The organism is Pantoea sp. CCBC3-3-1 (assembly GCF_007981265.1).
GTDB lineage: Bacteria > Pseudomonadota > Gammaproteobacteria > Enterobacterales > Enterobacteriaceae > Erwinia.
Genome location: NZ_CP034363.1, coordinates 4,642,733 through 4,700,403, shown reverse-complemented (window position 1 = coordinate 4,700,403; position 57,671 = coordinate 4,642,733). Strand labels below are relative to the sequence as shown.

42 protein-coding genes and 2 rRNA genes (2 of these 44 running past the window's edge) are annotated in these 57,671 nt (G+C 52.3%); 28 read left to right on the top strand and 16 right to left on the bottom strand.

The genetic code is table 11. The features are described from left to right. From EHV07_RS22020 to birA, 4 genes are all read left to right on the top strand, one after another. Positions 1-1,450 (top strand): 23S ribosomal RNA (locus EHV07_RS22020); it begins 1,460 nt to the left of the window's first position. Positions 1,451-1,671: 221 nt separating this feature from the next. Continuing rightward, positions 1,672-1,787 (top strand): 5S ribosomal RNA (rrf, locus tag EHV07_RS22015). Positions 1,788-2,077: 290 nt separating this feature from the next. Beyond that, positions 2,078-3,115 carry a UDP-N-acetylmuramate dehydrogenase gene (murB, locus tag EHV07_RS22010; protein ID WP_147200228.1) on the top strand — a complete coding sequence of 346 codons (1,038 nt, stop codon included), beginning with the start codon at positions 2,078-2,080 and terminating at the stop codon, positions 3,113-3,115. Beyond that, positions 3,112-4,077: a bifunctional biotin--[acetyl-CoA-carboxylase] ligase/biotin operon repressor BirA gene (gene birA, locus EHV07_RS22005; RefSeq protein ID WP_147200227.1), complete on the top strand. Its 966-nt coding sequence runs from the start codon at positions 3,112-3,114 to the stop codon at positions 4,075-4,077. Before murB ends, birA begins: the two co-directional genes overlap by 4 nt. Before the next feature lie 27 nt (positions 4,078-4,104). On the opposite strand, the gene EHV07_RS22000 is transcribed toward birA, so the two are convergent. Together EHV07_RS22000 and EHV07_RS21995 are read right to left on the bottom strand one after the other, a co-directional pair. Next, positions 4,105-4,926: an alpha/beta fold hydrolase gene (locus EHV07_RS22000; RefSeq protein WP_147200226.1), complete on the bottom strand. Its 822-nt coding sequence runs from the start codon at positions 4,924-4,926 to the stop codon at positions 4,105-4,107. Positions 4,927-5,322: 396 nt separating this feature from the next. Then, positions 5,323-6,231 carry a LysR family transcriptional regulator gene (locus EHV07_RS21995; RefSeq protein WP_147200225.1) on the bottom strand — a complete coding sequence of 303 codons (909 nt, stop codon included), beginning with the start codon at positions 6,229-6,231 and terminating at the stop codon, positions 5,323-5,325. A 125-nt stretch (positions 6,232-6,356) separates the two neighbouring features. Between EHV07_RS21995 and EHV07_RS21990 the strand changes: the two genes are divergently transcribed. From EHV07_RS21990 to EHV07_RS21970, 5 genes are all read left to right on the top strand, one after another. Continuing rightward, complete coding sequence (locus tag EHV07_RS21990; RefSeq protein ID WP_147200224.1) at positions 6,357-6,998, top strand: hydrolase; 642 nt, start codon at positions 6,357-6,359, stop codon at positions 6,996-6,998. Positions 6,999-7,043: 45 nt separating this feature from the next. Then, on the top strand, positions 7,044-7,619 hold the full coding sequence (locus EHV07_RS21985; protein WP_147200223.1) for an antibiotic biosynthesis monooxygenase: 576 nt from the start codon (positions 7,044-7,046) through the stop codon (positions 7,617-7,619). Then, positions 7,616-9,475, top strand: a complete 1,860-nt coding sequence (locus EHV07_RS21980) for an amidohydrolase (RefSeq protein WP_147200222.1) — start codon at positions 7,616-7,618, stop codon at positions 9,473-9,475. The genes EHV07_RS21985 and EHV07_RS21980 overlap by 4 nt, the downstream gene beginning before the upstream one ends. Positions 9,476-9,733: 258 nt before the next feature. Continuing rightward, a complete protein-coding gene (locus EHV07_RS21975; protein WP_147200221.1) occupies positions 9,734-11,911 on the top strand; it encodes a TonB-dependent siderophore receptor in 2,178 nt (725 codons plus the stop codon). A gap of 380 nt (positions 11,912-12,291) precedes the next feature. Further along, the gene (locus EHV07_RS21970; protein ID WP_147200220.1) at positions 12,292-14,484 is read left to right on the top strand and encodes a hypothetical protein; all 2,193 of its coding nucleotides are present in this window, start codon (positions 12,292-12,294) and stop codon (positions 14,482-14,484) included. A gap of 380 nt (positions 14,485-14,864) precedes the next feature. Here EHV07_RS21970 and gorA read toward each other — a convergent pair whose 3' ends face one another. Beyond that, positions 14,865-16,217, bottom strand: a complete 1,353-nt coding sequence (gene gorA / locus EHV07_RS21965) for a glutathione-disulfide reductase (protein WP_147200219.1) — start codon at positions 16,215-16,217, stop codon at positions 14,865-14,867. A 177-nt stretch (positions 16,218-16,394) separates the two neighbouring features. On the opposite strand from gorA, the gene rnz reads away from it, so the two are divergent. Continuing rightward, complete coding sequence (gene rnz, locus EHV07_RS21960) at positions 16,395-17,309, top strand: ribonuclease Z (RefSeq protein ID WP_147200218.1); 915 nt, start codon at positions 16,395-16,397, stop codon at positions 17,307-17,309. A gap of 58 nt (positions 17,310-17,367) precedes the next feature. On the opposite strand, the gene EHV07_RS21955 is transcribed toward rnz, so the two are convergent. Then, positions 17,368-18,210 (bottom strand): 23S rRNA (adenine(2030)-N(6))-methyltransferase RlmJ, encoded by an 843-nt coding sequence (locus tag EHV07_RS21955; protein WP_147200217.1) that lies wholly within the window; start codon positions 18,208-18,210, stop codon positions 17,368-17,370. A 91-nt stretch (positions 18,211-18,301) separates the two neighbouring features. Continuing rightward, positions 18,302-19,126 (bottom strand): CPBP family intramembrane glutamic endopeptidase, encoded by an 825-nt coding sequence (locus EHV07_RS21950; RefSeq protein ID WP_147200216.1) that lies wholly within the window; start codon positions 19,124-19,126, stop codon positions 18,302-18,304. 199 nt (positions 19,127-19,325) lie between these two features. Between EHV07_RS21950 and prlC the strand changes: the two genes are divergently transcribed. Then, positions 19,326-21,371: an oligopeptidase A gene (prlC, locus tag EHV07_RS21945; RefSeq protein ID WP_147200215.1), complete on the top strand. Its 2,046-nt coding sequence runs from the start codon at positions 19,326-19,328 to the stop codon at positions 21,369-21,371. After that, positions 21,368-22,123 (top strand): 16S rRNA (guanine(1516)-N(2))-methyltransferase RsmJ, encoded by a 756-nt coding sequence (gene rsmJ, locus EHV07_RS21940; RefSeq protein ID WP_147200214.1) that lies wholly within the window; start codon positions 21,368-21,370, stop codon positions 22,121-22,123. The genes prlC and rsmJ overlap by 4 nt, the downstream gene beginning before the upstream one ends. A 157-nt stretch (positions 22,124-22,280) precedes the next feature. Here rsmJ and uspA read toward each other — a convergent pair whose 3' ends face one another. After that, the gene (gene uspA / locus EHV07_RS21935) at positions 22,281-22,718 is read right to left on the bottom strand and encodes a universal stress protein UspA (protein WP_147200213.1); all 438 of its coding nucleotides are present in this window, start codon (positions 22,716-22,718) and stop codon (positions 22,281-22,283) included. Positions 22,719-23,146: 428 nt separating this feature from the next. Here uspA and uspB point away from each other — a divergent pair, with 428 nt between their 5' ends. Next, entirely contained in the window at positions 23,147-23,482 is a 336-nt protein-coding gene (gene uspB, locus EHV07_RS21930; RefSeq protein WP_147200212.1) for a universal stress protein UspB, read from the top strand. Positions 23,483-23,550: 68 nt separating this feature from the next. On the opposite strand, the gene pitA is transcribed toward uspB, so the two are convergent. Continuing rightward, positions 23,551-25,053 (bottom strand): inorganic phosphate transporter PitA, encoded by a 1,503-nt coding sequence (gene pitA, locus EHV07_RS21925; RefSeq protein WP_147200211.1) that lies wholly within the window; start codon positions 25,051-25,053, stop codon positions 23,551-23,553. 244 nt (positions 25,054-25,297) lie between these two features. On the opposite strand from pitA, the gene EHV07_RS21920 reads away from it, so the two are divergent. Then, entirely contained in the window at positions 25,298-26,482 is a 1,185-nt protein-coding gene (locus EHV07_RS21920) for an NAD(P)/FAD-dependent oxidoreductase (protein WP_147200698.1), read from the top strand. A gap of 64 nt (positions 26,483-26,546) precedes the next feature. Here the strand turns inward: EHV07_RS21920 and EHV07_RS21915 are convergent, their stop codons facing one another. Continuing rightward, positions 26,547-26,966 carry a hypothetical protein gene (locus EHV07_RS21915; RefSeq protein ID WP_147200210.1) on the bottom strand — a complete coding sequence of 140 codons (420 nt, stop codon included), beginning with the start codon at positions 26,964-26,966 and terminating at the stop codon, positions 26,547-26,549. A 2-nt stretch (positions 26,967-26,968) separates the two neighbouring features. Beyond that, complete coding sequence (locus EHV07_RS21910; protein ID WP_147200209.1) at positions 26,969-27,661, bottom strand: hypothetical protein; 693 nt, start codon at positions 27,659-27,661, stop codon at positions 26,969-26,971. A 392-nt stretch (positions 27,662-28,053) separates the two neighbouring features. On the opposite strand from EHV07_RS21910, the gene EHV07_RS21900 reads away from it, so the two are divergent. The 4 genes from EHV07_RS21900 (at position 28,054) to EHV07_RS21885 (ending at position 36,353) form a co-directional block, all read left to right on the top strand. After that, on the top strand, positions 28,054-28,716 hold the full coding sequence (locus tag EHV07_RS21900) for a TerC family protein (RefSeq protein ID WP_147200208.1): 663 nt from the start codon (positions 28,054-28,056) through the stop codon (positions 28,714-28,716). A 550-nt stretch (positions 28,717-29,266) separates the two neighbouring features. Next, complete coding sequence (locus EHV07_RS21895) at positions 29,267-32,941, top strand: autotransporter outer membrane beta-barrel domain-containing protein (RefSeq protein ID WP_147200207.1); 3,675 nt, start codon at positions 29,267-29,269, stop codon at positions 32,939-32,941. A 155-nt stretch (positions 32,942-33,096) separates the two neighbouring features. Further along, positions 33,097-35,220 carry a TonB-dependent siderophore receptor gene (locus EHV07_RS21890; protein ID WP_147200206.1) on the top strand — a complete coding sequence of 708 codons (2,124 nt, stop codon included), beginning with the start codon at positions 33,097-33,099 and terminating at the stop codon, positions 35,218-35,220. Between the two features lie 23 nt (positions 35,221-35,243). Beyond that, positions 35,244-36,353 (top strand): ABC transporter substrate-binding protein, encoded by a 1,110-nt coding sequence (locus tag EHV07_RS21885; RefSeq protein ID WP_147200205.1) that lies wholly within the window; start codon positions 35,244-35,246, stop codon positions 36,351-36,353. 76 nt (positions 36,354-36,429) lie between these two features. On the opposite strand, the gene proP is transcribed toward EHV07_RS21885, so the two are convergent. After that, the gene (gene proP / locus EHV07_RS21880; protein ID WP_147200204.1) at positions 36,430-37,935 is read right to left on the bottom strand and encodes a glycine betaine/L-proline transporter ProP; all 1,506 of its coding nucleotides are present in this window, start codon (positions 37,933-37,935) and stop codon (positions 36,430-36,432) included. A gap of 445 nt (positions 37,936-38,380) precedes the next feature. Between proP and EHV07_RS21875 the strand changes: the two genes are divergently transcribed. Further along, positions 38,381-38,914, top strand: a complete 534-nt coding sequence (locus EHV07_RS21875; RefSeq protein WP_147200203.1) for a hypothetical protein — start codon at positions 38,381-38,383, stop codon at positions 38,912-38,914. Positions 38,915-39,036: 122 nt separating this feature from the next. Here EHV07_RS21875 and EHV07_RS21870 read toward each other — a convergent pair whose 3' ends face one another. Next, positions 39,037-40,623 (bottom strand): EAL domain-containing protein, encoded by a 1,587-nt coding sequence (locus tag EHV07_RS21870; RefSeq protein WP_147200202.1) that lies wholly within the window; start codon positions 40,621-40,623, stop codon positions 39,037-39,039. Between the two features lie 234 nt (positions 40,624-40,857). Between EHV07_RS21870 and EHV07_RS21865 the strand changes: the two genes are divergently transcribed. Both EHV07_RS21865 and EHV07_RS21860 read left to right on the top strand, forming a co-directional pair. Continuing rightward, the gene (locus EHV07_RS21865; RefSeq protein WP_147200201.1) at positions 40,858-41,628 is read left to right on the top strand and encodes a class II aldolase/adducin family protein; all 771 of its coding nucleotides are present in this window, start codon (positions 40,858-40,860) and stop codon (positions 41,626-41,628) included. 14 nt (positions 41,629-41,642) lie between these two features. Further along, positions 41,643-42,596, top strand: a complete 954-nt coding sequence (locus EHV07_RS21860; RefSeq protein ID WP_147200200.1) for an ABC transporter substrate-binding protein — start codon at positions 41,643-41,645, stop codon at positions 42,594-42,596. A 42-nt stretch (positions 42,597-42,638) separates the two neighbouring features. Here the strand turns inward: EHV07_RS21860 and EHV07_RS21855 are convergent, their stop codons facing one another. Then, on the bottom strand, positions 42,639-43,703 hold the full coding sequence (locus tag EHV07_RS21855) for an AI-2E family transporter (RefSeq protein ID WP_147200199.1): 1,065 nt from the start codon (positions 43,701-43,703) through the stop codon (positions 42,639-42,641). Positions 43,704-43,935: 232 nt separating this feature from the next. Between EHV07_RS21855 and EHV07_RS21850 the strand changes: the two genes are divergently transcribed. Next, on the top strand, positions 43,936-45,144 hold the full coding sequence (locus EHV07_RS21850; protein WP_147200198.1) for an MFS transporter: 1,209 nt from the start codon (positions 43,936-43,938) through the stop codon (positions 45,142-45,144). Positions 45,145-45,272: 128 nt separating this feature from the next. Here EHV07_RS21850 and EHV07_RS21845 read toward each other — a convergent pair whose 3' ends face one another. After that, positions 45,273-46,088, bottom strand: a complete 816-nt coding sequence (locus EHV07_RS21845) for a TIM barrel protein (protein WP_147200197.1) — start codon at positions 46,086-46,088, stop codon at positions 45,273-45,275. Positions 46,089-46,575: 487 nt separating this feature from the next. Between EHV07_RS21845 and EHV07_RS21840 the strand changes: the two genes are divergently transcribed. Beyond that, complete coding sequence (locus EHV07_RS21840) at positions 46,576-48,081, top strand: CoA-acylating methylmalonate-semialdehyde dehydrogenase (protein ID WP_147200196.1); 1,506 nt, start codon at positions 46,576-46,578, stop codon at positions 48,079-48,081. Between the two features lie 39 nt (positions 48,082-48,120). Next, on the top strand, positions 48,121-48,939 hold the full coding sequence (gene iolB / locus EHV07_RS21835; RefSeq protein WP_147200195.1) for a 5-deoxy-glucuronate isomerase: 819 nt from the start codon (positions 48,121-48,123) through the stop codon (positions 48,937-48,939). Between the two features lie 89 nt (positions 48,940-49,028). Here iolB and EHV07_RS21830 read toward each other — a convergent pair whose 3' ends face one another. Both EHV07_RS21830 and iolC read right to left on the bottom strand, forming a co-directional pair. Continuing rightward, positions 49,029-49,868, bottom strand: a complete 840-nt coding sequence (locus EHV07_RS21830) for a MurR/RpiR family transcriptional regulator (protein ID WP_147200194.1) — start codon at positions 49,866-49,868, stop codon at positions 49,029-49,031. A 228-nt stretch (positions 49,869-50,096) separates the two neighbouring features. Further along, positions 50,097-52,016: a 5-dehydro-2-deoxygluconokinase gene (iolC, locus tag EHV07_RS21825; RefSeq protein WP_147200193.1), complete on the bottom strand. Its 1,920-nt coding sequence runs from the start codon at positions 52,014-52,016 to the stop codon at positions 50,097-50,099. A 532-nt stretch (positions 52,017-52,548) separates the two neighbouring features. Here iolC and iolD point away from each other — a divergent pair. From iolD to iolE, 4 genes are all read left to right on the top strand, one after another. Beyond that, a complete protein-coding gene (gene iolD / locus EHV07_RS21820) occupies positions 52,549-54,489 on the top strand; it encodes a 3D-(3,5/4)-trihydroxycyclohexane-1,2-dione acylhydrolase (decyclizing) (protein ID WP_147200192.1) in 1,941 nt (646 codons plus the stop codon). Positions 54,490-54,573: 84 nt separating this feature from the next. Further along, positions 54,574-55,587, top strand: a complete 1,014-nt coding sequence (locus EHV07_RS21815; protein WP_147200191.1) for a Gfo/Idh/MocA family protein — start codon at positions 54,574-54,576, stop codon at positions 55,585-55,587. Positions 55,588-55,647: 60 nt separating this feature from the next. After that, positions 55,648-56,532, top strand: coding sequence for a sugar phosphate isomerase/epimerase family protein (locus EHV07_RS21810; RefSeq protein WP_147200190.1), 885 nt, complete (start codon positions 55,648-55,650; stop codon positions 56,530-56,532). A 43-nt stretch (positions 56,533-56,575) separates the two neighbouring features. Next, the gene (gene iolE, locus EHV07_RS21805; protein ID WP_147200189.1) at positions 56,576-57,472 is read left to right on the top strand and encodes a myo-inosose-2 dehydratase; all 897 of its coding nucleotides are present in this window, start codon (positions 56,576-56,578) and stop codon (positions 57,470-57,472) included. Between the two features lie 116 nt (positions 57,473-57,588). Here iolE and EHV07_RS21800 read toward each other — a convergent pair whose 3' ends face one another. Further along, on the bottom strand, positions 57,589-57,671 hold the final stretch of the coding sequence (locus EHV07_RS21800; protein ID WP_147200697.1) for a DcrB family lipoprotein. It continues 475 nt past the right edge of the window; only the last 83 of its 558 coding nucleotides appear in the window; its start codon lies off the right edge, out of view — the gene reads right to left on this strand; its stop codon occupies positions 57,589-57,591.

The window sequence follows — 57,671 nt, the reverse complement described above, 5'->3', positions numbered from 1 at the left end:
GTCCCGGTTTAAGCGTGTAGGCTTGAGTTCCAGGCAAATCCGGAACTCTTTAAGGCTGAGGCGTGATGACGAGGCACTACGGTGCTGAAGTAACAAATGCCCTGCTTCCAGGAAAAGCCTCTAAGCATCAGGTAACACAGAATCGTACCCCAAACCGACACAGGTGGTCAGGTAGAGAATACCAAGGCGCTTGAGAGAACTCGGGTGAAGGAACTAGGCAAAATGGTGCCGTAACTTCGGGAGAAGGCACGCTGGCGCGTAGGTGAAGGGACTTGCTCCCGGAGCTGAAGCCAGTCGAAGATACCAGCTGGCTGCAACTGTTTATTAAAAACACAGCACTGTGCAAACACGAAAGTGGACGTATACGGTGTGACGCCTGCCCGGTGCCGGAAGGTTAATTGATGGGGTTATCCGCAAGGAGAAGCTCTTGATCGAAGCCCCGGTAAACGGCGGCCGTAACTATAACGGTCCTAAGGTAGCGAAATTCCTTGTCGGGTAAGTTCCGACCTGCACGAATGGCGTAATGATGGCCAGGCTGTCTCCACCCGAGACTCAGTGAAATTGAACTCGCTGTGAAGATGCAGTGTACCCGCGGCAAGACGGAAAGACCCCGTGAACCTTTACTACAGCTTGACACTGAACATTGAGCCTTGATGTGTAGGATAGGTGGGAGGCTTTGAAGCGTGGACGCCAGTCTGCGTGGAGCCAACCTTGAAATACCACCCTTTAACGTTTGATGTTCTAACCTGGCGCCGTGATCCGGCGTGGGGACAGTGTCTGGTGGGTAGTTTGACTGGGGCGGTCTCCTCCCAAAGAGTAACGGAGGAGCACGAAGGTCAGCTAATCACGGTCGGACATCGTGAGGTTAGTGCAATGGCATAAGCTGGCTTGACTGCGAGAGTGACGGCTCGAGCAGGTGCGAAAGCAGGTCATAGTGATCCGGTGGTTCTGAATGGAAGGGCCATCGCTCAACGGATAAAAGGTACTCCGGGGATAACAGGCTGATACCGCCCAAGAGTTCATATCGACGGCGGTGTTTGGCACCTCGATGTCGGCTCATCACATCCTGGGGCTGAAGTAGGTCCCAAGGGTACGGCTGTTCGCCGTTTAAAGTGGTACGCGAGCTGGGTTTAGAACGTCGTGAGACAGTTCGGTCCCTATCTGCCGTGGGCGCTGGAGAATTGAGAGGGGTTGCTCCTAGTACGAGAGGACCGGAGTGAACGCACCACTGGTGTTCGGGTTGTCATGCCAATGGCACTGCCCGGTAGCTAAGTGCGGAAAAGATAAGCGCTGAAAGCATCTAAGCGCGAAACTTGCCTCGAGATGAGTTCTCCCTGTGGCTTTAAGCCACCTGAAGGGACGTTGAAGACTACGACGTTGATAGGCCGGGTGTGTAAGCGCAGCGATGCGTTGAGCTAACCGGTACTAATGACCCGTGAGGCTTAACCTTACAACGCCAGAAGCGTTCTGTAGCGTGGAGAGACGCAAAGATTTTCAGCTTGAACCGGATAAAGATTTATCTGTTCTGCGGACCCCGGTCCGTGGGATTTTGCTTTGTGGCAAGGCGGCAAGTGCCGTGAAGGAAGGAGCATACTGAAGTATGTGACTGACTTTACAAGCGCGGCCAACGCGGCCACGGAGCGAAAGACACAGGACAGAGCACAGAATTTGCCTGGCGGCTTTAGCGCGGTGGTCCCACCTGACCCCATGCCGAACTCAGAAGTGAAACGCCGTAGCGCCGATGGTAGTGTGGGGTCTCCCCATGCGAGAGTAGGGAACTGCCAGGCATCAAATTGCGATAACCCTGACCTCACGGTCAGGGTTTTTTGCGTTTGGGGCCAGAAAAGGTTAAGGCAGAAAAAATGCCCGCTTCCCGCAAATAAGTAGTCTTATGGTCGGCTGCGGCTCGTACTACCAGTACGTTCAGCGGCACCTGCCGGTCGGGCTGGCTGTCTGTTTCAACACGGTTTTTCACTACTGCGGGACAGCCAGCTGATTAAACCCGGTAATAAATCATTCAGCGATACAGCCCTGAATCGGGTAAACTACGGGCAGTTAAAATTGTAAAGGTCGCCTCATGTCCAGCCCGATCCATTCCCTGAAACCCTTCAACACCTTTAATCTTGATGCCACTGCTCACTGTATTGTCATCGCAGAAACGGCGGAGGAATTAAGGGCTGCCTGGCAGAAAAGTCAGCAACAGCAACAGCCTGTTTTACTCTTAGGTGAAGGTAGTAATATCCTGTTTTTAGAAGACTTTCAGGGAACGGTTATCGTCAATCGTCTCAAAGGCATTAGCGCTCAGGAAAGCGAAAATGCATGGCATCTGCATGTAGGGGCTGGCGAAAACTGGCATCAGTTGGTCCAGTACACTCTGGAACATCATTTTCCAGGATTAGAAAACCTGGCGATGATCCCGGGATGTGTGGGTTCGGCACCGATTCAGAACATTGGTGCTTATGGCGTTGAACTGAAGAACGTTTGCGAGTATGTCGACATCCTGCATCTGTCTTCAGGAGACACACAGCGGCTTTCAGCAGAGGAATGCCGGTTTGGCTATCGGGATAGCATCTTCAAACATCAATATCAGACTGGATACGCGATTGTTGCCGTCGGCTTACAGCTTAGAAAACAATGGCATCCGGTGGTCACTTATGGCGATTTGATTAAGTTATCACCTGAAAACGTCACGCCACGCCAGATTTACGATGCGGTTTGCCACATGCGCAGCAGTAAATTACCCAACCCCGCAGACGTCGGTAATGCCGGTAGTTTTTTCAAGAACCCGGTTGTATCTGCTGAACAGGCTCAATCTATTCTTGCTGAATATCCTGCCGCCCCCGTATATCCGCAAGCCGATGGCCGGGTCAAACTGGCGGCCGGATGGCTAATCGATCGCTGCGATCTCAAAGGACACAGCATAGGTGGCGCGGCGGTACATCGCCAGCAGGCCCTGGTTTTGATCAATAAAGATCGTGCAAACGGCAGTGATATTGTGGCGCTGGCGCATGAAGTGCGTCAGCGTGTAGGGAATAAATTTAACGTGTGGCTTGAACCCGAGGTGCGTTTTATCGGTGCACAGGGCGAAAAAGAGGCTGTCGGAGTTATCGCATGAAAGACAATACCGTTCCGCTAACCCTGATCGGCATCCTTGCTGATGGCGAATTTCATTCTGGTGAGCAGCTTGGCGAGCAGTTAGGAATGAGTCGTGCCGCCATCAATAAGCATATTCAAACTCTGAAGGACTGGGGTATTGACGTTTTTACCGTTACCGGCAAAGGTTACAGTCTGCCGTTACCCATCCAGCTGCTAAATGAACAAACCATTGCTTCTCATCTGGATCATGGCCGGCTCGCGGTGATCCCAGTGATCGACTCGACGAACCAGTATTTACTGGAAAGAATGAACGAACTCCAGTCTGGCGATGCCTGTGTCGCGGAATATCAGCAGGCGGGAAGAGGGCGTCGCGGCAGGCAGTGGTTTTCACCTTTTGGATCTAACCTTTATCTTTCCATGTACTGGCGTCTGGAGCAGGGGCCGCTTGCTGCAATGGGGCTGAGTCTGGTAATTGGCATCGTCACAGCAGAAGTTTTACAGGCGCTTGGGGCAAGCGATGTCAGGGTTAAATGGCCAAATGACCTTTATCTGAAAGATCGCAAACTTGCCGGTATCCTGGTTGAATTAACAGGTAAAACCGGCGATGCCGCACAGATTGTAATTGGAACCGGGATCAATCTGGCAATGAATTCGCCCGACACTACCGTGGTTAATCAGGGATGGATTAATTTGCAGGAAGCGGGAGTGACTATCGATCGCAATAAGCTTGCCGCAAGCCTGGTAAACAAGATGCGTGAATCTTTGCAGCTGTTTGAACGCGAAGGGCTGGCACCTTTTATCGATCGCTGGAGCGAGCTGGATAATTTTATTAATCGGCCGGTAAAACTGCTGATTGGCGAACGGGAAATTTTGGGTATTGCACGCGGTATCGATCAGCAAGGTGGATTGATTCTGGAACAGGATGGCGTTCGTAAATCCTGGGTCGGCGGCGAAATTTCGCTGCGTCCCCAGCACGCTTAATAAGAGGGGCCAGGCCCCTCAACGCTCTCAGAGTGATTCAAGAAAAGTCAGCAGGTCTTCATTCAGCTGTTGCTGATGCGTTACGGCAAAGCCATGCGGTGCACCTTCATAGACTTTGAGCTGTGAACCTTTAATAGAAGCCGCTGCCAGCTTACCTGTGGCTTCGAAAGGCACCACCTGGTCGGCATCTCCATGAATAACCAGCGTTGGCACTGTGACTTTAGCGATATCAGGTCGGAAATCCGTCTCTGAGAAAGCAGTAACGCAGTCCAGCGTCCCTTTCAGCGAAGCCAGCAGGGCAATATTCAGCGTCTGGGCCAGCACCCCATCGGAAACGGTCATTCCTTTATTCAGGCCATAGAATGGCGTAGCGAAATCGCTAATAAACTGGGCACGATCTTTCAGTAATCCCTCTTTGATCCCATCAAAGACTGATTTCTCCACGCCTTCCGGATGGTCATCGGTTTTAATGAAGAAAGGCGTTACCGCACCTAATAAAGCCAGCGCGCGGACACGATCGCTGCCATAACGGCCGATGTAACGGGCCACATCGCCGCCGCCCATTGAAAAGCCCACCAGCGTCACGTCATGCAAATCCAGATGCTGGATCAGATCGTTGATATCTGAAGCGAAGGTATCGTAGTTATAGCCTTCCCAGGGCTGATCCGAGCGGCCAAAGCCACGTCGGTCAAAAGCAATCACGCGGTAGCCGCGCTCAGCGAGAAAATTTAGCTGGCTGTCCCACATATCGGCGTCTAACGGCCAGCCGTGACTGAACAATACCGGTTTTCCTTTACCCCAATCTTTAAAATAAATTTGCGTGCCATCTTGTGTGTTAAATGTGCTCATGTTTATTTCCTTGGGTCGTGGTTGTTTTCGGTACAATAAACATAGCGCTCCTTTCTGCAGAATGATAAATCAGAATTCTTAACAAGTTGTTGAAAGATTCTCTATAAGCTATCCCACTGACAAAACAAAAATTTCTGAACAACTCGCCAAATTCTTTCCGCTATTCGCAAACTTTTCCTTCTCTTATTGTCACTTCCAGCAGCTCAACATTCACCGGCGCGCGAAGCGCCAGCCGGGTAAAGCCTGATGAATCACTCTCTGTCCGTACGATAAAAATACCTGCCTTAAGAAAGCCGTCGGAGAAATAACAAACTAAAAGCGCAGGTTGGGCCGGCAGGCCCGTGCTCCTTTCGCCAGCACCACTGGCGCTGTCAGAAAAGCGCGCCGCCAGACACTTTATGCCGCGTTATAGAGGGATTTCAGCCCTTCAAAAGATTGCAGATTATCTCGCCACCATTTCGCTGCATTGCCCGTCGCGTTTTCATTCCATGCCAGAAAAGCCTGATCGCGTCGGGCATCGCTATCCAGCCTGCGTTCAACCAGCTCACCGGTTTCCAGCCAGGGCGCCGCCAGATAACGCGGTAAAAAGCCGCAGCCCAGCCCGGCAAGATGCGCCTGCAATTTCGCATTAAAATCATGCACGCTTAACGTTTTTTGCTCATCCAGCACGCGTAAATCAGCGCCGACGCCGCGGTGGGAAGAGTCGTGAACCACTATTGCACGATACTGCCGAACCTGTTCGCGCAATAAGGGTTGAGGAAGCGAAGCCAGCGGATGATGCGGCGCGATAGCAAAGACATATTCCAGCCAGCCGATGGGAACCCAGCCGATCCCGCTGCGTGTTACCGGTTCCTGTATAGCGCCAAATACAATATCAGCATCACCATAGCTTAACGCTTCCCAGCAGCCTGCCAGCACATCCTGACGAAACAGCAGTTGCGTATGCTGATGCTGCTGGTAGAAGCGGTCAATGAGCGGCGTTAGCAGCGCAAAAGGCACCGCCGCGTCCACGCTGATAGTCAGCTTACTCTCCCAGCCACTTTCGACATATTGCGCCTGCTGCTCCAGTTCGCCCACCGCCCGTAATAATACCCGGCCTTTTTCCAGCATCAGACGGCCTGTCGGGGTAAAGGTTGCCCGATGCCCTGACCGGTCGAGCAGCTTGATATTCAGGTCGCTTTCCATCTTCTGCACCGTGTAGCTGAGTGCCGAAGCTGTTTTAAAAAGTCTGGCCGCAGCCGCAGCAAAGGTGCCGTGACGCTCCAGCGCATCCAGGATCAGCAGCGCTTCAAGGTTTAATCGCATTGTTTTCCCCAACCCAAAAATTGTTGAACAACAACCCAAAATCTTTCCGTTATCAAGAACGGTTCTTATTTCGTATTGTTTCACCACACAACGCAACAATTAATTAACGTAAAGAGGAAATCATCATGTCTAAACTCGACCTGCTCGACCCACAGAATTCTGCTCTGATTTTCATTGACCACCAGCCTCAGATGTCCTTTGGCGTTGCCAACATCGATCGCCAGCAGCTTAAAAATAACACCGTGGCATTAGCCAAAGCGGGCAAGATTTTTGACGTGCCGGTGATTTATACCTCGGTGGAAACGGAAAGTTTTAGCGGCTATATCTGGCCGGAACTGCTGGCGGTACACCCTGACGTGCAGCCGATTGAGCGTACTTCAATGAACTCCTGGGAAGATGCGGCATTTGTTAAAGCGGTGGAGGCGACCGGCCGTAAAAAGCTAATTATCTCTGCGTTGTGGACAGAAGTGTGTCTGACTTTCCCGGCGCTGATGGCGCTGAAAGCGGGCTACGAAGTCTATGCGGTGACCGATACGTCAGGCGGCACCAGCGTAGATGCCCATGAGCGTTCAATCGACCGCATCGTGCAGGCAGGTGCAGTACCGGTAACCTGGCAGCAGGTGCTGCTGGAGTACCAGCGCGACTGGGCCCGTAAGGAAACCTACGATGCGGTAATGGATCTGGTTCGTGAACACAGCGGTGCATACGGCATGGGCGTAGATTATGCCTACACCATGGTGCACAAAGCACCAGCCCGCAAAGCTTGATCGCTCCCCCCGGTGAAGGCCGGGGGAAACCGGAAGGAGAATAATGTGGACTGGCCTCATCAACCCGAACATATCACTTTAGTGATAACCCACAGCGTGCAGGCGGGAAAGCAGGCTGACTACGAACGCTGGCTGGCGGTGATCATGCCGGAAGCGGCGCTGTTTAGCGGACATCTTGGCGTGAACGTGCTGCGCCCGGTACATGGCGAGCTGACTTATACCGTGCTAATCAGATTTAATAATGTCGATAATCTTTATCACTGGTTACAGTCAGATCAGCGTAAAGCACGCGTAGCAGAATTAGCCACGTTACTTAGCGGGAAAGAACATATCGAAATGCGGCCTGGTGCGGCATTCTGGTTTACGCCCCCCGCGCCCGGTCAACGTTCTCCGGCGCGCTGGAAACAGTTTCTGGTTACGCTGGCGGTTATTTTTCCTTCCACCAATCTGGTTCCCTGGTTCTGGAGCGAGCTGTTTCCCAATCTGAAAGGTACGCTGCCAGGACATTTTTTAAATGATGTCAGCGTCGTTGCGCTGGTGGTCTGGCTATGGATGCCTGCGATCACGCGTTTGCTAAAAAACTGGCTTAGCCCTCAGACCCCACCCGGAGAAGAAAAATGAATACAGCCTCATTGATTCTGACGAATGGCAATTTTCATACGGTTGATGGTGATAAACCGCTGGCAACGGCGGTGGCAATAAAAGACGGTAAATTCCTGGCTGTTGGCAGCGAAGCCGAGGTGATGCACTACGCCGGCGAGGCGACTCAGGTCGTCGATCTACAAGGCTCGACAGGAATTCCCGGCCTCAACGATTCTCACCTGCATCTGATCCGGGGTGGCCTGAATTACAATCTTGAACTGCGCTGGGAAGGCGTGCCTTCGCTGGCCGATGCATTAAGAATGCTGAAAGAGCAGGCGCTGCGTACGCCTAATCCGCAATGGGTACGCGTGGTTGGCGGCTGGACTGAATTTCAGTTCGCAGAAAAACGCATGCCGACGCTGGATGAAATCAATGAGGCCGCGCCGGATACGCCCGTATTCATTCTGCATCTCTACGATCGTGCATTGCTAAACCGGGCAGCATTAAGAGTGGTGGGTTATACGCGTGATACGCCAAATCCGCCAGGTGGCGAAATCCAGCGCGATAGCAACGGCAATCCAACCGGCATGCTGATTGCGCGACCAAATGCCATGCTGCTGTATGCCACGTTAGCAAAAGGGCCAAAGCTTCCGCTTGAGCAGCAGGTAAATTCAACGCGTCAGTTTATGCGCGAGCTGAACCGGCTCGGTCTGACCAGCGCTATTGATGCGGGCGGCGGTTTTCAGAACTACCCGGACGATTATGAGGTGATCGCCGAACTGCACGCTAAAAAGCAGCTCACGGTGCGTATCGCTTATAACCTCTTCACCCAGCGCCCCGGCCAGGAAGTGGAAGATTTTGAAAAATGGACCGATATGCTTAAACCTGGCCAGGGCACCGATTTCTATCGTCATAACGGCGCGGGTGAAATGCTGGTGTTTTCAGCGGCGGACTTTGAAGATTTTCTGGAGCCGCGTCCGGATCTGGCACCGGGAATGGAAGACGAACTGGAACGCGTGGTACGCCATTTGGTTGAGCATCGCTGGCCGTTCCGTCTGCATGCCACTTACAACGAATCGATCGGCCGCATGCTCGACGTCTTCGAGAAGGTCAACCGCGACATTCCTTTCAACGGTTTGCACTGGTTCTTCGATCACGCTGAGACCATCACCGAAGCCAATATTGAACGGGTGAAGCGGCTTGGCGGCGGTATTGCCGTGCAGCACCGGATGGCTTTTCAGGGCGAATACTTTGCCGATCGTTATGGCGCTGATGCCGTGAAGCAGACGCCCCCGGTGAGAAAAATGCTTAACGCTGAGCTGCCGGTAGGCCTGGGCACCGACGCAACCCGCGTAGCGAGCTATAACCCGTGGACCGCGCTTTACTGGCTGGTCTCCGGACGGACGGTCGGCGGCATGGCGATGTATGACGAGCACGCCAGGCTGGATCGTGAAACGGCGCTGATGCTGTGGACGCAGGGCAGCGCGTGGTTCTCCAGCGAACAGGGTAAAAAAGGGCAAATCAAAGCCGGACAGCTGGCGGATCTGGTCATTCTTTCAAAAGATTACTTCAGCGTAACGGAAGAAGAGATTAAAGGAATTGAATCGGTATTAACCGTAGTCGATGGCGAAATTGTTTACGCAGCGGGTGGGTTCAGTCCGCTTTCTCCGCCGCCAATACCGGTGTTACCGGAGTGGTCTCCGGTGGTTAACGTGCCGGGGCATTACCGCAGTGCACCGCCTGAGCGAGTCGGGGTGACGCAACAAGTGCATCAGTGCAGCGGGCCGTGTGGTGTGCATCAGCATTCGCATAACGTAGCGCGGCATTCGACCGTTCCCGTTTCCGACGACAATGCATTTTGGGGTGCGCTGGGCTGCTCCTGCTTCGCCTTCTAATCGGTATCCTTTAGCTATTACCGCTCAGGTTAAAGGCCGTGCTGCAAAGCGCGGCCTTTTTAATTTTAACCAACAGGAAATGGGCGCATAAAAGGCCAGGCTACGGTTTTGTTGGTGAATCAGGACTGAGGGGTTTGATCAATCTTTTCCCGAAAAAAGGATGAAATGTGAAGTTTGCCCTTCCATATGCAAAAAGGAATAATTATCGTTATCATGCGCATTCACTAACACAATGATACATAATCAGGGAAATGATTAATGGTTGACATAACTGGTTTCAAATTCAAACCTCTGGCGATAGTTATCGCCTGCTTTCTGAGTAGTCCGGCCTTGGCGGCTGAAACAGAACAGGATGACGAAGCACAAATGCTGGTCACTCGTACTGCCGAAGAACAGCTAAAGCAGCAGCCTGGCGTGTCGGTTATCACCGCTGAAGACATCGCTAAAAATCCGCCTGTTAATGACCTTTCCGATATCATCCGCAAAATGCCTGGCGTCAATCTCACCGGCAACAGCGCCACCGGGAGCCGGGGTAATAATCGCCAAATCGACATCCGTGGGATGGGGCCAGAAAACACGTTGATTTTAATTGATGGCGTGCCAACCACTTCACGTAATTCTGTGCGCTACAGCTGGCGGGGCGAACGCGATACGCGCGGTGATACTAACTGGGTGCCAGCAGAGATGGTCGAACGTATTGATATTCTGCGCGGCCCGGCGGCAGCGCGTTATGGCTCTGGCGCGGCGGGCGGTGTGATTAATATCATTACCAAACGCCCAACGAACGACTGGCACGGCTCGCTTTCTCTGTTCACTAACCAGCCGGAAAATGACCAGGAGGGTGCGACCAAACGCACCAATTTTAGCCTGAGCGGCCCGCTGGCAGGCGAGGCGTTAACCATGCGCCTGTACGGCAATTACAATAAAACCGATGCCGATGCCCTGGATATTAATACGGCGCAAAACGGCAGTTACGCAGCAGGCCGGGAAGGGGTACGCAATAAAGACATCAACGCGCAGTTCTCATGGAAGATGACGCCGACGCAGATTGTCGATTTGGATCTCGGCTACAGCCGACAGGGCAATATCTACGCGGGTGATACGCAACACAGCAACGGCAATATCAGCCCCAACGGCCTGGTCTCTTCACTTTATGGCCATGAAACCAACCGCATGTATCGCCAGACCTACGGCATTACCCATAACGGCATCTGGGACTGGGGCCAGTCGAAAGTCGGTTTTTACTATGAGAAAACCAACAATACCCGTCTGCATGAAGGAACGACGGGTCGTGTGGAAGGAATGATTAACAGCGAAGCTTATGACACCAGCCGCCTGAAAAATTACCGCACCAGCGGCGAAGTGACTATCCCGGTAGAAAAATGGCTGGATCAGACGCTGACGCTGGGCGCGGAATGGAATCGCGAAGCGTTGAACGATCCGGCGTCAATGCAGACTACCAGTACCAGCAATGTTACGGGCATCGGTATTTCAGACCACCGCAGTTCCAAAAACAGCGCAGAGCTGAGCGCGATCTATGTTGAAGATAACATTGAGCCTGTCGCCGGCACCAACCTGATCCCCGGTTTACGCTTTGATTATCACAGCAAGTTTGGCGGCAATTTCAGCCCAAGCCTCAATGCCTCTCAGGCGTTGGGAGATTATTTCAAGCTGAAAGCCGGTATCGCGCGCGTCTTTAAAGCACCGAACCTTTACCAGTCGAGTCAAGGCTATCTGCTGGCCACACGTGGCAACGGTTGCCCAAATACCATTGAAAAAAATAGCTGTTATTTGATGGGTAACGGCGACCTCGATCCGGAAATCAGCATTAACAAAGAGATCGGGCTGGAATTTAATCATAAAGGTTATGCTGCCGGTATCACCTATTTCCGCAACGATTATAAAAATAAAATCGTTTCCGGTACCGACATTCTTGGCTACGCCTCTAATGGCTACAATATCCTGCGTTGGGAAAATGGCGGCAAAGCGCTGGTGGAAGGGCTGGAAGGTAATCTGACCATCCCGATCGTTAAAGATACGCTGGACTGGCGTACTAATGCGACCTATATGATTACGTCAGAAAATAAAGACACCGGCAATCCGCTATCCATTATTCCTGAATATACCATCAATACGATGCTGGATTATCAGGTCACGGAAAAGCTCTCCACAAATCTTAACTGGACATTCTACGGCAGACAGAAACCGCGTCAGTATGCAGAAATCCGTAATGAGGTGGGTAGCCTTTCAAACAAAGCGGTGAGTGCTTACTCTATCGTTGGCATCGGTGCGAATTATGCTGTGGTGAAAAACGTACAGGTGAAAGCGGGCATCAGCAACCTGTTCGACAAGCGCATCTACCGTGAAAACGAAGGGGCTTCTACCTATAACGAAGCGGGCCGCGCTTATTATGCGGGTATGACCTTATCGTTTTGATTACTAAAGATGAAAGCCAGCTCAGGCTGGCTTTAAACGGCTGATAAACTCAAAGCATAAGGAACATGAGCCTGAAACAAAGCGTCCTGAGCGATGGACGGCACGGAACGCTCGCGTATGAACGCCGCTTTTTGTCTCTTTATGGAAGGCTCATGTTCCTCATGCCAGCACTATGTCAACAGCCTCACGCCCGCTTGACGGGTGATTAATCGCGTACGCAGCGGCTCTATTCATTTTTTATTTTGAATTTATCTTTTCCCTTCTTTACTCACCCTGCACAGATATAACTCTTCCTATACTCCCTTTAATACCTTGTAAAAGGGGCCATCGCTTCTTATGGATAAAAAAATAAAAGCAACCATTTAACGGGAGCGTCTGTGATGCAAAAAATAAAAAATTTTATTCACGCTTACCGCTGGATAATTATTTCAATCGGCTTGCTGGTTATTTTACTGATGCTTGCGGTGATTGCGGGGCGCCTGTTTACCGGTATGGCCGCTGAAAAGGTCTATCCGGTGCTGGCGCAGCCGGAAGAAACGGAAGCCCCTTCTACATTCACCACTTATCCTTCTTCCGCAGCCACCGAAGCCATTATTGGCGGTCAGGGAACAGGATTGAACTGCTCCATTCCAACAATGATGGAAAAAATTGCGTTCAAGCGCGAAAAAGACGGTTCGAATATTTCCCTGCGCTTTCGCCAGGCTTGTGTGATGCACGACCTTTGCTACCGACACGGCTATGCAACTTACGGCTATAGTCAGGCCGATTGCGACACGCAGCTGCAACGGTCAGCTTATCGTTTGTGTCGGCAGATCCACGGCCAAAGCAGTGATAAGCCACTTAATCCTCTTTCGATGTATACCGCTTGTGAGCATGAAGCCAAAGAAGTGTTGTTGGGTGTGACGTTGGGCGGGGCGGGTTCTTTTCACAGCCGCAGAAGCTCAACTTTTTTTGAATACGATCCTCAACCGTCAATGGCCGACAACTATGTTGTAGGGCGCGCGGTACCAGAAGGGATCGTTACCGATCCCGGCAACGATTTGGGGATCCGCTCGTTCTATTTTTGGCGCAACACGGTGAAGATGAGGGTGCTGTCAGCGAAGCCGGGAACAGCCAGCGCCAGTGCTGTGCCCTTTCCCAATGCGCTTGTCGCCACGCCTCCTGTATTAACCGGCGCAGCAGAAAGCAACGGCAGGCTCCCGTTGCCGCCACTGATTTCACTGGCCCGTAATTCATTCAGTGAAACCAGCGTTCACCTTATTCCTTTCGAGATAACCTCACAAAATAGCGCAGGTAAAACGAGATATACGCTGGCGCTGACGCCGTGCATGGCGACCGGCCGCTATGTCTGTGAACGGGATGCTGATGCCTCAGTGAACAAGTTTTCTATTATTGAAAACAAGCCATTTTTGCTTGCGCTAACGCATCGTGGCGTACTGAGTAGCAATAAAACTTCAGTAGAAATCGAGCAAAAGTCCTTCCTGAAAAACAACGCCGGGAGCGAAGACGCTATGCCGGATTATGCGCTTAATGGCCCGCTAACCGCGGTGCATAATCAGTACCGTTTTCTGCCGCATGATATGCTGCTCGAACGGGATTTTTCTAATAAAGTCACCCACGCCTGGACCTTTGCCCGTGGCGTGCAGGTATCTCCCGGCGGTAAACAATTCATCAGGGATAATAGTGGGAAAGATTACTCAATCCGGGTAGCCGTCGCGCGTCAGCCGTTGGGTAATAATCCTGCTAATGCTATTCAGCGGTTTTCGCTGAGTGCCAGGGAGACAGATGAACCTTTATCGCTAATACGACTGGGGAAAAAAGAGGGGACGGCACTGGTCGGCCTTGCCTGGTCGGCAGAGGATCTTAAGCGGGTAGAAGGTGGTCATCCCGCTGAAAATCCACCGTTAATTAAAATATGGCGGGTACCGTTAAACGGCAGCGCACCGGATCCGACGCCGCAAGCGTTAAGCGTGCCGGTTCCCCTGCCTAATGGCTATATTAGTGTGCCGCCGATCGTGGCCCGCCTCAGTACTCAGGATCCCGCGTTGATGGTATTAACGCGTGTAGGGCCAGATATCTGGCAGAGTGAAAAGGGTCAGGAAACTAACCTGGCGACCTCAAAAACGCTGGCGGTTGATTTCATTATTACCAGCTTAATTAGCCAGGTGGGTAAACCGATCTATTTTGCCAATAATTATCAGCTGCGTTGTGAGATTGGCCTGGACAAACAACTGCAATCGCCTGATGCCAGTTCGATTAAACAGCGTGCCTATCGCACAATTTATGGACGCTACAATCAGACGCTGGAGGCGAAAAACCCTGCGGATCAGATTAACCATATTAAATCGGATCTCGCTCAGCGCTGGCGAATGAGTCAGGTGATCGTTTCTGAAAGAAAGCTGGAGAAAGAGGGCGCGGTGATGGCGCTGAGTATGGTCTTTAATGGTTTTCCGGCGATGTCATTTCAACTGTTATTAAAATCTGATAATGGCCGGCTACGCTATATTCATTCTGATGCTGAACCGCGTTTTATTAATTTCTGCTACCTGAAAGCATTGCAGGGTAATTTGTAGTCGCTGTATACGGAAGTTAAAAGCCATCACTGCATAGCGCACGCCGATTTGTTGGATGCCCAACTTACGACGCTGGCTTTATGCCGTCATGGCTTGTGCAGGTTAAAACTTAACTTATTGCCTGCTACGGGCTACTTTTACTCCACGCCCCAGGCGACGTCCCGTTTCGGCCGTGCTTTACCACTCCAGATAAAGTTCTGAATGAAGTTAATCGCTTTTTGATGGCTGCTTTTCTCAGGAAAAGCTGAACCGGCGACGCCTCAGGTTCAGCACGGTAAATCAGAACAAAAATTTGCTTTAAAGGTATGACAGATACAAAAAAACTGGCCTGTAACAGCCAGTTTTTGATGAATCAGAAAGCCAGGAAAGGGCTCTCAGGATTAACGCATCGTGACAAACTCTTCCGCGCCAGTTGGGTGAATGGCGACGGTATTGTCGAAGTCTTTCTTGGTTGCGCCCATTTTCAACGCCACCGCAAAGCCCTGGAGCATTTCGTCCATGCCATAACCGATGCCGTGGATACCGACGATTTTCTCATCTTTGCCCACACAGACCAGCTTCATACGGCAAGGCTGACGATGTTGAGTCACGGCGGTATACATCGCGGTAAAGGATGACTTGTAAACTTTCACTTCGTCATCGCCATACTGCTCACGCGCCTGCGGTTCGCTCAGGCCAACGGTACCGATTGGCGGATGGCTGAATACCACGGTTGGCACATTGCTGTAGTCCAGATGCTCTTCCGGCTTGTTGTTAAACAGGCGCTCGGACAGGCGACGACCCGCAGCAACCGCAACCGGCGTCAGTTCAACGGCACCGGTATTATCGCCAACGGCATAAATCCCTTTCACGTTAGTGTTCTGATACTTATCGACGTTGATATAGCCTTTCTCGTTCAGCTCAACGCCGGTCACGTTCAGGTTCAGATTATCGGTTGCCGGTTCGCGACCAATCGCCCAGACCAGGCAATCTACCGTCTGCTCTTTGCCGTTTTCCAGCTGGAGCGTCAGGCTGCCGTCAGCGTTTTTGATAACCGCTTTTGGAATGGATTCAGTATGCAGCGTTGGGCCTTCAGCGTTCATCACCTCAACCAGCGTATCGACGATCAGCGGATCGAAGGTACGCAGCGGCGCATGCTTACGCACAAACAGGTGGGTTTCTGAACCCAGCGCATTCACCACGCCTGCGATTTCTACAGCGATATAACCTGCACCGACCACAGCGGTGCGCTTTGGCAGCGCATCCAGATCGAAGAAACCGTCAGAATCAATGCCATATTCCGCACCAGGGATCGATGGATGGGTCGGACGGCCGCCGGTGGCGATCAGAATATGATCCGCCGTAATTTTTTCGCCGTTCACTTCAACAGTGTGCGCATCAACAAAGCGGGCATAGCCTTTAATCACGTCGACTTTGTTTTTGCCCAGCACGTTATCGTAAGAGCTGTGGATACGGTCGATATAGGCGCTGCGGTTTTTTACCAGCGTGGACCAGTCAAAGCTGTTCACCGTGGTGTTAAAACCGTAATCCGGGCCGTACTGATGAATCGCTTCTGCGATTTGCGCAGCGTGCCACATCACTTTTTTCGGTACACAACCGACGTTCACGCAGGTGCCGCCCAGCTCTTTCGCTTCAATCAGCGCGCATTTTTGTCCGTACATCGCGGCACGGTTAATCGAAGCGATGCCGCCGCTGCCGCCGCCAATAGCCAGGTAGTCATAATGTTTGGTCATCGAAGTGTCCCATAAGCAAGTCAAGTAAACTGGCCATAGTGTAGCGTTACTCGGCTGATTGCCGCAAAGTTTGCATCTATGATTGTGATAGGGCGGCCTGCGTGAAAAGGGCCGTTACGCATCTTTTTTAACCGATTGACTTACAGATTTTGACCATTAACCGCAAAGAGAGACTCAATGGAACTGCTATTTTTAGGTACCGGCGGCGGTACGCCGAGCCGTTTGCGTAACGTCACCAGTATTGCGCTGAACCTGCAAGGTGTACATAACGGCTTCTGGCTGTTTGATTGCGGAGAAGGCACCCAGCACCAGATGCTGCGCTGTCCACTGAAAGTCAGCAAGCTGGAAAAAATCTTCATCACCCATTTGCATGGCGATCATATTTTTGGGCTGCCGGGTTTACTGACCAGCCGCTCAATGAATGGCATTACCGACGGCATCACGCTGTATGGCCCAAAAGGCATTAAAGCCTTTGTTGAAGCCACCCTGGGTTTAAGCGGTTCATGGCTGACGTTTCCGCTGGAGATTGTGGAAATCACCGCCGGAGAGGTGCTTAACGACGAGCATTTTCGCGTAACGGCTTATCCCCTGACGCATCCGGTCGAATGCTACGGCTACCGTATTGAAGAACACGACAAATCCGGCGCGCTGGATGCCGGGCGGTTACTGGCCGACGGTATCAAGCCGGGCAAGCTTTTCCAGCAGCTTAAACTGGGTAAAACGGTCACCATGGAAGACGGGCAGATCGTCGACGGCAGAAAATACCTTGGCCCGGCAATCAAAGGACTGACGCTGGCGATCTTTGGCGATACCAGCCCAACACCCGCTTCACGCGAGCTGGCAGCTAACGTTGATGTGATGGTGCATGAGGCGACGCTTGCGGCAGAGATGGAAGAAAAAGCCAACAGCCGCGGACACTCTTCGACGGTTCAGGCGGCAAAAGCCGCAAAAGAAGCGGGTGCGAAAAAGCTGATTGTGACGCATCTGAGTTCACGATATCTGCGTGAAGACACCGAATGGCTACTGGCGGAATGTCGGGCGATTTTTCCTGCAACCGAAATGGCGCATGATTTCTCAGTGTTTGAGGTTTAGCCCGCGGGGAAAACAACCGGGCAGCAAGGCTGGCTGCCCGGTATGTGAGAAGCGTCGGTTATTCCGGCACAATCCAGCTAACTTTAGTGTGGCCAGTACCGGCGGGAACCAGATGCTTGTGCAACCATGGCAGCACGTTATTCATCTGCTGCTCCAGTTTCCACGGTGGGTTAATCACCACCATGCCGGAAGCGGTCATACCGCGCTGATCGCTGTCCGGGCGAACCGCCAGCTCAATTTGCAGAATACGACGAATACCGGTCGCTTCCAGCTCGGAAAACATGCGTTTGATTTGCTGACGCATCACAACCGGATACCACAGCGCAAACACGCCGGTACCAAAACGCTTGTAGCCTTCCTGAATGCCTTTTACCACCGCCTGATAATCGCTTTTGATTTCATAAGGCGGATCGATCAGCACCAGGCCGCGACGGGACAGCGGCGGCAATTTGGATTTCAGTTGCAGATAGCCGTCTGCTTTCTCGGTGCGTGCGCGATCGTCTTTGGAAAACTCATTACGCAGCAGCGGATAGTCGCTTGGGTGCAGCTCGGTCATATTCAGCTTGTCGTAAGGACGCAGCAAATGACGGGCAATCAGCGGTGAACCTGGGTAGTAGCGCAGTTTGCCGTTAGGGTTCAGCTGCTTAACGCAGGCAATGTAGCTTTTCAGCTCTTCCGGCAAGTCGTCCTGCTGCCAGATACGCGCGATCCCTTCCAGATACTCCCCGGTGCGTTCGGCATGCTCACCGCTCAGCTGATAGCGACCTGCGCCAGCATGGGTATCAAGGTAAAGGTAAGGCTTATCTTTCTCGTTAAGCGAGTCGATAATCAGGCTCTGAACGGTATGTTTGAGAACGTCGGCGTGGTTGCCGGCGTGAAAACTGTGGCGATAACTCAGCATGTCGTGGGATCTTTCCGGTATTAAAGCGATTGTGCCGCCAGCGCGGCACAGGTTGTGTTCAGTATAACTGTCCGGGAGGGAAAATGCTCTGTTATCCTGGCGGGTGTTGCCACAAGGGATAAGTGAAGAACAGCAGATGCAGCATATTGAAAGCAAAATGCACCAGCGTGGAAACCCAAACCCGTCCGCTCCACAGCCAGGCCAGGCCGTAAATGAGCCCGGCAACGGTGGCAAAACAGATCAGCATGACGCCGCCCGCTGCATGGGCCAGCCCAAACAGGACAGATGCGGCAAGCAAGCCCCAGCCGTTTCCGACCCGCTGGCTCAGTCGTTGCTGTAACCAGCCGCGGAACAGCGCCTCTTCAGCAAACGAGACGAAGAACAGATTGGCCAGCATAAAAGAACCCAGCCATTCCGGATAATGTAATTCGACGCGCAGCCCGCCAGCCAGCGTGGCAATCAGTAACAAAAGCGGTAGCGAAAGCAGCAGAATCAGCCACCAAAGCCGGTTTCGTGGCGGCGTTGCCGGACGTTTTAAAAGCCCGGGCAGGCAGCCCAGCAGCAGAAAAGGAACCAGCGCTTTATCGAGATTGTAATTGAAAGTAAAAGGCGCACTTTCCGGCCCGGCTTGCGCACCGGCAACCACGATAAGGTTAGTAAAGCCCGGCACCAGATGCAGCATCAGTGCGCCAGCGCTAAGAACCAGTAACCCTTCGCCAACCTTTGCGAGAACATCCGATTCCTTACGTCGAAAACAGAAGAAAGCCACGACAGCCATCACTACCAGCACCAGCAGCGCGACAGGCTGTAAGGTATGGTTAAGGACGGCAACTATCAGCGAAACTACCAGCAAACCCAGTGAAATCCGCAAACGAAAAGGCAGAAAGAACAGCGATGCGGCCAGCAGATACCACATAAATACACTCCCTGTTATCAGCAAATCAGGACGACATTGCGCCGGAGAAAAATTATGCTCTCGCACCGGAATGCAGGCAAATCTCTTTTCCCACCAGCGAACTGCTGCGGCTGCACCATTGATTTTCGCTACACTTAACCTCATGTTAGCTTAATCGCGTGCCTGAACACGCCCATACATGATTTAAAAGGACTGCGCTATGACCAATCCGCTACTCACTTCTTTTACGCTTCCGCCTTTCTCCGCCATTCAACCCGAGCACGTGGTGCCAGCCGTAACCAAAGCGCTGGAAGATTGCCGTGCCGCAGTGGAAAAAGCAGTGGCTCAGGGCGCGCCTTACACCTGGGATAATCTGGTTCAGCCACTGAGTGAAGTAGATGACCGCTTAGGCCGTCTTTTCTCGCCGGTCAGCCACCTGAACTCGGTAAAAAACAGCCCGGAGCTGCGCCAGGCCTATGAGCAAACGCTGCCGCTGCTGTCGGAATACAGCACCTGGGTAGGCCAGCACGAAGGTCTGTATCAGGCATACCGTAATCTGAAAGAAAACAGCTATGAAGGACTGAGCGCACCGCAGAAAAAAGCGGTTGATAACGCGCTGCGTGACTTCGAGCTTTCCGGTATCGGCCTGTCGAAAGAAAAACAGAAGCGCTACGGTGAAATCGCCTCACGTCTGTCCGAACTGGGTTCGACCTATAGCAACAACGTGCTGGATGCCACCATGGGCTGGAGCAAGCTCATCACTGATGAAAGCGGGTTGTCCGGCATGCCGGAAAGCGCGCTGGCGGCGGCAAAAGCTCAGGCAGAAGCGAAAGAACAGGATGGCTGGCTGCTGACGCTGGATATCCCCAGCTATCTGCCGGTGATGACCTACTGCGACAACCAGGCGCTGCGTGAAGAGATGTATCGTGCCTATTCGACTCGTGCTTCCGATCAGGGGCCGAACGCCGGCAAGTGGGATAACAGCGAAATCATGGCCGAAGAGCTGGCGCTGCGCCACGAGCTGGCCCAGCTGCTGGGCTTCTCCTCCTACGCAGACAAATCGCTGGCGACCAAAATGGCCGAAAATCCGGCTCAGGTCACCGACTTCCTGACCGACCTGGCTAAACGCGCTCGCCCACAGGCCGAAAAAGAGCTGGAGCAGCTGCGCGCCTTCGCGAAAAAAGAGCATGGCATTGACGAACTGAACCCGTGGGATCTGACTTACTACGGCGAAAAGCAAAAGCAGCATCTGTATGCGATTAGCGACGAGCAGCTGCGTCCTTACTTCCCGGAAGAGCGTGCGGTTAACGGCCTGTTCGAAGTCGTGAAGCGTATTTACGGCATCACGGCTAAAGAACGCAAAGACGTTGATGTCTATCATCCTGACGTGCGTTTCTTCGATCTGTTTGATGAAAGCGGCGAGCTGCGCGGCAGCTTCTATCTGGATCTCTACGCGCGTGAAAACAAACGCGGCGGAGCATGGATGGACGATTGCGTCGGCCAAATGCGCCTCGCGGATGGCTCATTGCAGAAGCCGGTCGCCTATCTGACCTGTAACTTTAACCGCCCGGTTAGCGGCAAGCCTGCGCTGTTTACGCATGACGAAGTCACCACGCTGTTCCATGAATTCGGCCACGGTCTGCACCACATGCTGACCCGAATCGAAACGCCGGGCGTCGCTGGTATTAGCGGTGTGCCGTGGGATGCCGTCGAGCTGCCGAGCCAGTTTATGGAAAACTGGTGCTGGGAGCCGGAAGCGCTGGCGTTTATCTCCGGTCACTATGAAACCGGCGAGCCGCTGCCTCGGGAACTGCTGGATAAAATGTTGGCAGCGAAGAACTACCAGGCCGCGCTGTTTATTCTGCGTCAGCTGGAGTTCGGCCTGTTTGATTTCCGCCTGCATGCCGAGTTCGATCCGGCGAAAGGCGCGCAGATCCTTGAGATGCTGAAAGAGATTAAACAGCTGGTAGCCGTGGTGCCAAGCCCATCCTGGGGCCGCTTCCCGCATGCCTTCAGCCATATCTTTGCGGGCGGCTATGCTGCCGGTTACTACAGCTATCTGTGGGCGGATGTGCTGGCGGCGGATGCTTACTCACGTTTTGAAGAAGAAGGCATTTTCAATCGTGAAACGGGCCAGTCTTTCCTGGATAACATCCTGACGCGCGGCGGTTCTGAAGAGCCAATGGAACTGTTCAAACGCTTCCGTGGTCGTGAGCCTCAGCTGGATGCAATGCTGGCGCACTATGGGATTCAGGAACAGGCGTGAAAATCTGTTTAATTGACGAAGCGGGCGCCGGAGACGGCGCCTTATCTGTTTCGGCCGAACGCTGGCAGCTTGAACATGATGAACAGGCGCTGATGGCGCTGGTAATGACCGCCACGCATCTTGAACTGCGCAAGCGGGACGAGCCTAAGCTTGGCGGTATTTATGTTGATTTTGTGGAGGGCGCGATGGCGCATCGTCGCCGTTTTGGCGGCGGACGTGGCGAGGCGGTAGCCAAAGCCGTTGGCATCAAAGGCAGCTACCTTCCTGATGTGATTGATGCCACGGCGGGCCTGGGGCGAGACGCTTTTGTGCTGGCCTCGCTGGGCTGTCGCGTGCGGATGCTGGAACGTCATCCGGTCGTTGCGGCGCTGTTGGACGATGGCTTGCAGCGAGGCTATCAGAGTGCGGAAATCGGCGACTGGCTGCGTGAAAGACTCACGCTGCTGCATGCGTCCAGCTTAGAGGCGCTAACGGAAATCAGTGAGAAGCCAGACGTGGTGTATCTTGATCCGATGTATCCTCACAAACAGAAAAGCGCGCTGGTGAAGAAAGAGATGCGGGTATTCCAGACGCTGGTGGGAGCAGATAACGACGCTGACGGACTGCTGGCACCGGCAAGACGGCTGGCGAAGAAACGTATCGTGGTTAAACGACCCGATTATGCACCGCCGCTGGCTGGCGTGGCGACGCAATCGGCCGTAGTGACTAAAAGCCACCGCTTTGATATTTATCCACCGTTAGCGGGCGAATAAGTCAGTGCTTTAAGCCCGTGGTGCAGGCCTGGGGAACCCTGGCCGCCCATAAAGACGCAAAAGCGGCGTTTCTGCCAGATCGGGTTGCGTCCGCCTTCAATACAAAATACCGCCAGCCTGTAAGGGCGATAGCGGTATTTTTTTGCCTGTTAAGCTTTTACTCGTCTTCTTCATCATGCAGCGGCACGATCAGCATGTCGATATGCACGGTATTGATCAGCTGGCGTGCAGAAGACATCAGCTTGCTCCAGAAATCCTGGTGATGGCCGCACACCACTAAATCCACATCATATTTCTTAATTGCATCGACCAGAACCTGGCCTAAATCACCGCTGCCGCTGAGGGTTTCGGAGATTGGATAGCCTGCGCTGCCAGACAAGTCGGTAAGCGCCGTATGCGTTTCTTCAGAGATACGTTTTTGCATGTCGCCGAGGTTAACGTCAATCAGGCCGGTATAGAGGTCGGAGTAATTAACATCGACGTGGATCAGAGAAACTTTGGCGTCATAGGGACGGGCCATGGAAACGGCTTTAGCGACCAGCAGCTTACTTTCTGGCGAAAGATCCACGGCAATCAGAATGTGTTTGTAAGACATAATGTTACTCCTTCCATTCAGTGCGACTGCGTCTTTGCAGACAAGGTTGTCTTTTTTGCATCATAACACATTGAAATAAGATGTAATGTTGAATGAGATGCGGGTTAACGAAGCGCTGGATGTCGCTTTCTTCTGCCTGATATTATAGACCCAATTGTTAACAAGTAACGCGTTGGGCGCTCCCTTTGCGAGCGGGATCAACCTCACGCGGCCTTTCTTTTTGCTGCTTGCTGAAAACATCGCTGGTAAAAATTTCAGCTCATCTCCTAAACTAAACAGTGACGATAAGCCATGCGCTACTGACCGTCGCTCTGTAGTTACAACAACAATTCCGTTTGGTTCATTGATGTGGCAGGCATGACTTCAAAAAGCTGTGTCCGGCGTTTTCCGCGGGAACGGCTTTTTTGATCGTTTGCCGGGAGGGGATCATGATTAGCACCATTGCACTCTTTTGGGCTCTTTGCGTTGTTTGTGTAGTGAACATGGCGCGCTATTTTTCCTCTTTGCGTGCATTACTGGTGGTACTTCGTGGGTGCGATCCTTTGTTGTACCAGTATGTTGACGGAGCGGGTTTTTTCACGTCACACGGCCAGCCGGGCAAACAGGTTCGCCTGGTGCGTTATATCTGGTCGCAACGCTATCGCGATCACCATGATGATGAATTTATTCGTCGCTGTGAGCGGGTGCGCGGCCAGTTCATTCTGACCAGTGCGCTGTGCGGCCTGGTGTTGATCAGCCTGGTGGGATTAATTATCTGGCACTAAGGGAGGCGCGGGTGAAGATGAAAACAAAAAGGGCGGGAACAAGTCCCGCCCTTTTACTTTCCGCTTAATCAGGAAATGATCTGCAGCGCAATCCAGTACAGCACGCCCGACAAGACTATCGAGACCGGCAGGGTAAACACCCAGGCCAGCAGGATATTTTTGATCGTGCGGCTCTGTACGCCGCCGCCATCAACCAGCATGGTGCCAGCGACGGAGGACGAAAGCACGTGAGTGGTCGATACCGGCATCCCGGTATAGCTTGCCACGCCAATCGAAACCGCCGCGGTCATCTGTGCGGACATACCCTGCGCGTAGGTCATGCCTTTCTTACCGATTTTTTCACCGATAGTCGTGGCAACACGACGCCAGCCAACCATGGTTCCCAGCGATAGCGCGAGCGCTACAGCGACGATGATCCACACCGGCGCATACTCAACGGTATTCAACAAATCGCCTTTCAGCTTGCTGAGGAAGCGTTTGTCGTCGCTGGTGGTATCCGGCAGTTTAGTGACTTTATCGGCCGTATCAGAGATACACATCAGCAGACGGCGCAGATGGCTACGCTGTTCAACGCTCAGCGCATCGTAGCTTTGCAGGTTATTCAACAGGCCCTGGGCGTGCTGAATAGCGGGCAGAGCACGGGCAGCATCACAGTGGAACTGCTGCGGACCGCCCGGACTTTCTTCCGGAGTCGGTACGGCAGGCGGTGCCATCTGAATGATATGCGTCAGAGAATCGGCATGCTGCTGATAATACTGATCCAGATGATTAACCGCATCACGGGTACGCGTAATGTCATAACCTGACGAATTCATATTCACCACGAAGCCAGCAGGCGCGACACCGATTAAGACCAGCATAATCAGGCCAATGCCTTTCTGACCATCGTTAGCGCCGTGAGAATAGCTCACGCCGATAGCAGAGATGATCAGTGCGATTCGTGTCCAGAACGGCGGCTTTTTCTTGCCGTCGATTTTTTCACGTTCCGCAGGCGTCATATGAATACGACGACGTTTTTTGGTCCCGCTCCAGCCCCGGCGCAGAATAAACACCAGGCCGCCGGCGATAACCAGGCCAACGATGGGAGAAATAACCAGCGACATAAAGATGCCGATCATTTTCGGGATGTTCAGCGCATCCACCACCGAGGTTCCGGTAAGCAGTGCGTTGGTCAGGCCAATGCCGATGATGGCCCCGATGAGGGTATGAGAACTGGAGGCCGGCAGACCGAAGTACCAGGTGCCGAGATTCCAGATAATAGCTGCCAGCAGCATGGAAAAGACCATGGCCAGCCCGTGAGCCGATCCCACATTGAGCAGCAGATCGGTGGGTAGCAAGTGAACGATAGCATAAGCAACGCTCAGCCCGCCCAGCAGTACGCCAAAGAAGTTGAATACCCCGGCCATGACTACCGCCAGTTGCGATCGCATTGCACGGGTGTATATCACTGTAGCCACTGCGTTTGCCGTGTCGTGGAAGCCGTTGATGGCCTCGTAGAACAAAACAAAAAGCAGAGCAATAACAAGAAACAGGCCGGTATGGTAATCAAGACCAGCAAACAGATGTAGCATAAGCGTTACGCCATTTTGGAGGACATGAACGCGGCGCATTATCAGCGAGAAACCGCGCCTGGGGAAAGTGAAATATAGACTTTTTTTGACATCAATGTGTTATTTGAGAGAAATATCGAACAAATTTCGGATGAAAATCATACGATTGCAAAATGTTTCGGCCCGTGACGCTTTTGTGACGCTGGCGGGAAGCGGGCCTTCTCATTACAATCAGCGTTTTTTGCGCAGTAGTCCGGAGAAGGTTGTGGAAAAGTTTGACGTTATCATCATTGGCGCTGGCGCAGCTGGCCTGTTCTGTGCCGCCCAGGCGGGGCAGCGTGGCAAACGCGTATTGCTGCTTGATAACGGCAAAAAAGCCGGACGTAAAATCCTGATGTCGGGCGGTGGACGCTGTAATTTTACCAACCTCTATACCGAACCGGCCGCTTATCTTTCGCATAATCCACACTTTTGTAAATCCGCGCTGGCGCGCTATACCCAGTGGGATTTTATCGACCTGGTTAATCGCCACGGTATCGCCTGGCATGAGAAAACGTTGGGGCAACTCTTCTGTGATGATTCCGCCCAGCAAATCGTCGAGCTGCTGCTGAAGGAGTGTGACGCGGGTAACGTTGCGTTGCGGCTGCGAAGTGAAGTGCTAAGCGTAGCGCGTGATGATACCGGTTATACGCTGGAGCTGAACGGCAGCGTGGTTCAGGCGGAGAAACTGGTCATCGCTTCTGGTGGCCTCTCCATGCCTGGCCTGGGCGCTTCACCATTCGGTTATAAAATCGCGGAGCAGTTTGGGCTTCCGGTATTTCCAACGCGCGCGGGCCTGGTGCCGTTTACGCTGCACAAGCCGCTACTGGAGCAGCTGCAAACCTTGTCTGGCGTGGCGGTGCCTTCGGTGATGACGGCCGAAGATGGCACGGTGTTTAAAGAAGCGCTGCTGTTTACCCATCGCGGGCTGTCTGGCCCGGCGGTACTGCAACTTTCCAGCTACTGGCAGCCTGGCGAATTTGTCACTATCAACCTTTCTCCTGAACGTGAGCTGAGCGGCTTTATTAACGAAGAACGCGAGATGCATCCCAATCAGAGCCTGAAAAACACGCTGGCAAAGGTGCTACCGCGTCGCCTGGTCGAATGCCTGCAACTGCTGGGCAGCGTACCTGAGTGCACGCTGAAGCAGCTCAACAGCCGTCAGCAAAGCGAACTGGTGGAGTCACTGCACAACTGGCGTGTGCAGCCAAACGGCACGGAAGGCTACCGTACGGCAGAAGTGACGCTGGGCGGCGTGGATACCCGCATGCTCTCTTCCAAAACGATGGAAGCGAAGGATGTGCCGGGCCTGTACTTTATTGGCGAGGTGGTCGACGTCACCGGCTGGCTCGGCGGCTACAACTTCCAGTGGGCCTGGAGTTCGGCCTGGGCTTGCGCGCAGGCGCTTTGAGAATAGGTTTAAACAGGCCCACTTGGGCCTTGTGAAATAAAAACGCTATGACCGGCGCGTAATTTTAGCGATAGCGGGATTTGCTGAGCGTGGTTGTTCCACTCTCATTATCTTGGGAAATGTAAAAGGCAGGCATTGTTTTGTTGCTACGTTCCCATCTTTCATCATGGCTGCTTTGCTCGACGCATTCGTAACCAAGTATCCTCAGGTAATCTCTGATTTGGTTAATATCCACCTTCTGGTGATAAACAATGCTACTTTCTTGCGGCTGACTGCCGTCCTGGGCAATCCAGGTGAAATGAACTTGTCTGGAAAGTCGTGGTGCATTTCTGATATCACTGTCGGTATAGAGATAGTATGCCCAAATATTTTTATGTGAATAACCTTCCCGTTGTGCGGCAATTTTCTGCATACTGTAATCAATCAACAGGAATGCACAGGCAACAATGACTGCGGTCGCTGCAATTTTTTTCTTCTTACTCATTTTTATCCCACCGCACTAGTGATGCCTGCCTTTTTGCTATTAATACGTACAATCTCATCGTTATCTATTATTTTATAGGGGGAGATTTGCGTCATAAACCTCGGGAGATTACCTTTAAAAGGGCGCGGGCACAGGAATTTTTGAGCCGGGTCAGGGAACAGTAATGGAAGAAATCCTGTATTTTTGAAATTTCCGACAGGGCCATAGTGATCCCAGCGGCGTAATGCTGCTTCCCTGGAGACAATCCGAAGTTCTCCCCAGTAATTGCGTGGGAAATTCACTCTATAAAAACCAAAAAGATTGGATATAAGATCTTCCCCGCTAAAACCGCTATCAGTATGCCAATTAAACCATATCATGGACTGCCAATTCTCAAATGCTATAGCAGTACTCATCATCATTGCCAATGCAATGCTTTGTCGCTCTTTTAATGAACGGCCTTTTTTTATCTGCCAAATATTAAATCTTCCTGTTACAAACCGACTAATCCTCATAGTCTGTTCATAGCGGACTTCATAGTAGGCTTTATTGCTGCTCTCACCTTGGGAAAATTGCGCCATAAGATTTCGAATATCGTCTCCTCTGGCATGTCCCATATCCAGCCACCCCAGAATTTCCGAGTAAATAAGCCCATGCCTTATTTCTTTTTCAGAACTGAATTTTGATGAATCCAGAATATCTTCACGCTTACTCATCCGTGTTACCTCACTTTCCTTGTTGAGCTAAGTTCCCACTTCCATTATCTAAATTAAAAAAACTAATTGGCAATCTTGCTATTTTGAAAAGGTTTAAAGGTTTTCCTGAGAAAGGTCAAGTTATACATTTGATTTTTTAAAACCCGTTTTTGGCGATTTTTCGGTAATGCTAAACAGCCACGAACCTGAATTTATCTACCCCAGGCTTCGACCGTTCATCACTTTCGCAAAGCCGCAGGTGGCCTCAACCTGCCTTGCAGTAAGCATGCTAAAGTTAGATTACTCAGAGAATCAAAAATTTACCCTGAAACGATCGCTGGTGAACTGTCTGATACTATGGGTTGTCTCACTGCTACCGGGAATTATCCCGCTTTCTGCTAATAGAGTTGGTTATGGATTATCTGGATTTCGCCGTTATTCTGCTGCAAATCGTATTGATTGATCTGCTTTTGGGAGGCGATAACGCCGTCGTTATCGCCATGGCCTGCCGCAAATTACCGCCTGAGCGGCAGAAAAAAGCTATCGTGCTCGGGACGGCAGGCGCGGTCATTGCACGCATCGTTTTGTTAGTGATTGCCGTTTATCTGCTCTCGGTACCCTGGCTGAAAATTGTCGGTGCGCTGTTGCTGTTGTGGATTGGCTGCAAGCTGGTGGCCAGCGAAGAAGACGATGCCGACATCGCCAGCGATAACCGACTTTGGAAAACCGTGCTGACGATCACTATGGCCGACGTAGTGATGTCCCTGGATAACGTGCTGGCGGTGGCCGCTGCCGGTAAAGGTAATCTCTGGCTGGTATCGTTTGGCGTGATTATCAGCATTCCGATTATTATGATGGGCAGCAAACTGGTGCTGGCGCTGCTGGGTCGCTTTCCCTTTATTGTTATGGTGGGTGGCGCGCTTATTGGCTGGATTGCCGGAAGTATGCTGGTCACCGATCCGGCGATTTTAAGGTACACCGCCGCTGTTCACTCTCTGCATATCATTGCCGGGACCGTTGGCGCGATGCTGGTCGTTCTGTATGGCCTGGCGAAAAATGCGCTCGCCCGACGATAGTCAGATGATCCACAAGGCGATCGGTCACTCACGGCAGCCGGATTTTTGCCTCGCTTCCCCAAAGCGACGATAAAGCCCGCAGCGGGGGGGAAGTCGGTGAACCTGGCGATGATCCTCTTCCAGCCATCGCCAGCAGCAATCCTTGTGCATCGGCTATTAACCGTCTTAACCGTTTATTAAACGGGAGTGGTTCCAGCACGGAAAAGGCTGTTTTAATTTTATTTATTTTATCTTTTCAAAAAAATGCAGGCGGGAAATTAAAAAAATAACGGAATATTTTAGTAAAAATTTAAGCAGTAATTTCTTAAAAAATAATTTCTTGATCGATAACATAATCCATTAAGATAGGCACGCCAGGAAGGCAGAGTGATTGATGGGAAGGACTTCGGACTGTATCCCTTTCATATTATAAAATCAGGCGCCCGCCAGTTACGCCTTTATCAGTTAAACGCCGCAATTGTGCTGATTTTAAAATCCTTCCTCGCAAAAAAGAACAGATAAATTCGTTCATCACTTTTGATTATTATGGATATTAACGAAAGGATGCATTATGGCGATGGAAGCAAAATATTTTTCTCTTAACTTATTAACGTTAGCGCTGTTTCCTCTTTGCAGTTATGCAGCTTCCCCCTGGTCGGTCACTGATGGATCGACGTACCAGGTTACTGAAAGCTACAGCTCCCGTGAAAAAGACGATTTTCCACTTAATGCGACAGGAACCGGCAGCACGTTAATTACGGATCCGGGACTCACCTTTACGACGGTGGATAGCGGCACCTTTGCGGCCAAACTTCGTGATGGCTCAAGCCTGGAACTGAATGATGCAACATTAACGACGGCGGGCGGCAGCGCGCACGGCGTTGATATGGAAAACGCGACCTTAACCATCAACACAGGCCGCTTTACGATCTCAGGCGCCAACAGTGCCGCGATTATGGCGACTAATAGCGATCTGATACTCAATGATGTCTCTGCACAACTGGATGGAAATTTAACACAGGGTATCAGACTGAATGGCGGTTCGCTAAAAGCCAGCGACCTGACGCTCAGCGCAACCGAAAAAACCAACAGGGTGATTTCTCTTTTTAGCGTCAGCGGCACCTTGAATGATGTGAATATAACTCAGCAGGCTGCAAGTAGTGATAACGCCCTCTTTCTGGACAGCAGTACCCTGACAGCCAGCAACATCACGATTAATGCTGCGACCACTGCTAAAGCCGCCATCAAAGTCGGAAACGGTACCGGAAACGACAACACGACGAGAAGTTCGCTGACGCTGGAAGACAGTACCATTAACACTGGTTTCGTGGGATTGCGGGCAATGAATGGTGATATGACGCTAACCAACGTCAACGTGCATACCACGCTGGCCAGCGGATACGCGCTGGATATCAATTCGCAGTCCAATACGATTCTCGAAGGCGGTAGCTACCTGACCGAGGGCACAGGAGCCGCAGGGGCAAATTTGGCCAATGCCACAACGACGCTTAACGCGACCAACAGCCGCTTCACTACTTCAGGCAGCGAGGCTCATGCGATTCAAGTACAGGCAGGTACGGCGACGTTAACCGATAGCGTGCTTACCACCTCGGGTGCTGAAGCTTATGGCGCGTTTACCGCTGCCAGCGGGCAACTGACCTTAACCGATTCAACCATCAACACCTCCGGTGAGGTCGGCCACGGTATTGTCTCCGGTGGGAATGTCTCCGGAGAAAATCTGACCCTTACCACATCGGGTGCTGAAGCTTATGGCGCGTTTACCGCTACCAGCGGGCAACTGACCTTAACCGATTCAACCATCAACACCTCCGGTGATGCCGGCCACGGTATTGTCTCCGGTGGGAATGTCTCCGGAGAAAATCTGACCCTTACCACATCGGGGACTGAAGCTTATGGCGCGTGGGCCGTAGATGGCGGGCAGCTGACCCTGAATGATTCCACTATTACCACAACCGGTGTTACCAGCTTTGGCCTGGCAGCCCGTAACGGCACCTTAACCGTGACGGATACCGATATAGAAACCTCAGCCAGTAACGGACGCGGGGTCTACATCAAGAAAACCAGCAGCCTGGATCTGAAAAATTCAACCATTACGACTTCTGGCGAGCTGGCGCACGGTCTCTATGCGGATAGCAGCAGCGCTGCCACCCTGGCAAATATCTCTCTCTCCACCGCTGGCGATGCCGCTTATGGCATGGTCATTGCGAACAGTACCGTGGAGAGCAGTAATGATACGGTTTCCACCCAGGGCGAAGGCAGCGCGGGGATTTACGCGGCGGCTGCCTCAACGGTCACTGCCAGTAATTTGACGCTGAATACCAGTGGAACGGATGCCCATGCACTCATTGCTTCGCTTTCCACCATGAAACTCACTGACAGCACGGTGACAACAACCGGTAACGCGGTGGGTCTGAATGTGCTTAATAGCGCGGACAACCAGCAAAGTACAATCACGCTGGATAATGTCGCGTTACGCAGCGAAGCGTCAACCGGCGTCTTAGTTAAGGGCGCGGTGCTTGACCTTGGACTTAGCAACGGCACCCTGGTATATGGCGGCGATGGCGTGGCATTAAGCATTCAGCCGACAACGTCGTCGGAAGGGGCGATCACTTACTCACAAGCTGACGTTACAGCGGATAACAATGTGACTTTACTGGGCGATGTGATTGCGGACAGCTACGACAGCACGCTTAATCTGTCGCTCTCCAACAGTTCAACGTTAAACGGTGCGACGCAGAACGTTAATCAGCTAATCCTCGACAATACCAGCAGCTGGCTGATCACCGGTGATTCAAACGTAAATAACCTGTTGCAGAACAAAGGCACCGCTATTTTTACCGGCGATTCTGGCTTCAGTACGCTAACCATCGATGGCGATCTGACCGGCTCGGGTCAGTTTGTAATGAATACGCAGCTTGGTGACGACAGTTCTGCCACCGACCGAATTCAGGTTAACGGCAGCGCGTCCGGGGATTACGTGCTGACGGTGAATAACAAAGGCGGACTTGGAGCGGCGACCAGCGCCGGGATTTTATTAGTCGACGTGGCTGGCGATGCGCAGGCGGCCACCTTTAACCTGCGCAATAACAGCGTTGTAGCAGGAAACTATGAGTATTTCCTCAACAATATCAACGATAACAGCTGGTATTTGCAGGCGAGCTATACGCCTGTCGATCCCGTAACGCCTGCTACCCCCGCGGATACTGCTGACCCGGCCATCCCGGCCGACACCGCTGAGCCGATTACTCCAGCCGATCCGGCGGAGACTACCGAACCCGACTCCCCGACAATCCCGACAGCGCCCGGACCAGTAACCTACAGGGCTGAAACGGCAGGCTACCTGATTGCGCCTTATCTCAATTCAGCCTACGGTTTTGCCACAATCGGCAGCTGGCATGAGCGGGTTGGGGCGGCACAGAAAGATCGCACGGCGTGGGGAAGGGTGTATGGCCGCCATGATAATTACCAGGCGGGGCGTTTTGCTTTTGATGTGAACACCGCGTTTGTTCAGCTGGGTGGCGATCTTCTGAAGAAGGATTTGGCAGAAAGCTGGCATGTGACGGCCGGTCCGATGATCACCCTTGGACACCAGACCAGCAGCAATAAGGACACGGCCCGTAGCGCGCGAGCAGGGCTGTCTGTGGACGTAGGAAAAATCGAGACCAACGCTTACGGCATCGGCGCCTATCTGACTTTCTGGAACGATAGCGGCGCGTATCTCGACAATGTTGCGCAGCTCACCCGCTACAGCAACAACTTCTCCAGCCAAACCAATGCCAAAATGGACAGCTACGCAACCGTGTTGTCGATGGAAGTGGGCAAGCCTTTTACGCTGGTGGATAAACTGAAGCTGGAACCTCAGCTTCAGGCAATGGGGCAGTATATGAACATCAGTCAAACCTACTCCAGCGGCGTTAAGCTGAAGGATCAAAACCTGATGATGGCGCAGCTACGTGAGGGAATAAGGCTGGTTTACGACGGGGCGAACATCAAGCCCTACATCCAGGGCGATGTGGTACAGATGCTGGGGCATACGCCAGGCATTGATATGAATAATGAAACGCTCAGGCCTGACGTCCGTCGGGGGTTTTGGCAGGCAAGCGCGGGCGTCAGCGCCAGTCTTAATCCCCGTTTCAGCGTCTATAGCCAGGTTAAATATTCCCACAGCTTCGGGCCGGGGAGCGAAGGTTATACCGGAAACCTGGGCCTCAAATATCAGTTCTAACAGCAAGATACCGCCTGAACGTGATTCAAGTGGGCCTTCGGGCCCATTTTTTACGCGGTTGCCGAAAGGAAGAAACAATTTTTGAAATTGCTAATAACAATGAAAATCATTATCATCCGCAACTATTAATATAAACAACAGTTGCTCAAAGATTCATGAAAACACCCTTCGCAGCACCTTATACCCTTTTTCGCACCCATGGAAAAACCTCGTTAATCGCTATCTTCTCACTTGTCAGCAGTCACGCCGCTGTGGCTGCTGAGAGCCAGACGTTAACGGTTAACGCCGACCAGGCTGAAAGCGGCAGCTACAGCCAGGATACCGCGACCACCGCAAGTAAAACGAAAACGCCACGTAACGAAACGCCGCAGTCCGTCAGCGTGGTCACCAGGCAAGTGGTTGATGACTATCAGGTTAAAACCGTTGATGACGCCATGAAATTTGTCAGTGGCGTTGCGCAGGGCAATACGCTGGGCGGCATTGAAGATGGCTCTGTTAAGCGCGGTTTTGGCTCCAATTCCGATGGCTCAATCTTTATTGACGGCGTACGCAGTAACCAGGGTCTGTCGATGGATTCGACGATCGACCACGTGGAAGTGCTGAAAGGCTCCTCTTCGCTGCTGTATGGGATCCTCAATCCCGGCGGCGTGATCAATCTGGTGAGTAAAAAACCGCAGTATGAATGGAATACGCACATTGCAGGTAGCACCAGCAGCGTGGGTGGCGGCAGCGGCTCCGTTGATATCACCGGGCCACTGGGCAACGGTTTTGCTTTTCGTCTGATCGCCGAGCGGCAGCGTGAAGATTACTGGCGCAACTTTGGCGTCAATGAACATACGCTTATCTCGCCTTCACTGAGCTGGTTTGGTGAAAAAGCCTCGTTCAATATCAGCTATACGGAATACAAGTTCGACGTCCCGGTCGATCGCGGGACGGCCTTTATCAATAAAAAGCCGGTTAATATTCCCTATAACGAACGTCTGGACGACAGTGCTAACCACGCTTACGGCAAAAACAAGCGCCTGAACGTTAATTACGCCTATAACCTGGATGAGACATGGCAAACACGCTTCAACTCCGCGTGGATGCAGCGTCGCTACGACAGTAATGAAGTGCGGGCAACGGCCATCGATACCACGACCGGCATCGTTTCGCGCCGTGCAGATGCCAACCGTGGCTTCAATCACCAGACCACTTATCTCTCCTGGGATATTGGCGGCAGCCCGGAAATCTTTGGCATGCAGCACGACGTCATGTTTGGTGCGGATTACGAGCAGAACGAAACCTACAAAGCTTATTCTTATCGCGGCAAGGTGTCGAAGACCTTCAACATGTACGATCCGGTCTATGGTGAAGAGCCGCCGGTCAATGCCAGTACCGTCTCCGATGCCCAGAGCAATCTACGCACCAATCTCTACAGCCGTTCGCTGTTTGCCAAAGACAGTATTCACCTGAACGACAAATGGATCGCGGTACTTGGCGGCCGCTATCAGCGCTATACCCAGACGGCCAGCAGCGGCTGGTCGAACCCGGCAACCACCCTGAACGACAGAGGCGATGCTTTTCTGCCGCAGATGGGGCTGGTCTATAAAGTGCTGCCGGATCTCTCGTTATACGGTAGCTACAGCCGCTCGTTTACGCCTTCGACCCAGACGGATGATGACGGCAACGTCGCCTCTACCGAGAAAGGGACGACGTATGAAGTGGGCGCTAAATGGCAGATGGTGCCGGCAGTTTCCGCCACGCTGGCGCTCTACCGCATCGACGAAAAAGACATGTCTGTGCTGATTAACGGCAGCACGCGCAACATTCCCAAAGCGCGCTCAACGGGCGCAGAAGTGGAAATTAACGGCGAGCTGGCACCGGACTGGAATCTGATCGCGACCTACAGCCACGATAAAACGGAAATCGTTGAGGATGACGTCAATCCGGACAACGTGGGTAACCGTCTGGTTAACGCACCCACCAATATGGCCAGCCTCTATCTGACTCACGGCATGCGCTTTTCCTGGCTGCCGGGCGAACTGCGCGTAGGTGGCGGCGCTCGTTATGTGGGCAACCGTGCTGGCGATCCGGAAAACAGTTTCACCATGCCGGACTACACCGTTGCCGATGCCTTCGTTGCCTGGGACAGCAAGCTGGTAGGCAAACACACTCAGCTGAAAGTGAACATCAACAACCTGTTCGACAAAGAGTATTATGAGTCGAGCGGCGGTAATCTGCGCGTCAGCGAAGGCGAGCCGCGCGTGGTTTACGTTTCTGCCGCAGTCGATTTCTGATCGCCGTTGCCCAAGGATAAGCGATGAAAAAAACGCTGATTGTATTGCTGATGCTGGTCAGCAGCGTGGTACAGGCGAAGACCGTCACTGATATCTTGCAGCGTAAGGTGGCGGTGCCGGACAATCCGCAGCGTATTGTGGTGGGGGAAGGGCGAATGCTCTATACCCTGGCGCTGGTGGAAAAAGGCAATCCTCTGCAACGCGTCATTGGCTGGCCTGCCGATTTGCAACATTACGACAGGCAAACCTGGACGCGGTACACCGCCGCGTTTCCGGCTATCAAAGCGATTCCGATTATCGGTAGTGCGAATCCTGGGCAAATCAGTGTGGAAAAGGTTATCGCACTGCAACCTGACCTGGTGATCCTGCCGGTCTATGCTAAAAAGCCCAGTGCGCAGGACAGCTTGCTGATGCAGCTGACAGAGGCAGGGATTCCGGTGATTTACATTGATACCCGCGTTGATCAGCTGCATAACACGGTGCCTACCCTGCAACTCCTTGGTGACGTGTTAAACGACCAGGCGAAAGCACAGCGTTTTATCGCTTTTTATCAACAGCATATGGACTTTATCCGTGAGCGCTTACGGCAGGCAAAACCGGCCCGAACCCGTGCGATGATCCAGCTGCATCTGGGGCGCCGTGAGGAGTGCTGCACGACTGTTGGACGCGGTAATCTTGCCGATCTGCTGGCTTTTGCGGGTGGTGATAACATTGCGGCCGGGCATTTTGGTAGCGTATTTGGCCAGCTGAGTACGGAGGCGGTCATTGCCGCGAACCCGGATGTTTATCTGGCGACGGGGATGTCAGGTCCGCAGCAGGCTGATCAGCTACAGCTCGGCCCGCAGGTGACAAAAGCTGCTGCACACCAGAGCTTTGTGCAGGCAGTGGCACGAGAGACGGTTATCTCGCAGCTTGCCGCCATTCGTAATGGGAAAGCGACGGCGCTGTGGCACAATTTTTACCTCAGCCCGTGGCATTTGCTGATTGCTGAAGTCTTTGCCAAAGCGCTCCATCCGCAGCTGTTCAGCGATTTGGATCCGACGAAAACGCTTGATGAGATGAACCGTGAGTTTCTGCCATTGCCGGAAACGGGAACCTACTGGACATCACTGAGCGGCAAGAAAAATGAGTAATGCTCCCTGAGCTGCACTGTCTTAACAACAGAAAAAAGCCCGCGAATATTCGCGGGCTTTTTATTTATCGCAACAGCTATTCGTTGATGTTGGGATGCTGATTGATCAGGTGCTTACGCTTGGCTTCCAGCTCGGCGATCTGCTCGCTGATATCATCGATTTTGCTTTCGATATTATCGTGATGTTCCTGCAACAGCTCTTTAGCCTCATTCAGATCGGAAGCGGCTGGCGTGGCGCCACGCAGCGGCATATTGGCCGTTTCCTTCATCATGATACCGGTGATCAGACCGACAATTGCGACAACCATCAGGTAGTAGGCTGGCATATAAAGGTTGGCGGTATATTCAACCAGCCAGGCAGCCAGTGTAGGCGTCAGGCCTGCTACCAGAATCGAGATGTTAAAGGCGCTTGCCAACGCACTGTAACGAATGTGAGTAGGGAACATCGCCGGTAACGATGAAGCCATAACGCCGGTAAAGCAGTTAAGAACCACCGCCAGTATCAGCAGGCCGGCAAAAATCAGCCCCATCACATTACTGTTGATCAGCATAAAGCAAGGGATAGCCAGCAACAGCAGCGCAACGCTCCCGATAATCACGAAGGGACGACGACCAAACTTATCGCTCATCAAACCCATTACCGGCTGAACAAACAGCATGCCGATCATGATCGCGATAATAATCATTACCCCGTGATCTTCGGAGTAGTGAAGGTTATGCGACAGATAGCTTGGCATGTACGTCAGCAGCATGTAGTAGGTGACGTTAGTGGATAAAACCAGACCAATGCAGGCCAGCAGGCTTTTCCAGTGCTTGGTGGCAATCTCTTTAAACGACACTTTCGGACCGTCGGCCAGACCTTCACGATCGCCCTGTTCCAGCTTATCAACGTGCTGCTGAAACGCCGGGGTCTCTTCCAGCGCGTTACGCAGATAGATACCAATCAGCCCCAGCGGCAGAGCGACGAAGAACGGAATACGCCAGCCCCAGCTAAGGAAATTAGCTTCGCCGACTACGGTTGAAATCAGTACGACCAGGCCTGCACCGGTAACAAAACCGACGATTGAACCGAAGTCCAGCCAGCTGCCCATAAAGCCACGTTTGCGGTCAGGCGAGTATTCGGCGACAAAAATCGATGCGCCGGTATATTCACCGCCGACCGAGAAGCCCTGAGCCATTTTACAAAGTAGCAGCAGGATTGGCGCCCAAATGCCGATGGAGGCATGAGAGGGTATCAGGCCGATACAGAAGGTACTGACCGACATGATAACAATGGTTATGGAGAGGATTTTCTGACGGCCGTATTTATCACCGAGCGCACCAAAGAACAGGCCACCCAGCGGTCGGATCAGGAAAGGAACGGAGAAGGTTGCCAGCGCGGCAATCATTTGCACGCTTGGGTTAGCGCCCGGGAAAAACACCTGGCCTAAAGCGTAGGCTACGAATCCATATACCCCAAAGTCAAACCACTCCATGGCATTACCCAGCGATGCGGCAGTAATGGCTTTGCGTAACCTGGCATCATCAATGATCGTTACGTCTTTTAAGCCAATCGGCTTAACACGCTTCCTACGTAGCTTCATATAAAACACCCTGTAATTGTCTGTTTCCCAATTAAATTTTTGCCCATTTGGCGCTCAGCCGTATGATGGCGGCAGGCAAAACAGGTCAAATTGTGTGTTGCTTTTTTGCTCAGAACAGAGAAATGTAGCGCATTTGTACTTCGCTTAGCATTTTTCTGTCTGTATTCATTATATCTTCTCTTCGCCCTGCAACATAATTTCTACCAGAAATCAGATTATGTAACAATTTGTAACATTATCTGCCGTGAAAACGCTTTTGTCTTTTAGGGCGGGCAAAACTGCCTCTGCTCAAGCTTTCCCAGGGTCAGTACGCCTTTTTATTTATTGATTTTGAAAAGGAACAATAAACAGAAGATAATAGCATTGAGAAAAAAAACCTCTAATCCGTTATTCCATTTTTATTAACGATAAGACAATTGTTGATTTTACGGTTGCGTGCTTTGCGATGATGGGTAATACTGCCAGCCGCATTTTTGCGGAGAGTGCAATGTATAATATAAGAACTGGTTATGAAAATGACTGGCTGAATATGCTGGATCGTGTTGAATTTAATTTAAATTGCCAACAGCCATGCCGCTTGCTTCTCCCCAATAAATATAAGGTTTATTTTCAACGTAATGACTGGCTGAACTACGGCCGGGTACTTGATAAAGTATTACCAGGGTTAACCGGCAGAGAATGTCTTTGCCAGAAACGCCATGATGATGGCCCGCTGGCAGGGCGCGGAGAGCGCTTTCTGGGCTTTTTGCGGACGCTTCAGCTGGCGCGGGTGAGAAACGTCAACCGTCCGGACCATCGCAAACTTTATCAGGAATATAAACAGCAGGAAGAACATATTATCCCTACGCTGGCGCGAATACATCGACGTATTAAAGCACAGCATGAAGCAGCAGGAATAAAAAGTGAATGCATACTTACGGAAGATGAAACCCTCGATATAGCATTACGGGCCATATTAAAACGCCGTAACGGCAATTAATCTTTCCCGGCCAGTTTTATCGTAATTTAACACCGTAAAGTCAGCTTTAAATAGCCCGCATTCTCAGAATAAAAAGGTGTCCAGGACAGCAGGGCGACTAAATACTTTCCATGCTCTGCACTTTAACCATTATCCGGCATCAACGGCCGACGGCCTTCTTCTTGCAGCCAGAGTGTCAGGGCACTGCCAGTCATCGGGCAGGCGTACAGATAGCCCTGAATAAAGACCACACCGCGATCCTTCAGGTACTGAAGCTGAACCGGCGTTTCGACGCCTTCCGCCACGATTTTCAGCTTTAGCTTATGGCTTAGCATAATGATAGCGTCGAGTACCGGCGTTTCGCCGTCGATCGACTCAATTGCATTAACGAAGCCGCGGTCGATCTTAAGATAGTCGAGCGGGAAAGTTTGCAGATAAGAGAGCGAGCAGTGCCCGGTACCAAAATCATCAATGGCAATATGAATGCCCTCACGACGCAGCAACTGAAGTTTTTGAATGACGTCTTCCCCATCGGAAAGCAGGCTGCGCTCGGTGAGCTCCAGCGTAAGGTTAGGCTGATGGGCGGCCAGACCGGCGGCGAGCTGGCGAATGTCTGTCACAAAATCAGGATGCTGGATATGATCGGCGGCGACGTTAATCGCCAGACGAAAGCCCGGAGGAAGCGTCCAATGTTGAGCATCTTCAATAACCATTTCAATCAGCAGCTGCGTCAGGGGAACGATCATGTTTTCGGCTTCGGCTGCCGCAATAAACAGGTCTGGTCTTACCCAACTACCGTCAGGAAGTTGCCAGCGCATTAAAGCTTCAGCGCCGCTGGCAGCGCCTGTTTTGACGTTATACACAGGCTGATAATTAACTGAAAATTCACGATGCAAAATGCCCCGACGCAACTGGTCGCGAAGTGATAATCTCCGCTTCAGCCAGTTATGGGTGACGGCCATCAGCAGCAACGACAGAACTGCCGCCATCGGCAAAAAGGTGAACAAACCATGCCGCCAGTTAAGGGCAATATCGCTACCGGAAGAGGTGATACGGGCCACAATCGGATAACGACTGGATGCCACGGTTAATGTGGTGGCGCTTAACAGAGAATTCCCGGCGCTGATGACTGAATGACCGCTGGGAATAGCAAATCCTTCGCCAAACTGTAACGTAATCGCATCGCCCTGGCTTTTACCCACCGCGTTCATAAAATCCAGGACATATTGCCCGTCTACTAGCGCAAAAGCACTGAAACGGGTGGGCGTCTCGCGCATAAAAATAATTGCCGGACGGCTTTTAACGGCATAGGTACCGTTAACGGAGAGCATCCACCATGCCTTACGGTTCTCAGGCGGCTGTCGCTGGATCATAACGGCAACATTATCGGTGAGACTGCCGAATGCGGAGGAACAGGTGATGAGATCATCCTGAACAACACCAAGGGAGCGGAAATAAGGGTGCAGGGCAGCGTACTGTCGCAGCTCTTCATTAATCTGGTTACAGGGCCGCCCGGAAAATGTGCGCAGCTGACCGATCATATCCCATGCCTGATCGCTGATAGTCTCGGCGTGGGTCAGCAGCATGGCCGCTGTAGTAGCCTGCTGTCGCAGCACAACCTGTCGTGCATTAATAAAGGTAAAAAGTACGCAAAGGATTAATGGCACTATCCCGGCCACAGCCAGTAATGCCCCTATCCTTTCCCGGCCCTTTTTGAGATGAGAATCCACTATTATCCTCTGTTGCCACAATCGGCATCTTCAAGGCGTTAAGGTAGCATGTCCCTTCGCGATAATAAGAAAAATCTTAGGTCAGCCCTCCAGAAGGTGCAAAAGCATGCAGATATATAGCTAATAATATGCAAATTATTGCCATATTCAGCATTTCCCCCGCCGTTTTCTTCTGTGTCAGGATGCCCTGCCGCGGACGGGTCCGCTCATCGCATTGCTAACTCAGGAGATCTTATGACTGTCGCGTCAGCATTACATCCTGCTCAATCTCTTCGCGCACGTATTACCGATGCCGAATGGCAAGCCCGCATCAAGCTGGCTCAGTGCTATCAGCTGGCGGCACGTCTGCGCTGGACCGATCATATCTATACCCATTTTTCGCTGAGGGTGCCCGGCGATAAGCCCCATTTCCTGATCAATGCCTATGGGCAAACTTTTGATGAAATCACGCCGGAAACGCTGGTCAAGATCGACCTGGAAGGGGAAATTATTGACGATCCTACCGGGCTGGGGATCAATCCGGCAGGGTATGTTATCCACAGTGCTATTCATCGCGCCCGACCAGAAACGCATGCGGTGTTGCATACGCATACTGCTGCGGGCATTGGCGTAGCGGCGCAGAAAAATGGCCTGCTGATGATCTCCCAGCACAGCATGCGTTTCTACCAGCGACTGGGCTACCACGACTATGAAGGCATTGCGCTGGATCTTGATGAGCAGCAGCGAATTGTTGCCGATCTTGGCGATCGCAATGCGCTGATCCTGCGAAATCATGGCTTGCTAACCTGCGGCCGGGATTTGGAAGAGGCATTTTATAACCTTTATTACCTGGAACGATCTTGCGTAGCGCAACTGGCGGCACAAGCGGGCGGCGCAGAGCTGAATATCGTCCCTGACGCGGTTGCAGAAAAAGCAGCGCAGGTGTTTGATAACAGCATAAAAAATAAGAAATATCTGCTGCACTGGGACGCCTATATCCGTCAACTACAGCGTAACGCGCTATAAAAGAAGGGAACAGGATGATAGCGGTAAAAAAAGGGTTTTCGGCAGCACTACTGCTGTGCGTCGCTTTTGCGGCCAGCTGCGCAGACGATCTTGCCAAAGTGACGCTGGTATTAGGCGATCAGGCACGTAATTTGCGCTCGCTGGTTGAGGCTTCGGGCGTCATGAAGGACGCGCCTTATCAGTTTCGCTGGGCAAATTTTCAGGGTGCAGCACCTCTGTTTGAAGCCCAGAGAGCAGGGGCGGTAGATACTTCCTACGCGGGCGATTTGCCGGTGCTGATGGCGGCTTCCGGCGGCGTTGACCTTAAAATTATTGCGACTAACGTCGGCGACAGCGCAACAAATGGCCTAATCGTACCGGCGGACTCACCGATTCACAGCGTCAAAGAACTGGCGGGGAAAACGGTGGTGGTTTCATCGGCACGCGGCAGCATCTCTCAACACTTACTCTATGGCGTACTGGAAGAAGCGGGGCTCAAACGCGATGCAGTGGCGATTCGCTTTGTCCTGCCGACGGATGCCAGCGCGGCGTTCAACTCCGGACAGATCGCGGCGTGGGCTACTTTTGATCCCTATCTGGGCATTGCCGAACAGCATGGCGCTCGTCTGCTGCGGGACAGCAAAGGTTTGACGACTTCGCTCTCTTTCGTCACCGCCACGGAAAGCTCGCTTAAGGATCCACAAAAGCGGCTGGCCATTGCCGATTTTGCCCGCCGTCTGGCGAAAGCCCGCGCATGGGGAATTGCGCATCCTGATGAATATAATCAGGTTTACTCTTCGTTGACACGCTTATCTCCCGCAGAAGCAAAGCCGATAACCGCGCGAATTTCACACGGTATTCGTCCGGTTACCACGGAGGATATTGCCAAAGTGCAGCAGGTTTCCGATCTGTTCTCCTCGTTAGCTATTTTACCTGGCAAGGTCAACGTGCAGGCCATTACGGATACCAGCGTTTTTGAAGCACGCTAATGTCAGGCGGAAGCGAACCCTACGGCTTGCTTCCGCGCTGATTCAGCGAGACGGTCTGTTCTTTTTTTTTGGTTTTGCAGGTCTGCCGTTGCCCAGCAGGATCGCCAGCTTGCTGCCGCCAGGGGTTGTTTCCATCAGGATTTTACACACGCTGGTCAGCGGCACTGAAAGCAGCATACCGACCGGACCCAGCAGCCATCCCCAAAAAATCAGCGAAAGAAACACCACCAGGCTGGAAAGCCCCAGGCCTTTACCCATCACCCGAGGTTCCAGCATATTGCCGAACACCATATGAATGGTGATAAACAGCGCGGCGATCAGGGTGGCATCGTAAACACCATTCAGCAGCAGTGCCTGTAGGAAGGGCGGGATACCAGCGATGGCCGGGCCAATATTAGGAATGTAGTTAAGGATAAACGCTACCACGCCCCACAGCAGGGCAAACTTCACGTCCAGCAACATCAATACCAGCCAGACAGCGATCCCGGTAATCAGGCTAATTAACGTTTTCAGTGCCAGATAATGCGTCACGCCTTTCAACGCTTTATGCAGACCCGCGATGCGGATTTGAGGATTCACCAGCGCGAAACGCAGTTTATAGGGCAGGTGGTGCACCTCAAACAGCATAAAAATTACCGTCATCACCAGCAGCACCATACCGGCTAGCGCTCCAGAAAACTGACTTAATATCGTCGTCGCCATATCCATGATTGAGTTGGGATCGAGCCGCTCAGCAAGGCTGCTTGTCGAAAGATTGATGTGAAAAGGCGCGGCAAGATGTTGCACTATCGCAAGCTTTTGCGTCATCTGCGCCTGGAGCTGCGGATAAATAGCGGTGAACTCATCGACCGAGCCGGCAATCATGGCAATCAGCAATCCAAGCAAGACCAGCACGGCGAAAATGACCAAGCCGATAGCTAATCCACGCCGTACGCCACGCCGCTTTAATATCGTCACCAGCGGATTTAAAACGATGGCCAGAAACAGCGCCAGTAAAAAGGGCACCAGAATCTCTGAAGCTGCTTTGATCCCTGCCAGAACGACCACCAGCGTGGCCATCTTCAGCAGCATATTCTGCCCCATCTTCTCCTGCTGCAGTTCGCTCATTCTCTCTCCTTCGCGGTTTCTGTGCTTAGTATAGCCTCCGCGCTTCGGTAACAGATTGATTTAAGGAAAGGTCTTAACGCTGGACGCGAGGGGGGCGTTTAACGCGGGGCCTGGGCAAAAATTGTCAACAGCCTCCCCGGCGCACGCTAAAACACCGCTTCACCGGCTGATGTTTTCCGTCAGAATCGGGTTATAGTAAAAATTCGGATGACTGTTAAAAGAGTAGTGCCTTATGCCTGAGCAACCTGCGTCGGAAGCGGTTCAAAGCGGTTTAGGCTTAAACCTGCGTATCATTTCCGTCGTAATTTTTAATTTTGCCAGCTACCTGACAATAGGCTTACCGCTGGCGGTACTTCCCGGCTATGTCCACGACGTCATGGGGTACAGCGCTTTTTGGGCGGGGTTGGTGGTCAGCCTGCAATATTTCTCTACTTTACTTAGCCGCCCGCATGCCGGACGCTTTGCCGATCTCTGGGGGCCGAAAAAAGTGGTGGTTGTCGGGCTATGCGGCTGTTTTCTTAGCGGACTTTTTTATGCGCTGGCCGCGTTTAGCGCCGGTGCGCCAGTGCTTAGCCTGGTGCTGTTATGTCTTGGCCGGATCATTCTTGGCGTCGGGCAAAGTTTCGCCGGCACCGGTGCAACCCTGTGGGGCGTAGGGGTAGTGGGTTCATTACATATAGGCAGGGTGATTTCCTGGAACGGAATATTTACCTACGGTGCAATGGCGATTGGTGCGCCGCTTGGCGTGGCAATCTACCGATGGGGCGGTCTGCTGCTGCTTGCTGCATTTGTCATCAGCATTGCGCTGTTGGCTATTGTGATGGCGCTTCCCCGCCCTGCGGTAAAAAGTGCGAAGGGCAAACAGCTGCCGTTTCGGGCGGTATTGGGACGCATCTGGCATTTCGGCATCATTCTGGCCATGGGATCGGCAGGATTTGGCGTCATTGCCACTTTTATTACGCTGTTTTATCAGGCAAAAGGATGGGAAGGCGCAGCATGGGCGCTGACGCTATTTAGCGGGGCATTTGTCGGCACGCGTCTGCTGTTTCCCAATGCAATCAACCGGCATGGTGGCCTTGTTGTCGCCATGGTGTGCTTCATCGTTGAGGCCACAGGGCTGTTCCTGGTTTGGGGAGCGGCAGACCCGTGGATGGCAAAGCTGGGCGCGCTCCTGACGGGCGCTGGTTTCTCGCTGGTTTTCCCGGCCATTGGCGTGGTGGCCGTGAAAACGGTTCCGCCACAAAATCAGGGCAGTGCGCTGGCAACCTATACGGCCTTTATGGATTTATCATTGGGCATTACCGGACCGTTAGCCGGACTGGTTATGGGCTATTTTGGCGTTCCCGTCGTTTACCTGCTTAGCGGCCTGCTGGTTTGCATGGCGCTTTTGTTAACGTTAAAAATCCGACGCAATCAACCCCTGGATGAACGAGTGGCTTAAAACAGCCTCTCTTTATAAAAAGGGCGGCCGTAAAGGCCGCCAAAGACAACACAGATCCTGTTCAGGCGTTCGGGTAATAATTTGCCATTGCCATTGCCATTGCCATTGCCATTGCTGGCTGGCGACAATCAGCCCTGCAAAATTTTAATGCTCTGGCGAATTTCCCGCTCAATGTCTGCTGTGTTCCAGCCGGCCATAACGGAAGAGAAAGGTTCAAAAGCATAAACGCCCTTGTAGCCCAACCGTTCCAAACGTTGAACCTGCGCGACGCTATTCAGTACGTCGCCGTCACTCAGCATGATGCGTTCTTCATCCGTCAGCTCGCTGGCCAGACGGGTATCTTCCACACCGGAAAGATGTACTAAGCCAATACCGTTAATATCAATGTTGCCTTCAAATTCTTCTTCCGCTTTTTCATAAAGATGATGGTGGAAGGTGTCCAGCACCAGGCGGAAAGGAACGTTAGCATCGCGGATTAATGCCTGAGTATGCACCGCAGAACGCAATGAACTGCATGGGAAACCGAGCGGTTCGACCAAACCTTCAATACCGTACTTTTCAAACAGCGGCGCCAGCTTTTTCATGGCGGCGATCGTTTCTTCCGCTGCCACTGGCGTACCGTCGTTCAGCGGACAAAGTACCAGGGCTTTTGCACCGGTTCCCTGCGCATCTTTCAGCAACGCTTCCGTTTTTTCCAGCAGCGCAGCGTCAGGCTGGTTAAAAGGATAAACCGCATTGATAGTCACGATCTCAAGCCCGTAGCGCTTTGCCAGCTCGCGAACTTCGTCATAACTCAACCCGTCGGTGACGTTACCGCTACGCATATCGTTACGCAGTTCAATTTTATTCAGGCCAAGGCCATGCACCAGCTGGAAAAATTCGCTGAGGCTGAGCGTCGGGGCAATTTTGCGGTTAATACAGAAACGGGTTGGATCGATAGCCATTTTGCTGCTCCTGCAAATCAGAAAAGGATCGGTGAGGCCGGTTTTAGCTGCCAGTCCGGTCAGTTCACCCTTAAGGCCCCTAAGAAAACATTTATTTCATAAATAATGAATTATGAAATTTAAATTTTTGGATCGCTCTCGCAAAATTTCGTTTCAGGGCATTAATTTTGTCTCGAAACCCACCGTTTCTCAACTGCCACTCTTTCCTTACTGACAGCTATGTTAAACAGGCTTTATTACCGCATGCCGCGCCATGCAGTGACTTAGCGCTTTTTGGCCGAACAAAACACGCCTTATAAAAAGGAAGCCCAGCAAGAAAAGAAAATGCGATCTGTGCCGCTAAAAATGAATTTTCTAAAGTGAATTATTTGAAAAATTTATTCCAATATAATACTGTCTTTGCACGCATTCAGGAGTTATCCGGTCAGGCGATATGCCTTTAGCGGCGGTCGTCTGTAGGGAATACATACATCTAAGAGGCCAGAACATGACGATCACAGGTAATTTTATTGGCGGAAAAACCTCTCTGAGCGCCAGCAATGAAACGATCCCGGTTTACGATCCGGCTACCGGTAAACCCGTCCGTGAACTGACGCAAAGCACCGCAGATGAAGTAGCGAAAGCGATTGAAGTGGCCCATAACGCCTTCGAAGACTGGTCACGCACTTCACCACTTCGTCGTGCTCGCGTGCTGTTCAATTTTAAAGCCCTGATGGAACAGCATCGGGACGAGCTGGCGGCGCTGATTGTTAGCGAACACGGGAAAGTCTGGTCAGACGCATTAGGCGAACTGACTCGCGGTCTGGAAGTCGTGGAATTTGCCTGTGGTATTCCTCATCTGATTAAGGGGGAAAACTCGGCCGATGTGGCAACCGGCGTGGACAGCTATTCGCTGATGCAGCCGCTGGGCGTCGTGGCGGGTATCACTCCGTTCAATTTCCCGGCGATGGTTCCCCTGTGGATGTTCCCTATTGCACTGGCCTGCGGTAATACCTTTGTACTCAAACCGCCTGCGCTCGATCCCTCAGCATCGGTACGCATGGCCGAACTCCTGACCGAAGCGGGCCTGCCGGACGGCGTCTTTAATGTTATTCACTGCTCTAACGACGATGCTGAGCAGCTGTATACCGATCCGCGTGTTCAGGCGGTAAGCTTTGTCGGTTCTTCTGGCGTGGCGGAGCATATTTATAAAACGGCCAGCGCTCACGGCAAACGAGTACAGGCTTTTGGCGCCGCGAAAAACCACGCCATTGTGATGCCGGATGCGGATCTCGACGCAACAGTAAACGCCATTATGGGCGGTGCTTTTGGATCGGCAGGCGAACGCTGCATGGCCTTGCCGGTTGTTGTCGCTGTAGGTGACGACACCGCAGATAAACTGATCGCAGCATTAACGCCACTGGTCAAAGCGCTACGCGTGGGGCCGGGCATTCAGAAAGGCAAAGAAGAAAATGAGATGGGGCCGGTTGTCTCTGCCGCACATCAGAAAAAAGTGCTGGGCTACATCGATAAAGGGGTGGAAGAAGGCGCGAAGCTGGTCGTTGATGGCCGTAACTTCGAGGTGCCAGGCCATGCCGAAGGCTACTATGTTGGCGGAACGCTTTTTGATAACGTCACGTCCGACATGGTTATCTGGCGCGAAGAAATCTTTGGCCCGGTGCTGAGCATCATGCGCGCACCGGACTACGCCAGCGCGCTGAAGCTGGTCAACAGCCATGAGTTTGGCAACGGCAGCGCCATTTTTACCAGCAACGGCCACACCGGACGCGATTTTGTGCGTGAAGTACAGGCGGGCATGGTTGGCGTCAACGTACCCGTTCCTGTGCCGATGGCATTCCACAGCTTTGGCGGCTGGAAACGTTCGGTCTTTGGTGCGCTAAACGTGCACGGACCGGATGGCGTACGCTTCTATACCCGAATGAAGACCGCCACCGTACGCTGGCCGAGTGGACAAAAAACCGTGTCTGAGTTCAGCATGCCAACGCTGGGCTAATGCATTCTTTTTTAAACGCATCGGACAAGGAGAAGCAGTATGTCACTGTTATCTAAAGTACAGCAGCCGGATGCGCAGGGGCGCATTCAGCATGTCACGCCAGAAAGCGCTAACTGGCGCTATGTAGGTTTTGACGCTTATCAGCTTAGTAAAGGAGAGACCTTAACGCTGGAAAGCGGCGATAAAGAACTGTGTCTGGTTCTGGTCGCCGGACTGGCCTCGGTAAAGACCCTTCACGCCGAGTTTCCTGATATTGGTAAGCGCATGTCGCCGTTTGAACGTACGCCGCCTTATTCCGTGTATGTTCCTCATCACGATAAGGTGGAAGTCCGTGCGGATTCCGATCTTGAACTGGCGGTGTGTAACGCGCCCGGTAAGGGCAACCTGCCTGCAAGACTGATCTCGCCTGGCGATGTTGGCGTGGAGAAGCGGGGTAAAGGGCGCAACAAACGGCTGGTGCACAATATTCTGCCGGACGATCGGCCTGCCGACAGTCTGCTGGTGGTGGAAGTTTATACCGACGAGGGCGATACCAGCTCTTATCCAAGCCATAAGCATGACCAGGAAAACTCAGAAACGGAAACTTACCTGGAAGAGACTTATTATCACCGCTTCTCGCCAGAACAGGGTTTTGCCATGCAGCGAGTGTATACCGACGACCGCTCGCTGGATGAATGCATGGCGGCCTATAACCGCGATGTGGTTACGGTGCCAAGGGGCTATCACCCGGTTGCGACACTTGCCGGTTACGACAACTATTATCTGAACGTAATGGCGGGTCCGGTCAGGAAGTGGAAATTCAGCTGGGAGAAAGATCACGCCTGGGTTAACAGCGAAGAATATCCACGTAAAGCTTAGAGTACGTTAAAAACAAAAAAGGGTGACTACGGTCGCCCTTTTTTACGCGAGTTACGGTCTGAAAAATAACAGGCGCTAACTCTGCTAAATCAAGACTGCGCGTTGTTAAGCGCCAGCGATACCGCGAGCGTTTGTGCAAGGCACAGCGAAGCAACCTGAGAACGGAAACCGTCAACCTGAGCTTCACGCACCACAAAGCAAACATCGCTGAAAGCCGCCAGCGGGCTAACCTGGCTGTCGGTAATGGCGATCAGCTGTGCACCGCGCTTCGCACCCAGCTCGACCAGTTCCACGGCTTCACGTGCGTAGGGAGAATAGCTGATAGCAATCACCACATCTTTTGGGTTCACCATGCCCAACTGCTCGGTAAACATACCGCCAAGGCCGTCAATCAGGAAAGCCCGACGTTCCAAATGGCGCAGCGCATAAGTCAGGTAGGAGGCCACGCTGAATGAACGGCGCAGGCCAATAATATAAATATTCTCTGCCTGCGCCAGCAGTTCGACGGCTTTATCAAGCTGCTCTGGATTGGTTTGCATCGCCAGCTGCTGTAACGCCTGGGAATTGACCATAGTAAAAACATTAAGGATTTCAGCCGGATTCTCTGGTGGTGCAGCGGTCTCATCGGTGGAGGTCTGGCGGAACAGACGAGCGCGTTCGGTGTAATTAACGGTCTCTTCCATCAGATGCTGACGAAAAACCTGTTTCATTTCATTGAAGCCGCTAAAGCCGAATGCGTTAGAAAAACGGATTAGCGTGGAGGGGGGCACATCAGCCTGCTGCGCAATTGAGGCAACGGTATCAAAAGCAATGCTATTGCTGTTATCAAGAATATAGCGAGCCACCTGTTTCAGGCGCTTACTCAGAGTATCGTAGCGACGACGAATGTCATCCTGTAATAAAGAAAGCTGTGTTGGTGTAATAGTCATTACTCAGGCTCGCTAAAAATAAGTCATGTTGTTTCTCGGGTTATTCTACCAGATGAACAAAAAATTTCACTTGATAACGAAATTCAGCGGATCTATTTCATCGGGATATGAATTGAATCACAGAATAGCCTGGTACGATCGAAACAAATGAGAGATTTTATTTCGCAGGGAGAAATAAGGGGGGGGAATGTGAAAAGAATGGGGCGAATTAACCGCCCCCGAGCCGCATCATTTCGCCGGTCGTACCTCTCGCCAGTAACGAATGAGCCGCAGATAATTCTCTTTAACCTGATGAATTAATGCTTGATCATCCAGCTCACCCTGTAGCCACTGGCGTGATGGCTGACCAAAGATGGTACGGCCTACGGCAAACCCTTTCACCCACGGTGCTTTTGCTGCGGCGGCAAAACCGGCTTTCAGAACGTCGACCGGCGCATCAAGGCCAAGTATCAAAATACCGCGACAGTGCGGATCCTGCTGCTCAATCAGCCCACTGATAGCCTGCCAGCTTTCCAGACTAAGCGGCGGCAGTTTCCACCAGTCTGGCTGAATGCCAAGCGAATAGAAGTGGCTCAGCATATCCAAATAATAAGACTCTTTTTTATCTGGATTGCTTTCAGGAAGAATGACTTCCAGCAGCAATTCGTGGCCGGTTTTATTGCAGCCGTTCCATACGTCCAGAATCAGGTCGTCCTGCTCTTTGCGCAGTTCTGCACTGTCATGAGGATGGTAGAACACCAGACATTTCACTACGTGCTCTTGCGGCCAGTCGACCAGCTGCGAGCCGATGTTGCCATGTTCCAGGCGTAGCGGACGGGAGCTGGGCAGCTCAATGGGGCGGCCAATCCACCAACCTTTGCCGGTTATCGCATTCAGCGCGGGCTGCCCGTATGTCGTATCGGCCAGAATACCGCTTCGATGATCCAGCCCGGCTTCGCCGGCCGCTTCTTCCGCTGCACGCAGCAACAACGTTTTCAGTTCCGGCAGGCGAGCGGTATCAACACCCGCTTCACTGGCCATATCTGCCAGCTGTTTACGATGGTCGAAAGCGAAGACGCACAGCTCAGGCCATTGCTGTTTTCGAGTGGTGACGCGGTGCAGATGATTGAGATGACGGTCAAGATCGGGGCGCGTAACGTCTTTGTCGCGGCTCAGGAAATCATCCAGTTCGGCTTTTGTTGGCATGGCAGGCGCACAACCGTGGCGCGAAACGACCAGTGCACCACAGGCGTTAGCATAACGACAGGCCTGCTCCCAGCTTTCGTCGTTTAGCCAGCCACGTAACAGGCCAGACATGAAGGCATCACCGGCACCCAGCACGTTAAGCACTTCTACGCGCACGCCACTTTGCAGTTTCGTCTGCGCCCAGCTGTCCGGGATATCATTTTCCAGCACCACACAACCCAGCGCACCGCGCTTGCAAACCAGCGTCGCCTGAGTCGCCTGACGCACGTTTTTTAGGGCGGTAAGCGTATCCGTGCTGCCACCGGCGATATGAAATTCTTCTTCTGTGCCGACAACCAGATCGAAATAGTGCAAAACTTCCTGTAATTGCTCAGTCACATGCTGCGATTCGACAAAGCGTGTTTCGCCGTCGCCCAGCGAGGTCAGGCCCCACAGTACCGGACGATAATCGATATCCAGCGCGGTGCGTAAACCGTGACGTCGCGCGGTTTCCAGCGCCTTCAGTACGGCGGCACGCGTATCAGGATGAGAAAGGTGAGTACCGGTGACCGCAACAGCACGCGAAGAGGCAATATACTCTTCCTGAATATCATCAGGCGTCAGACCCATATCGGCACAGTTATCGCGATAGAACACCAGCGGGAAGGTATCCTGATCTTTGATCCCAAGGATCACTAAACCGGTCAGACGGGTTTTGTCGGTGATCAGATAGTCAGTATTCACACCCACACGCTGTAACTCTTCGCGTAAAAAACGGCCCATATGTTCATCGCCAACGCGAGCCAGCATGGCCGATTTCAACCCCTGAATTGCTGTGCCGTAAGCAACATTGCCGGATGAACCGCCAAGATATTTAGCAAAGGTGCTCATATCTTCCAGTCGGGATCCGATTTGCTGGCCATAAAGGTCGACGGCAATGCGCCCGATACAAATCACATCAAGCCGTTTCTGCGGTGTACTCATTCTGTTTTCCTTCTGTGATAAGCCCATTCAGCTGTGCTTTCGAGCGATCCTCCTGAACATGATGTCCTGGCTTGCGGATCTGGCATGAAAGTCAGTATGGAGAATAAAAATTTCAACTTCAATATAGAATGAAATTATTAGCCCAAAAGTGTGAGGTGGATAAAACTCTGGCTTGAGGCAACAAATTTACGGCCAGCCGGGTTAAAGGTCTCTCTTTTACGCGGGCATTTCGCGCCGATGAGATGCCAATCATCTTGTTGATATAAGAGAGATTTTTTTATTTACCAGGTGACATGCTCTCCACAGGGCAAATGTGTCGGTTAGATCGCCTCTTCAGCACTCGTTACATCGCATTCTTTGATCTCTCTCGCAAAATGAAACGTTTCTTCTGTAATGGTGTTTAGTGAAAAAAAAATTTGTTTATAATCGCCTCACGTTTCACTTACAGCCGTCGCCTGTCACCGCAGTGGCGACTACTCAGGCGAACCGCGGTCGGCCTCTGGCCTGCCGCCGTACCGTGAAGGAAGAGCAAATGAGTAAGATCAGATTAACCACAGCACAGGCTCTGGTCAGATTCCTGGATAACCAGTATCTGTCGGTAGATGGCGTTGAAACCAAATTCGTAAAGGGAATTTTTGCCATTTTCGGTCATGGCAACGTGCTGGGGCTGGGCCAGGCGCTGGAACAGGATAGCGGCGACTTAGTGGTGCATCAGGGCCGCAACGAGCAGGGCATGGCGCACGCGGCAATCGGCTACGCCAAACAAAAATTACGCCGTGAAATTATTGCCTGCACCTCTTCCGTTGGGCCAGGCGCGGCAAATATGCTTACCGCTGCGGGCACGGCCTCCGCCAACCGTATTCCGTTATTACTGTTGCCTGGCGATGTATTCGCTACCCGGCAGCCGGATCCGGTATTGCAGCAAATCGAGCAGAGCCACGATCTCAGCATCAGCACTAACGATGCTTTTCGTGCCGTCAGTAAATACTGGGATCGGATTAACCGGCCGGAACAGCTGATGACCGCCTGCATTAATGCGATGCGGGTGCTGACGGATCCGGCAGAAACCGGCGCGGTGACCCTTTCTCTGCCGCAGGATGTGCAGGGTGAAGCCTGGGATTTCCCTGACTATTTCTTCCAGAAGCGTGTCCATCTGCTGGATCGTCGCCTGCCGACGGAAGCCCAGCTGGACGCAGCGTTGAAACTGATCGCAGGCAAGCGCAAGCCGTTGATCGTTTGCGGCGGCGGCGTGAAATACTCCGGCGCGGGCGATGCGCTACTGAAATTTGCGGAACGCTACCAGATTCCTTTTGCCGAAACTCAGGCCGGTAAAGGCACGATCCTCTCCGATCATCCTCTGAACGTAGGCGGCGTGGGTGAGACGGGCTGCCTGGCGGCGAACCTGCTGGCAAAAGAGGCCGATCTGGTGATTGGCATTGGCACCCGTTACACCGACTTTACGACGGCATCAAAATGGATTTTCCACAATCCGGACGTCAGCTATCTGAATATCAATGTCAGTAACTTTGATGCCTACAAGCTGGACGCCGTGCAGGTGGTAGCCGATGCGCGTGAGGCATTAACCGCGCTCGAAAACCGCCTGGCAGTGCATGATTTCGTTAGCGGCTGGGGTGAAAAAGTCGCCCAGGCACAGAGCAAACTGCTGAAAGAAACGCAGCGCGTTTATCAGGCGGTTTACAGCAACGACGGCTTTATCCCGGAAATTGACGATCGTCTGGATCGTGAAGCGGTCTTTGCCGAATTTAATCGCCTGACCGACTCGTTCCTGACGCAGAGCAGCGTGCTGGGTACGCTAAATGAAAACCTCCCAAAGGACGCGGTGATCGTTGCGGCGGCAGGTAGTTTGCCCGGGGATCTCCAGCGCGTCTGGCGCAATAAAGATTACAACAGCTATCACGTGGAATATGGCTATTCGTGCATGGGTTATGAAGTGAATGCCTCACTGGGCGTTAAGCTGGCGGAGCCACACCGCGAGGTTTACACGCTGGTGGGGGATGGCTCTTTCATGATGCTGCATTCCGAACTGGTGACCTCCATTCAGGAGAGAGCGAAGATCAACGTGCTGCTGTTCGACAATATGACCAACGGCTGCATCAATAACCTGCAAATGGAACACGGCATGGACAGTTTTACCACCGAGTTCCGCTTTCGCAATGCCGAGGGCGGCAAGCTGGACGGCGGGTTTATTCCAATAGACTTTGCCGCCATTGCCGCGGGTTACGGCTGTAAAACCTGGCGAGTCACTACGCTTGAAGGGCTGAAGCAGGCGCTGATCGAAGCGCAGCTGTCGCCGGTATCAACGCTGATTGATATCAAAGTGCTGCCAAAAACCATGGTGCACAAATATTTCAGCTGGTGGCGAGTGGGCGGGGCGCAAGTTTCGCAATCAGAACGTGTTGATGCGGTCGCGCGCATGCTGAACGAGCATATCGACCAGGCTCGAAAATACTAATAATCCTTTTTAGATCTGACCTGAGCCGGGCTGAGTTTCTCAGCCCGGAGAACGCCCCTCACCCTACATTTGAACGGAGTAGTTATGACACTGAAACTTGGCGTTATCGGCACCGGTGCAATTGGACAAGAACATATTCGTCGCTGCAGCAAGGTATTGCAGGGGGCGACGGTTGTCGCTGTTTCCGATATCAACATTGAAGGCGCCAAAGGCATCGTCAGCCGGCTGGGGCTGGATGCTGAGGTTTATGCGAATGGCCATGATGTAATTCGCTCATCGGACGTAGATGCGCTGATTGTTACTTCATGGGATCCTACGCACGAAGAGTTTACGCTTGCTGCTATCGCCGCAGGCAAACCGGTGTTCTGTGAAAAGCCACTGGCGTTGAGTGCCGAAGGGTGTCGTCGCATCGTTGACGCGGAAATTGCTCACGGCAAACGGCTGGTACAGGTGGGCTTTATGCGTCCTTACGATGCGGGTTATCGCGCGCTCAAGCAGGTTATTACCAATGGTGATATCGGCGAGCCGCTGATGCTGCACTGCGCTCACCGTAACCCAACCGTGCCGGAGAGCTACACCACCGATATGGCGATCACCAACACGTTGATCCACGAGCTGGATGTGCTGCGCTGGCTGACCGAAGATGACTATAAAAGCGTGCAGGTGGTGTTCCCACGCTCAACCAAAAATTCCCATGCGAAGCTGCGTGACCCACAAATTGTTCTTTTTGAAACGCAGAAAGGCACCCGTATCGACGTCGAAATTTTCGTTAACTGCGCTTACGGCTACGACATTCAGTGCGAAGTGGTAGGCGAAACGGGCATTGCGAAGCTGCCGGAGCCGGCATCGGTACAAATGCGTAAAGATGCGAAGCTGGCGACCACCATTTTGACTGACTGGAAAGACCGTTTTATTGATGCTTATGACGTTGAGCTGCAGGCATTCATCAACGATGCCTCAGCAGGTCAGCTGCAGGGGCCTTCCGCCTGGGATGGGTATGCTGCTTCCGTTGCTGCAGATGCCTGTCTGAAAGCGCAGGAAAGTGGAGCCATCGAGCCGGTTGAGCTGCCACCACGCCCGGCGTTTTATAACAAATAGCGCTTACCTTTCCTCCGGCATGTCCGGAGGAGAACCGAACAGACTAGCAGGGAGATATCGATGAAAATCGCCTTTGATGTGGATGTCATTAAAGATTTGGGGATCACCAAAATGGTCCACCAGGTTGCCGACTGGGGCTACAAATATATTGAACAGTCGCCGCATCCGCAGATCAATCCGTTCTATAAGCATCCTAAGGCCAGTCGGGAAATCATCACCGAGTATAAAAACGCGCTGCGTGAAACCGGGCTGGAAATCTCCTCTTTTATCGTGGTGTATCGCTGGTCAGGCCCGGATGAAGCACGGCGTCAGGCCGCTGTGCGCAACTGGAAACGCATGATAGAAATTGCGGTAGAAACTGGTGTGCAGGTAATCAATACCGAGCTGTCCGGCACGCCTAACGAGCCTGAAATCTGTGAAGAAATGTTTTATCGCTCAATGGAAGAGTTGTTACCCATCGTTGAACGTGAAGGCATCCGCATCGAAATTCAGTCACATCCGTGGGATTTTTGCGAAGAAAACAACGAAACCGCCGACCTGGTGAAATCCTTTCGCAGCGACAACGTGAAGTATCTGTACAGCATCCCTCACACCTTCTTTTATGACAAAGGTAAAGGGGATGTGAAAAGCATGCTGGAGTATGCCGGTGCCGATCTGTCTCACGTACTTGTCGCCGATACCATGAACCATACCAAGCATTGTCGCTATATCGTCAATCCACCGGGTGTGGATGCCACAATCCATCAGCACGTTGGCGTAGGCGAGGGCGAAGTGGATTTCGATACGTTGTTCCAGACACTGCGTGAGATGGATTTTGCCAACCGTACCTGGAAAGTAGGTGGTGAGTCGATTATCGCCTCTTCGCTGTTTGGTTATCCGGAAAAAATGAAATATCAGGCAGTGGAAACGCGGGAACTGATTGAGCGCGAGCTGCTGAACCGCTAATGTCGGGCGGCCTTGCCGCCTTATCGACCTCTGAGGCAACACCATGAATAAAGATAACGTTAAGCTGGCCATCGCGCCGATCGGCTGGACCAACGATGATATGCCCGAACTGGGCTCAGAAAATACCTTCCAGCAGATTGTCAGTGAAATGGCGCTGGCAGGTTTCACCGGCAGTGAGGTTGGCAGTAAATATCCGCGCGATCCAGCAGTATTAAAGCCAATGCTGGAAATTCGGGGGATTCAAATCTGCAACGCCTGGTTCAGTACTTTTTTTGCCAACGGCGACAAAGCAAAAACCATTGATGAATTTATCAATCATCGTGATTTTCTGCATGCGATGGGAGCGAAGGTCATAGGCTGTTCTGAGCAGAGCAAAAGCATTCAGGGAACTGCGCTGGCGGTGCTGGAGGAAAAACCCCATTTCACCGATGATGAGTGGCGGCTGACGGCAGAAGGCTATAACGAACTGGCCGTGCTTGCCGCAGAAAAAGGCATGCAGGTTTGTTTGCATCACCATATGGGCACTGGCATTCAGACAGCTGAAGAGATTGACCGCTTTATGTCACTGACCAATGACAATGTTTATCTGCTGTTCGATACCGGCCACGCCTACTATTCCGAAGGCAGCGAAGCACAGATGCTGGCCATTCTGGAAAAATATCTGCCACGTATTAACCACGTGCATCTGAAAGATGTACGCGATGACATCGTGGCGCAGGTAAAAAGCCAGAAGCTCTCTTTTCTCGACGGCGTGAAAAAAGGCACCTTTACCGTACCCGGAGATGGCGTTATTGATTTTGCGCCAGTATTCAAAATCCTCGACGAATCAGGCTACAAAGGCTGGATGGTGGTGGAAGCCGAGCAGGATCCGGCGCTGGCGAACCCTTTTGAATACGCAGTGAAGGCCAGAAAATATATTCGTGAGCACGCGGGTCTGTAACGACCCATACCCTGTAGCAACCGGCGAACAGCTGAAAATAAAAAGCCCCTGGCTTAATCAAGCGCAGGGGCTTTTTGCTATCGCTTCTGAACCAGGATTTCTGAGTCAGCCAGCCGTTATTTCAGAACGATAGTATTGATGATGTTCTCTGCCTCAGTCTGCGACTGCTGCTGATTATCGGCTGGCAGCGTGATTTGCA

Coding starts and splice junctions, on each gene's coding strand:
- murB (WP_147200228.1), top strand. CDS start 2,078: ATGTCCAGCCCGATCCATTCCCTGAAACCCTTCAACACCTTTAATCTT.
- birA (WP_147200227.1), top strand. CDS start 3,112: ATGAAAGACAATACCGTTCCGCTAACCCTGATCGGCATCCTTGCTGAT.
- EHV07_RS22000 (WP_147200226.1), bottom strand. CDS start 4,926: ATGAGCACATTTAACACACAAGATGGCACGCAAATTTATTTTAAAGAT.
- EHV07_RS21995 (WP_147200225.1), bottom strand. CDS start 6,231: ATGCGATTAAACCTTGAAGCGCTGCTGATCCTGGATGCGCTGGAGCGT.
- EHV07_RS21990 (WP_147200224.1), top strand. CDS start 6,357: ATGTCTAAACTCGACCTGCTCGACCCACAGAATTCTGCTCTGATTTTC.
- EHV07_RS21980 (WP_147200222.1), top strand. CDS start 7,616: ATGAATACAGCCTCATTGATTCTGACGAATGGCAATTTTCATACGGTT.
- EHV07_RS21975 (WP_147200221.1), top strand. CDS start 9,734: ATGGTTGACATAACTGGTTTCAAATTCAAACCTCTGGCGATAGTTATC.
- EHV07_RS21970 (WP_147200220.1), top strand. CDS start 12,292: ATGCAAAAAATAAAAAATTTTATTCACGCTTACCGCTGGATAATTATT.
- gorA (WP_147200219.1), bottom strand. CDS start 16,217: ATGACCAAACATTATGACTACCTGGCTATTGGCGGCGGCAGCGGCGGC.
- rnz (WP_147200218.1), top strand. CDS start 16,395: ATGGAACTGCTATTTTTAGGTACCGGCGGCGGTACGCCGAGCCGTTTG.
- EHV07_RS21955 (WP_147200217.1), bottom strand. CDS start 18,210: ATGCTGAGTTATCGCCACAGTTTTCACGCCGGCAACCACGCCGACGTT.
- EHV07_RS21950 (WP_147200216.1), bottom strand. CDS start 19,126: ATGTGGTATCTGCTGGCCGCATCGCTGTTCTTTCTGCCTTTTCGTTTG.
- prlC (WP_147200215.1), top strand. CDS start 19,326: ATGACCAATCCGCTACTCACTTCTTTTACGCTTCCGCCTTTCTCCGCC.
- uspA (WP_147200213.1), bottom strand. CDS start 22,718: ATGTCTTACAAACACATTCTGATTGCCGTGGATCTTTCGCCAGAAAGT.
- uspB (WP_147200212.1), top strand. CDS start 23,147: ATGATTAGCACCATTGCACTCTTTTGGGCTCTTTGCGTTGTTTGTGTA.
- pitA (WP_147200211.1), bottom strand. CDS start 25,053: ATGCTACATCTGTTTGCTGGTCTTGATTACCATACCGGCCTGTTTCTT.
- EHV07_RS21915 (WP_147200210.1), bottom strand. CDS start 26,966: ATGAGTAAGAAGAAAAAAATTGCAGCGACCGCAGTCATTGTTGCCTGT.
- EHV07_RS21910 (WP_147200209.1), bottom strand. CDS start 27,661: ATGAGTAAGCGTGAAGATATTCTGGATTCATCAAAATTCAGTTCTGAA.
- EHV07_RS21900 (WP_147200208.1), top strand. CDS start 28,054: ATGGATTATCTGGATTTCGCCGTTATTCTGCTGCAAATCGTATTGATT.
- EHV07_RS21895 (WP_147200207.1), top strand. CDS start 29,267: ATGGCGATGGAAGCAAAATATTTTTCTCTTAACTTATTAACGTTAGCG.
- EHV07_RS21890 (WP_147200206.1), top strand. CDS start 33,097: ATGAAAACACCCTTCGCAGCACCTTATACCCTTTTTCGCACCCATGGA.
- EHV07_RS21885 (WP_147200205.1), top strand. CDS start 35,244: ATGAAAAAAACGCTGATTGTATTGCTGATGCTGGTCAGCAGCGTGGTA.
- proP (WP_147200204.1), bottom strand. CDS start 37,935: ATGAAGCTACGTAGGAAGCGTGTTAAGCCGATTGGCTTAAAAGACGTA.
- EHV07_RS21875 (WP_147200203.1), top strand. CDS start 38,381: ATGATGGGTAATACTGCCAGCCGCATTTTTGCGGAGAGTGCAATGTAT.
- EHV07_RS21865 (WP_147200201.1), top strand. CDS start 40,858: ATGACTGTCGCGTCAGCATTACATCCTGCTCAATCTCTTCGCGCACGT.
- EHV07_RS21860 (WP_147200200.1), top strand. CDS start 41,643: ATGATAGCGGTAAAAAAAGGGTTTTCGGCAGCACTACTGCTGTGCGTC.
- EHV07_RS21855 (WP_147200199.1), bottom strand. CDS start 43,703: ATGAGCGAACTGCAGCAGGAGAAGATGGGGCAGAATATGCTGCTGAAG.
- EHV07_RS21850 (WP_147200198.1), top strand. CDS start 43,936: ATGCCTGAGCAACCTGCGTCGGAAGCGGTTCAAAGCGGTTTAGGCTTA.
- EHV07_RS21845 (WP_147200197.1), bottom strand. CDS start 46,088: ATGGCTATCGATCCAACCCGTTTCTGTATTAACCGCAAAATTGCCCCG.
- EHV07_RS21840 (WP_147200196.1), top strand. CDS start 46,576: ATGACGATCACAGGTAATTTTATTGGCGGAAAAACCTCTCTGAGCGCC.
- iolB (WP_147200195.1), top strand. CDS start 48,121: ATGTCACTGTTATCTAAAGTACAGCAGCCGGATGCGCAGGGGCGCATT.
- EHV07_RS21830 (WP_147200194.1), bottom strand. CDS start 49,868: ATGACTATTACACCAACACAGCTTTCTTTATTACAGGATGACATTCGT.
- iolC (WP_147200193.1), bottom strand. CDS start 52,016: ATGAGTACACCGCAGAAACGGCTTGATGTGATTTGTATCGGGCGCATT.
- iolD (WP_147200192.1), top strand. CDS start 52,549: ATGAGTAAGATCAGATTAACCACAGCACAGGCTCTGGTCAGATTCCTG.
- EHV07_RS21815 (WP_147200191.1), top strand. CDS start 54,574: ATGACACTGAAACTTGGCGTTATCGGCACCGGTGCAATTGGACAAGAA.
- EHV07_RS21810 (WP_147200190.1), top strand. CDS start 55,648: ATGAAAATCGCCTTTGATGTGGATGTCATTAAAGATTTGGGGATCACC.
- iolE (WP_147200189.1), top strand. CDS start 56,576: ATGAATAAAGATAACGTTAAGCTGGCCATCGCGCCGATCGGCTGGACC.